Source organism: Methylotenera sp., assembly GCF_029946165.1.
GTDB lineage: Bacteria > Pseudomonadota > Gammaproteobacteria > Burkholderiales > Methylophilaceae > Methylotenera.
Genome location: NZ_JAQSDZ010000001.1, coordinates 288,356 through 346,026, shown reverse-complemented (window position 1 = coordinate 346,026; position 57,671 = coordinate 288,356). Strand labels below are relative to the sequence as shown.

Annotated in this window: 58 protein-coding genes and 1 other RNA gene (2 of these 59 running past the window's edge); 29 read left to right on the top strand and 30 right to left on the bottom strand. The window is 41.3% G+C overall.

What is annotated here, in order from left to right; translation table 11 throughout:
• The 7 genes from PSV17_RS01495 to PSV17_RS01465 all read left to right on the top strand — a co-directional run.
• On the top strand, window positions 1-135 hold the 3' end of the coding sequence (locus PSV17_RS01495) for a DUF6513 domain-containing protein (protein WP_300478876.1). 1,308 nt of this gene lie to the left of the window's left edge; 135 of the gene's 1,443 nt are visible here — the last part of the coding sequence; its start codon lies off the left edge, out of view; the stop codon is at window positions 133-135.
• 5 nt (window positions 136-140) lie between these two features.
• On the top strand, window positions 141-716 hold the full coding sequence (locus PSV17_RS01490) for a DUF447 domain-containing protein (protein ID WP_300478874.1): 576 nt from the start codon (window positions 141-143) through the stop codon (window positions 714-716).
• A complete protein-coding gene (locus PSV17_RS01485; protein WP_300478872.1) occupies window positions 713-1,468 on the top strand; it encodes a (5-formylfuran-3-yl)methyl phosphate synthase in 756 nt (251 codons plus the stop codon). Before PSV17_RS01490 ends, PSV17_RS01485 begins: the two co-directional genes overlap by 4 nt.
• A 151-nt stretch (window positions 1,469-1,619) precedes the next feature.
• On the top strand, window positions 1,620-2,711 hold the full coding sequence (locus PSV17_RS01480; protein ID WP_300478870.1) for an OmpA family protein: 1,092 nt from the start codon (window positions 1,620-1,622) through the stop codon (window positions 2,709-2,711).
• 130 nt (window positions 2,712-2,841) lie between these two features.
• Window positions 2,842-4,167: a TRZ/ATZ family hydrolase gene (locus tag PSV17_RS01475; RefSeq protein ID WP_300478868.1), complete on the top strand. Its 1,326-nt coding sequence runs from the start codon at window positions 2,842-2,844 to the stop codon at window positions 4,165-4,167.
• Window positions 4,168-4,207: 40 nt separating this feature from the next.
• Window positions 4,208-4,960, top strand: a complete 753-nt coding sequence (gene ubiG, locus PSV17_RS01470) for a bifunctional 2-polyprenyl-6-hydroxyphenol methylase/3-demethylubiquinol 3-O-methyltransferase UbiG (RefSeq protein ID WP_300478865.1) — start codon at window positions 4,208-4,210, stop codon at window positions 4,958-4,960.
• Window positions 4,957-5,619, top strand: coding sequence for an HAD-IA family hydrolase (locus PSV17_RS01465; protein ID WP_300478862.1), 663 nt, complete (start codon window positions 4,957-4,959; stop codon window positions 5,617-5,619). Before ubiG ends, PSV17_RS01465 begins: the two co-directional genes overlap by 4 nt.
• Before the next feature lie 21 nt (window positions 5,620-5,640).
• Here the strand turns inward: PSV17_RS01465 and recR are convergent, their stop codons facing one another.
• The 4 genes from recR to ffs form a co-directional block, all read right to left on the bottom strand.
• A complete protein-coding gene (gene recR / locus PSV17_RS01460) occupies window positions 5,641-6,240 on the bottom strand; it encodes a recombination mediator RecR (RefSeq protein ID WP_300478860.1) in 600 nt (199 codons plus the stop codon).
• A gap of 29 nt (window positions 6,241-6,269) precedes the next feature.
• The gene (locus PSV17_RS01455) at window positions 6,270-6,578 is read right to left on the bottom strand and encodes a YbaB/EbfC family nucleoid-associated protein (protein ID WP_300478858.1); all 309 of its coding nucleotides are present in this window, start codon (window positions 6,576-6,578) and stop codon (window positions 6,270-6,272) included.
• 54 nt (window positions 6,579-6,632) lie between these two features.
• A complete protein-coding gene (gene dnaX / locus PSV17_RS01450) occupies window positions 6,633-8,399 on the bottom strand; it encodes a DNA polymerase III subunit gamma/tau (RefSeq protein WP_300478856.1) in 1,767 nt (588 codons plus the stop codon).
• Window positions 8,400-8,491: 92 nt separating this feature from the next.
• Window positions 8,492-8,588: signal recognition particle sRNA small type (gene ffs / locus PSV17_RS01445), an RNA gene on the bottom strand.
• Between the two features lie 201 nt (window positions 8,589-8,789).
• Between ffs and PSV17_RS01440 the strand changes: the two genes are divergently transcribed.
• The 14 genes from PSV17_RS01440 to PSV17_RS01375 all read left to right on the top strand — a co-directional run bounded on the left by PSV17_RS01440 (window position 8,790) and on the right by PSV17_RS01375 (window position 28,810).
• Window positions 8,790-10,703, top strand: coding sequence for a GGDEF domain-containing protein (locus PSV17_RS01440; RefSeq protein WP_300478853.1), 1,914 nt, complete (start codon window positions 8,790-8,792; stop codon window positions 10,701-10,703).
• Between the two features lie 172 nt (window positions 10,704-10,875).
• Window positions 10,876-12,354: a sensor histidine kinase gene (locus PSV17_RS01435; RefSeq protein ID WP_300478850.1), complete on the top strand. Its 1,479-nt coding sequence runs from the start codon at window positions 10,876-10,878 to the stop codon at window positions 12,352-12,354.
• Window positions 12,355-12,811: 457 nt separating this feature from the next.
• Window positions 12,812-13,459: a response regulator transcription factor gene (locus PSV17_RS01430; protein ID WP_300478848.1), complete on the top strand. Its 648-nt coding sequence runs from the start codon at window positions 12,812-12,814 to the stop codon at window positions 13,457-13,459.
• A 275-nt stretch (window positions 13,460-13,734) separates the two neighbouring features.
• Complete coding sequence (locus PSV17_RS01425; RefSeq protein ID WP_300478846.1) at window positions 13,735-17,562, top strand: tetratricopeptide repeat protein; 3,828 nt, start codon at window positions 13,735-13,737, stop codon at window positions 17,560-17,562.
• A complete protein-coding gene (locus PSV17_RS01420; RefSeq protein WP_300478844.1) occupies window positions 17,562-17,687 on the top strand; it encodes an adenylyltransferase/cytidyltransferase family protein in 126 nt (41 codons plus the stop codon). The genes PSV17_RS01425 and PSV17_RS01420 overlap by 1 nt, the downstream gene beginning before the upstream one ends.
• Window positions 17,688-17,867: 180 nt before the next feature.
• Window positions 17,868-18,071 (top strand): hypothetical protein, encoded by a 204-nt coding sequence (locus tag PSV17_RS01415; protein WP_366910268.1) that lies wholly within the window; start codon window positions 17,868-17,870, stop codon window positions 18,069-18,071.
• A complete protein-coding gene (locus PSV17_RS01410) occupies window positions 18,011-18,397 on the top strand; it encodes a tetratricopeptide repeat protein (RefSeq protein ID WP_300478841.1) in 387 nt (128 codons plus the stop codon). Before PSV17_RS01415 ends, PSV17_RS01410 begins: the two co-directional genes overlap by 61 nt.
• 55 nt (window positions 18,398-18,452) lie before the next feature.
• On the top strand, window positions 18,453-20,132 hold the full coding sequence (locus PSV17_RS01405) for a class I SAM-dependent methyltransferase (RefSeq protein WP_300478838.1): 1,680 nt from the start codon (window positions 18,453-18,455) through the stop codon (window positions 20,130-20,132).
• A gap of 58 nt (window positions 20,133-20,190) precedes the next feature.
• On the top strand, window positions 20,191-21,198 hold the full coding sequence (locus PSV17_RS01400; RefSeq protein ID WP_300478836.1) for a hypothetical protein: 1,008 nt from the start codon (window positions 20,191-20,193) through the stop codon (window positions 21,196-21,198).
• Between the two features lie 142 nt (window positions 21,199-21,340).
• Window positions 21,341-21,799 carry a hypothetical protein gene (locus PSV17_RS01395; RefSeq protein ID WP_300478834.1) on the top strand — a complete coding sequence of 153 codons (459 nt, stop codon included), beginning with the start codon at window positions 21,341-21,343 and terminating at the stop codon, window positions 21,797-21,799.
• 212 nt (window positions 21,800-22,011) lie between these two features.
• Window positions 22,012-24,633: a PAS domain S-box protein gene (locus tag PSV17_RS01390; RefSeq protein ID WP_300478833.1), complete on the top strand. Its 2,622-nt coding sequence runs from the start codon at window positions 22,012-22,014 to the stop codon at window positions 24,631-24,633.
• A gap of 25 nt (window positions 24,634-24,658) precedes the next feature.
• Window positions 24,659-25,534 carry a response regulator gene (locus PSV17_RS01385; protein WP_366910265.1) on the top strand — a complete coding sequence of 292 codons (876 nt, stop codon included), beginning with the start codon at window positions 24,659-24,661 and terminating at the stop codon, window positions 25,532-25,534.
• Between the two features lie 2 nt (window positions 25,535-25,536).
• Window positions 25,537-26,304 (top strand): Crp/Fnr family transcriptional regulator, encoded by a 768-nt coding sequence (locus PSV17_RS01380; protein ID WP_300478830.1) that lies wholly within the window; start codon window positions 25,537-25,539, stop codon window positions 26,302-26,304.
• Between the two features lie 79 nt (window positions 26,305-26,383).
• Window positions 26,384-28,810, top strand: a complete 2,427-nt coding sequence (locus PSV17_RS01375; RefSeq protein WP_300478827.1) for a heavy metal translocating P-type ATPase — start codon at window positions 26,384-26,386, stop codon at window positions 28,808-28,810.
• A gap of 48 nt (window positions 28,811-28,858) precedes the next feature.
• Here PSV17_RS01375 and PSV17_RS01370 read toward each other — a convergent pair whose 3' ends face one another.
• From PSV17_RS01370 to PSV17_RS01305, 14 genes are all read right to left on the bottom strand, one after another.
• Window positions 28,859-30,220 carry a sorbosone dehydrogenase family protein gene (locus tag PSV17_RS01370; protein WP_300478824.1) on the bottom strand — a complete coding sequence of 454 codons (1,362 nt, stop codon included), beginning with the start codon at window positions 30,218-30,220 and terminating at the stop codon, window positions 28,859-28,861.
• Window positions 30,221-30,233: 13 nt separating this feature from the next.
• A complete protein-coding gene (locus PSV17_RS01365) occupies window positions 30,234-30,386 on the bottom strand; it encodes a DUF3309 family protein (RefSeq protein ID WP_366910267.1) in 153 nt (50 codons plus the stop codon).
• Window positions 30,387-30,440: 54 nt separating this feature from the next.
• Complete coding sequence (locus tag PSV17_RS01360) at window positions 30,441-30,710, bottom strand: hypothetical protein (RefSeq protein WP_300478820.1); 270 nt, start codon at window positions 30,708-30,710, stop codon at window positions 30,441-30,443.
• 297 nt (window positions 30,711-31,007) lie between these two features.
• Entirely contained in the window at window positions 31,008-31,595 is a 588-nt protein-coding gene (locus PSV17_RS01355) for a ferritin-like domain-containing protein (RefSeq protein ID WP_300478817.1), read from the bottom strand.
• Window positions 31,596-31,679: 84 nt separating this feature from the next.
• Window positions 31,680-32,135 (bottom strand): hypothetical protein, encoded by a 456-nt coding sequence (locus PSV17_RS01350; RefSeq protein ID WP_300478814.1) that lies wholly within the window; start codon window positions 32,133-32,135, stop codon window positions 31,680-31,682.
• 2 nt (window positions 32,136-32,137) lie between these two features.
• Window positions 32,138-32,386 (bottom strand): CsbD family protein, encoded by a 249-nt coding sequence (locus PSV17_RS01345; protein WP_300478812.1) that lies wholly within the window; start codon window positions 32,384-32,386, stop codon window positions 32,138-32,140.
• A gap of 186 nt (window positions 32,387-32,572) precedes the next feature.
• A complete protein-coding gene (locus tag PSV17_RS01340; protein WP_300478810.1) occupies window positions 32,573-32,851 on the bottom strand; it encodes a YqjK-like family protein in 279 nt (92 codons plus the stop codon).
• The gene (locus PSV17_RS01335; protein ID WP_300478809.1) at window positions 32,852-33,253 is read right to left on the bottom strand and encodes a phage holin family protein; all 402 of its coding nucleotides are present in this window, start codon (window positions 33,251-33,253) and stop codon (window positions 32,852-32,854) included.
• 9 nt (window positions 33,254-33,262) lie between these two features.
• A complete protein-coding gene (locus PSV17_RS01330) occupies window positions 33,263-33,577 on the bottom strand; it encodes a DUF883 family protein (protein WP_300478807.1) in 315 nt (104 codons plus the stop codon).
• Between the two features lie 85 nt (window positions 33,578-33,662).
• A complete protein-coding gene (locus tag PSV17_RS01325) occupies window positions 33,663-33,875 on the bottom strand; it encodes a hypothetical protein (RefSeq protein WP_300478805.1) in 213 nt (70 codons plus the stop codon).
• Between the two features lie 58 nt (window positions 33,876-33,933).
• Window positions 33,934-34,071 carry a lmo0937 family membrane protein gene (locus tag PSV17_RS01320; RefSeq protein ID WP_300478802.1) on the bottom strand — a complete coding sequence of 46 codons (138 nt, stop codon included), beginning with the start codon at window positions 34,069-34,071 and terminating at the stop codon, window positions 33,934-33,936.
• A gap of 42 nt (window positions 34,072-34,113) precedes the next feature.
• A complete protein-coding gene (locus PSV17_RS01315) occupies window positions 34,114-34,431 on the bottom strand; it encodes a BON domain-containing protein (protein WP_300478799.1) in 318 nt (105 codons plus the stop codon).
• Between the two features lie 219 nt (window positions 34,432-34,650).
• Window positions 34,651-35,106: a hypothetical protein gene (locus PSV17_RS01310; RefSeq protein ID WP_300478796.1), complete on the bottom strand. Its 456-nt coding sequence runs from the start codon at window positions 35,104-35,106 to the stop codon at window positions 34,651-34,653.
• A 155-nt stretch (window positions 35,107-35,261) separates the two neighbouring features.
• Window positions 35,262-36,230: a hypothetical protein gene (locus tag PSV17_RS01305; RefSeq protein WP_300478793.1), complete on the bottom strand. Its 969-nt coding sequence runs from the start codon at window positions 36,228-36,230 to the stop codon at window positions 35,262-35,264.
• Between the two features lie 222 nt (window positions 36,231-36,452).
• On the opposite strand from PSV17_RS01305, the gene cls reads away from it, so the two are divergent.
• The 5 genes from cls (at window position 36,453) to PSV17_RS01280 (ending at window position 42,762) form a co-directional block, all read left to right on the top strand.
• Window positions 36,453-37,847 (top strand): cardiolipin synthase, encoded by a 1,395-nt coding sequence (gene cls, locus PSV17_RS01300; protein ID WP_300478790.1) that lies wholly within the window; start codon window positions 36,453-36,455, stop codon window positions 37,845-37,847.
• Entirely contained in the window at window positions 37,848-38,774 is a 927-nt protein-coding gene (locus PSV17_RS01295) for a hypothetical protein (protein WP_300478788.1), read from the top strand.
• Between the two features lie 157 nt (window positions 38,775-38,931).
• Window positions 38,932-39,324, top strand: coding sequence for a peptide-methionine (R)-S-oxide reductase MsrB (gene msrB / locus PSV17_RS01290; protein ID WP_300478786.1), 393 nt, complete (start codon window positions 38,932-38,934; stop codon window positions 39,322-39,324).
• 160 nt (window positions 39,325-39,484) lie between these two features.
• A complete protein-coding gene (gene ovoA / locus PSV17_RS01285) occupies window positions 39,485-41,596 on the top strand; it encodes a 5-histidylcysteine sulfoxide synthase (RefSeq protein WP_300478784.1) in 2,112 nt (703 codons plus the stop codon).
• The gene (locus PSV17_RS01280; protein WP_300478782.1) at window positions 41,593-42,762 is read left to right on the top strand and encodes a pyridoxal phosphate-dependent aminotransferase; all 1,170 of its coding nucleotides are present in this window, start codon (window positions 41,593-41,595) and stop codon (window positions 42,760-42,762) included. Before ovoA ends, PSV17_RS01280 begins: the two co-directional genes overlap by 4 nt.
• Window positions 42,763-42,788: 26 nt before the next feature.
• Here PSV17_RS01280 and ccoG read toward each other — a convergent pair whose 3' ends face one another.
• From ccoG to flgB, 12 genes are all read right to left on the bottom strand, one after another.
• Window positions 42,789-44,237: a cytochrome c oxidase accessory protein CcoG gene (gene ccoG / locus PSV17_RS01275; protein WP_300478780.1), complete on the bottom strand. Its 1,449-nt coding sequence runs from the start codon at window positions 44,235-44,237 to the stop codon at window positions 42,789-42,791.
• 960 nt (window positions 44,238-45,197) lie between these two features.
• Window positions 45,198-46,112: a flagellar hook-associated protein FlgL gene (gene flgL, locus PSV17_RS01270; protein ID WP_300478778.1), complete on the bottom strand. Its 915-nt coding sequence runs from the start codon at window positions 46,110-46,112 to the stop codon at window positions 45,198-45,200.
• A gap of 19 nt (window positions 46,113-46,131) precedes the next feature.
• Entirely contained in the window at window positions 46,132-48,075 is a 1,944-nt protein-coding gene (gene flgK / locus PSV17_RS01265) for a flagellar hook-associated protein FlgK (protein WP_300478776.1), read from the bottom strand.
• 154 nt (window positions 48,076-48,229) lie between these two features.
• Complete coding sequence (flgJ, locus tag PSV17_RS01260) at window positions 48,230-49,198, bottom strand: flagellar assembly peptidoglycan hydrolase FlgJ (RefSeq protein ID WP_300478773.1); 969 nt, start codon at window positions 49,196-49,198, stop codon at window positions 48,230-48,232.
• Between the two features lie 24 nt (window positions 49,199-49,222).
• A complete protein-coding gene (locus tag PSV17_RS01255) occupies window positions 49,223-50,302 on the bottom strand; it encodes a flagellar basal body P-ring protein FlgI (protein WP_300479044.1) in 1,080 nt (359 codons plus the stop codon).
• A gap of 50 nt (window positions 50,303-50,352) precedes the next feature.
• Entirely contained in the window at window positions 50,353-50,991 is a 639-nt protein-coding gene (locus PSV17_RS01250; RefSeq protein WP_300478770.1) for a flagellar basal body L-ring protein FlgH, read from the bottom strand.
• Between the two features lie 94 nt (window positions 50,992-51,085).
• Entirely contained in the window at window positions 51,086-51,868 is a 783-nt protein-coding gene (gene flgG / locus PSV17_RS01245) for a flagellar basal-body rod protein FlgG (protein ID WP_300478767.1), read from the bottom strand.
• A 150-nt stretch (window positions 51,869-52,018) separates the two neighbouring features.
• On the bottom strand, window positions 52,019-52,759 hold the full coding sequence (locus PSV17_RS01240; RefSeq protein ID WP_300478764.1) for a flagellar basal body rod protein FlgF: 741 nt from the start codon (window positions 52,757-52,759) through the stop codon (window positions 52,019-52,021).
• Window positions 52,760-52,810: 51 nt separating this feature from the next.
• Window positions 52,811-54,088, bottom strand: a complete 1,278-nt coding sequence (flgE, locus tag PSV17_RS01235) for a flagellar hook protein FlgE (RefSeq protein ID WP_300478763.1) — start codon at window positions 54,086-54,088, stop codon at window positions 52,811-52,813.
• Between the two features lie 64 nt (window positions 54,089-54,152).
• Complete coding sequence (locus PSV17_RS01230) at window positions 54,153-54,827, bottom strand: flagellar hook assembly protein FlgD (protein WP_300478761.1); 675 nt, start codon at window positions 54,825-54,827, stop codon at window positions 54,153-54,155.
• A gap of 129 nt (window positions 54,828-54,956) precedes the next feature.
• Window positions 54,957-55,364, bottom strand: coding sequence for a flagellar basal body rod protein FlgC (gene flgC / locus PSV17_RS01225; RefSeq protein WP_300478760.1), 408 nt, complete (start codon window positions 55,362-55,364; stop codon window positions 54,957-54,959).
• A gap of 23 nt (window positions 55,365-55,387) precedes the next feature.
• A complete protein-coding gene (gene flgB, locus PSV17_RS01220) occupies window positions 55,388-55,810 on the bottom strand; it encodes a flagellar basal body rod protein FlgB (RefSeq protein WP_300478757.1) in 423 nt (140 codons plus the stop codon).
• Between the two features lie 255 nt (window positions 55,811-56,065).
• Here flgB and flgA point away from each other — a divergent pair, with 255 nt between their 5' ends.
• From flgA to PSV17_RS01205, 3 genes are all read left to right on the top strand, one after another.
• Complete coding sequence (gene flgA / locus PSV17_RS01215; RefSeq protein WP_300478754.1) at window positions 56,066-56,833, top strand: flagellar basal body P-ring formation chaperone FlgA; 768 nt, start codon at window positions 56,066-56,068, stop codon at window positions 56,831-56,833.
• Window positions 56,834-57,000: 167 nt separating this feature from the next.
• Window positions 57,001-57,321 (top strand): flagellar biosynthesis anti-sigma factor FlgM, encoded by a 321-nt coding sequence (gene flgM / locus PSV17_RS01210; protein WP_300478751.1) that lies wholly within the window; start codon window positions 57,001-57,003, stop codon window positions 57,319-57,321.
• Window positions 57,322-57,357: 36 nt separating this feature from the next.
• Window positions 57,358-57,671 carry the 5' portion of a flagellar protein FlgN gene (locus PSV17_RS01205; protein WP_300478748.1) on the top strand. The gene runs 160 nt beyond the window's last position, so 314 of the gene's 474 nt are visible here — the first part of the coding sequence; the start codon lies at window positions 57,358-57,360; its stop codon lies beyond the right edge, outside the window.

Below are 57,671 nucleotides of genomic sequence, written 5' to 3'. Positions count from 1 at the left end.
CAACTTAAGAAGCGCTATGTGCAGGATCAAGAGCTCGAATGGGGCGTGAATACCAAGCCACAAGAGCAAGCGAATAAAACTGCGCACCGCGAAGCTTCAATTAAAGAACGAAAAGAAGCTGGCAAGAAGGCTTAATCAAGATGATATTAGAAACTATTATTAGCACCATTAATAGCCAAGGTGATGCCCATGTCACGCCATTTGGCATACAAATGCAGGATGGCTTAGTGGTCATTTCACCTTATAAACCTTCTGCCACGCTAGAGAATATTCTCGCTACGGAACATGCGGTGATGAACTTAACCGACGATGTGCGTGTATTTGCAGGTGCATTAACTAGACGGCAAGCTTGGTCGCTGACACCAGCCGAGAAGATAATGGGTTACAGACTGACAGAGTCATTGGCACACAAAGAATTAAAGTTAATCAAAATTAATGAAGATGCGCTGCGCCCGCAACTTTTTTTAGAGGTGATACACGAAGTGCATCATCAGTCATTTATGGGTTTTAATCGAGCACAAGCGGCGGTGATTGAACTTGCTGTACTGGCAAGTCGCTTAAATATGTTAGCTAAAGATAAGGTGCTCTCTGAAATGCAATACTTGCAAATTGCAATAGATAAAACCGCAGGTGAGCGTGAGTTACAGGCTTGGACTTGGCTAACAGAAAAAATAGAAAATTTTTATGCACAACAAGCAGGTGAGAACTACGCATGAATGCCCCCATCAACACAATACTTAACGAAACTATCTCAGCTACGGTTAATCATGCGCAGTTAATAAAAACTCAGCTATTAATTAGCGTGACTACTACAGAAGAAGCGCAAATCGCCTTGGAAAATGGCGCCGATATTATTGACTTAAAAGAGCCAAGTTTGGGCGCTTTAGGCGCTTTACCTATAGCAACAATTCAAACGATTGTGACTTATGTAAAAAACACAAAAAATACAGACATTAAACTTACCAGCGCCACGATAGGTGATTTACCTATGGAGCCAGAGTTATTATTAGCCCATGTTGCTAAGTTAGCTGCAACTGGAGTGGATATCATTAAAATTGGATTTTTCGAAACTGATGACTACCAACCATGCCTAGAAAGGCTTAAATCATTAACGCAAGCTGGCGTAAGGCTCATGGCGGTTTTTTTTGCGGAAATCACTTATCCGCAAGGTCTGATTGCCGCCATTAAGCATGCAGGGTTTATGGGGATTATGTTAGATACTGCAAATAAAAATGGACTTACTTTGCTTGATTATTATTCATACAAGCAAAGAGTTGAGTTTGCCGAAGCTATACTTGGTCATGACCTGCAATTTGGACTGGCTGGCTCATTAAAGCTACAACATGTAACTTTAATAAAAGAATTAAATCCTACTTATATTGGTTTTAGAGGTGGGGTTTGTGATGACAATCAACGCAATCTGGCTCTCGATGCAGCTAGAATTAAAGCTGTTCGTCAAATGGTGTAGGTTTGTTGTAAAAATACAACTGAAACATTGCAATAACGTTGATTTATAAACATTTTTGGTTGCGCTAAATAAGAGTGGTGCGTAATATCGGACTTAATGAAATTTTAGATTTTGATAGACCCAGAAGTAATTAAATTAGGAGTAAAGACGAATGAAAAAAAATCTTATTAATCTAGCAGTTGCAGCATCACTTAGCATTGCAGCATTTGCTGTATCAGCTGAAGATATGTATCGCGGTGCTTGGTATCTTGTTCCTGGCGTAAGCTACATGAACACAGAGAATGATTTAGATGCTAACAATGGTGGTGGCGCTTTTATTAAATTAGGTAAAGAATTAAGCCCAAGTTGGGATATTCAAGGTGGACTAGGTTATAACCGTGCATCTGAAGATACTGGCATTGCTGGTGCAGGTGGTCGTTATAAACAAACTACTTTAGGCTTAGATGCTTTGTATATGTTTAGCCGTGAGAACTTCCGCCCATTCTTGTTAGCAGGTTTAGGCGCTGCGCGTAATAATGTGGATTACAACGGTATTCCTAGTCTTCAAGATAAAAGCAAAACTTCTTGGTTAGCTAACGTTGGTCTAGGTGCGCAATACCTATTCAATGATACATTCGGTTTGCAAGCGGATTTACGTCACCAATGGACTCGCTCTAATGCTAAAGCTCCAGGTACTACATTTGATGCAGATGGTTCAGTGGGCAATACATTATTCAATCTTGGTGGTATCTTACGTTTTGGTGCTCCAGCCCCTATGCCTGTCATTGCAGATGCAGAACCAGCACCAGTAGCCGCTATTGAGCCAGCTCCAGTTGAGCCAGTGCCGGCACCAGCTCCTGTAGCATGTAAACCAAACCTTGAAACTGTAACGGTAAGTGCTGAAAAATTATTTGGCTTTGATAAAGCTAAACTACAAGATGGCGCTAAACCAATTTTAGATGAAACCGTTGCTAAAATTAAAGCAAACCCAGAGTTAAGCGCAGTCATTGTGACTGGTCACACTGACCGCATTGGTTCTACAGCTTACAACCAAAAACTTTCAGAAAAACGTGCTGCAATTGTTAAAGAATACCTAGTTTCACAAGGTGTTGACGCAGCAATGATCACTTCTGTTGGTAAAGGTGAATCTGAACCAGTTGAGGCATGTAAAGGTGTAACAGGTAAGAAGTTAATCTCTTGCTTAGCTCCTAACCGTCGTGTAGTAATTACAGGCGAAGCTACAAAAGAAACAGGCTGTAACTAAGCTGCAATAGATAAGTCTTAATAGACTAATTAAATAACCCCGCAATTGCGGGGTTTTTTATTGGTCATTTTTAAAGTTAAGTGCAAAACTTAAGTTCTAAATTTATAACTTTAATCGTTATAATAAGCAGATGAAAAAACAAGTTGACTTAGTCATAGAGGCGCGTTGGTTATGTCCAATCATCCCGAAAAACACGCTTTTAGAATATCAATCCGTTGTCATTCAATCTGGAATGATTGTTGATATTTGTGCAATTTCTTCAGCCGCTGAGATTTATCAGGCAAATGAAGTTGTTGAGTTAACCGAGCATGTACTTATTCCAGGCTTAATTAATTTGCATACACATGCTGCAATGAGTTTGATGCGCGGTATGGCGGATGATTTGCCGCTGATGACTTGGCTGAATGAGCAGATTTGGCCTGCTGAACAAATTGTATTATCAGAAAAGTATGTGCAAGATGCTACATTATTAGCTTGTGCAGAAATGTTAAGTGGCGGCATTACTTGTTTTAATGATATGTATTTTTACCCGCGTGCAACCTCTGTTGCGGCGAGCCAAGCAGGTATTCGCGCAAATCTAGGCTTAGTAGTTTTAGAGTTCCCAACTGCCTATGCGACTGACGCTGCTGACTACTTACAAAAGGGCTTTGATGCACACGATAGTTGGCGCGGCAATCCATTGATTTCCACTTGCATCGCTCCACATGCGCCTTACACAGTCTCGAATCAAACTTTCGAAACTGTGCTGACATATGCCGAGCAACTAGGACTTGGTATACATACGCATCTACATGAAACGCGTGATGAAATTGCGCAATCTCAAATACAATTTGGTTTAAGGCCAATACAGCGATTGGCGCAATTAGGATTATTAGGCCCTAACTTTCTAGCGGCACATGGCGTGCATCTACTTGATAGTGAGATAGAGATGTTGGCTGAATTTGGATGTCATATCGCACATTGTCCTAGCTCTAATTTAAAGCTTGCAAGTGGCATTGCACCAATATCCAAGTTATTAGCTAAGGGTGTGAATGTTGGGTTAGGGACGGATGGCGCTGCCAGTAATAATCGATTAGATATATTTACTGAAATGCGTTTAAGTGCGCTGTTGGCAAAAGGGATAAGCGAAGATGCAACAGTTATTCCAGCACATCAGGCGCTAGAGATGGCAACGATTAACGCCGCTAAGGCGATGGGATTAGAAGATAAAATTGGTTCGATTGAAATAGGTAAGTTAGCAGATTTAACTGCGGTAAAATTGAGTGATCTCACTATAAATCCATGTTATGACCCCCTTTCACATTTGGTCTATACCTGCGGACGTGAGCATGTGAGCCACACTTGGGTTGCTGGTGAGTTGCGCTATAGCAATGGTCTTTATGCCAATATTGAACCATTAGAATTAAAAGAAATCATCCATACATGGCAGCCAAAACTCCAGCAGCATAAACATTAATGTATAGATATTGCCGAATAAAACAAAGGTCAGCACAAAGATGAATACAGAGTCGATTCCAGAAGTTAATGCTGAAGTTAATCCAGCACAATCAGTTAATGCCGATCATTTAGAGCTGCAAAAGTTTGGTGAACTCGCACATAAGTGGTGGGATAAAAACAGTGAGTTCAAGCCATTGCATGAGCTTAACCCATTGCGGCTTGCTTGGATTGATGAGTTGGCCAGCTTGAAAGGCAAAAGAGTGCTTGATGTAGGTTGCGGCGGTGGAATTTTATCTGAGTCTATGTATTTTAAAGGTGCCGAAGTTGTGGGTATAGATTTAGGCGAAAAGGCGCTCAGCGTTGCGAAATTGCATCAATTAGAGAGCGGTGCAAAAGTTGATTATCAATACATTGCCGTAGAGCAACTAGCAGCGCAAGCCCCTGCCAGTTTCGATGTGGTGACCTGCATGGAAATGCTTGAGCATGTGCCTGATCCAGCTTCAATCGTTGCGGCTTGTGCACGACTAGTAAAACCTGATGGCTCGGTGTTCTTTTCGACCATTAATCGTAATCCTAAAGCGTATTTATTTGCAGTGATTGGCGCAGAGTACTTGTTGAACTTGTTGCCTAAAGGTACACATGATTATGCTAAATTTATTAAGCCATCAGAATTGGCTAGTTGGATTAGGACGGCAGATTTGAATGTCACTGCCATGCGCGGCATGAGCTACAACCCAATCACTCAACATTACAGCTTAGGTGATGATGTTTCAGTTAATTACATGTTGCATACCATTAAATCAGCCGCATGAAGACCGTTCTATTCGACTTAGACGGTACCCTAGTGGATACCGCACACGACTTAGGTTTGGCTTTAAATATACAGTTGGCACGTTATGGCAAGCCTGCGCTTGCACATGATGTTATTTGGCCTATAGCATCGCATGGCTCACGTGGGTTATTGGCGCTAGGCTTTGGTATTACCCCTGCAGATGAAGATTTTGAAGTTAAAAAGATCGAGTATTTAGATTTGTACGAAACAGTCTTTACCAGTCAGCCGATATTGTTACCGGGTATCAATGAGTTACTTGATGAGCTAGACGCGCGCGCGGTTAAATGGGGCATCGTTACCAACAAACCGCGTCGCTTTTCCGTAGATTTAACTAAAGCCGTTGATATGGGCAGTAAAAGTTTGTACGAACGTTCTGCATGCTTGGTCTGCGGCGATGATGCTCCGCAGCCTAAACCAGCCCCCTATACTTTATTGATGGCTTGTGATGAAACTGCAACGCAGGCAAGTGATTGTATCTATGTAGGCGACGCCGAGCGAGATGTGCAAGCGGGTAGGGCGGCTGGTATGAAAACCGTGGTGGCTTTGTTCGGCTACATTGCGGAAACAGACAAGCCGCTTGAATGGAATGCCGATATAGTGATTAAAGCACCTAAGGATTTACTCAGTTATCTAGATTAAGTATTTTACAGTGGAGTTGCATTAAGCAACATTGCGCCGCTCCATCATGGCTTGTGCAAGCGTGCCGCTATCTACATATTCAATTTCACCGCCCATCGGCATACCACGAGCGATACGGCTGGTTTTGATGCCGCGAACTTTAAGCAACTCGCTAATATAATGCGCTGTTGCCTCGCCTTCAACGGTGTAATTAGTAGCAAGAATCACCTCGTTTATTAGACCATCCTGCGCACGCTTGATAAGTTTGTCTAAGTGAATTTCTTTTGGGCCTATGCCGTCAAGCGGCGATAATCGACCCATTAACACAAAGTACATACCATTATAAGCGTGGGTATTTTCCAACATTAATAAGTCTGTAGGCATTTCCACCACACACAGCAAATTTTTATCACGGCTATCAGCAGCGCAAAGCGGACATATAGGCTGTTCGCTAAAAGTGTTGCACAACTTGCAATGGTCAACGACCTCTAAGGCGGTTTCTAATGCTTCCGCTAGCGCGCCAGCGCCGTTTCTATCTCGTTGTAATAGATAATAGGCCATGCGCTGCGCAGACTTTGGCCCTACACCTGGTAAACAGCGCAAACTATCAATCAACTGTTCAAGTGCGGGTGGATTTTTCATTAACAGTGTGAGAAATAAAATCGGTAAAATTAGAACGGCAACTTCATGCCTGCAGGCATGTAGTTTGCCATACGTGCTGAAGAAGTTGCTTCTGCTTTAGCAGTTGCGTCTTTAAGTGCAATCACGAGTAAATCTTCTAAAGTTTCTTTGTCATCCATGATGCTATCATCCAAAGTCACGCGTTTTACTTCGTTTTTACAAGTCATAAGAACTTTAACTAAACCGTTGGCAGCAACACCTTCAACATCGATATTAGCTAACTCTTCTTGTGCCTTTTGCATATTTGCTTGCATTTGCTGGGCTTGCTTCATTAAATTGCCCATTCCACCCTTCATCATTTTGCTCTCCTTAAGTTATTACTTAGTTAATGTTATTAATAAAATTTTTATTTTTTAGACTGGTTTAATTGAGTTTTGGATAATCGTTGCGCCAAACTCGTTGATTAAAGCCTGCACAAACCCATCTTCTTCAATGGCGCTTTCAGCGCCAGCTTGCGCCACGGCTTTTTCATGCGCTACTTCTTTTGCTGGTGTGTTTACGCTACCTTCTACGCTAAATTCCAAGCGGATTTTTCTGCCGAAATGTTGCTGTAAAGCCGCGCTTAATTTGTCCTGATACATCGGGCTCAGTAAGCCCTTGTCTTTATCTTGCACAGCAAAGCGCATTGTGTTTTCGTCATAGCTTAGTAGCGCACTATTGAGCGCTAGGTTACGCGCTAGACCAAGCTTTAGTTGGTCTAGCAAACCACGCCAATTGCCATTGAATTGAATTGGATTTGCAGTTTCAAAACCCTGCTCAGTGGTATCTTCACTGCTTGATACTAAGGCTGGTTCTGCAACTTCTTGGATAGTTGGCGCAGTCACTTGCTGGCTATAACTTTTCTCGGAACTCGGAGAAGTTTGTTGTTCTGTTGCTTCTACAATTTGAGCTTGCACAATTGGCTGTGACGCCATTGCTGGTTTAGTTTCAATAACTGGCGTACTTATATTAGCTACATTAATATTAGCTACACTTGGGTTAGCTGTAATCGCGTTACTTGTCGAGTTTTTTGTTAGAGGTCTTTTTGCTTCACTTTCACTGGGTGTAAAAGCCAACATGCGCAACAAGCTCATGGTGAAGCCAGCAAATTCATCTGGCGCCAAGCTAATATCACGACGACCTAATAATGCTATTTGGTAATAAAGCTGCAGTGTTTCTGGAGAAATGCGTTGTGCCAAATCCAATAACTGATTTCGCTCAGGCAAGTCATCTGCAATGCTATCTGGCACGGTTTGCGCAACTGCGATTTGATGCAGTAATTGTGCTAAATCATTTAAAGCAACTTCAAACGATAGGCTACGTTCTTCCATAGACTTAGCCTGCGCAATAAGGCTGGCGCCATCTTTTGCTAATAGTGCATTAATCAGTTGGTACAAATAACTTTGGTCAATTGCGCCCAACATTGCGCGTACTTCAGATTCGTTCACGGTTTGACCGCCGTAAGCAATGGCTTGATCGGTCAGTGATAGTGCATCACGCATACTGCCTGCTGCAGCGCGGGCGATGAGATGCAGTGCAGTTGGTTCAAAAGGGATGTTTTCTTGCCCAAGAATATTTTGCAAATGTTCAATAATAGACGTGCCGGACATTTGGCGTAAATTGAATTGCAAACAGCGCGATAGCACTGTGACTGGCACTTTTTGTGGGTCAGTAGTCGCAAGGATGAATTTAACGTGCGCTGGTGGTTCTTCCAGCGTTTTTAGCATGGCATTAAACGCACTTTTAGACAGCATGTGTACTTCATCGATGATGTACACTTTAAATCGACCTGAAGTAGGCGCGTACTGAGCATTATCCAGCAGATCACGCATTGCATCGACTTGAGTATTGCTAGCCGCATCCACTTCAATCAGGTCTACAAAGCGACCTCTATCAATTTCTGTACATGCGTCACACACACCGCAAGGTTTAGCAGTAATGCCTTTTTCGCAATTGAGGGATTTAGCTAAAATACGCGCCACCGTTGTTTTGCCGACGCCGCGTGTGCCCGTAAATAAATAAGCGTGATGTAAACGATTTTGTTCAAGCGCGTTGGTCAGCGCACGCACTACGTGGTCTTGCCCTACTAAGGTTTCAAATGATTTCGGACGCCATTTACGGGCTAAGACTTGATAAGACATAGGCTCAACTTTAGCTGAAAATTTAGATTACGCAATGTAATTCACATGTAGCAACAATCAGGTTGGCCAAAAATCTAGGCTGCCCAAAATAAAGAGGCGAGCCCTTACCCCGGCACTTGCTTAATAGTTGTGGCTGCTTGCTTCCGCACCTGACCAGATTGGCTACTTCACAATGCGGGGAGGCCCGCCAAACGCAATTTTACAATACTTTGAGGCATAATCAGCAAAGCTTCAAAGAATATTTTTTAAAATAGACAGATAAAAGCATTCCTAAGTTGGCATTTGATTTTTTTACATAAGTTGGAAAATGCTAGCTATATCAATTTTAAATTGTAATAAATAAACTTTCATTAAATTTATTTAATATAGAAATTATCAATTAACCAAGCCATGGCTAACCCAAGTAAACCTAAACTAGCACCGCTAGATATAGCGCGTGAAACCTTTAAGCAAATGGCATTGCGCCGCGTTGTTCCTACACCAGATAATTACCTGCTTATATATAATGAAATAGCGGGCATTACTGCAAAAGAAACTGCTGAAGTAGCCATTAGAAAAGTACTTAAGCAATTGCCAAATGAAACCACAGAACAAAGTAAATGGATTAGTCGTTGGGATAAGCTATTAAAGCAGGAAAACTGGGCTGACTTACCAGCATTATTGAACGACAGCATGGATGCCAACGTGGCCTTATCCAAGCAATGGCCAGATGCTATTCGAGAACTTGTTCAACAATGGGATGCAAAGCAAGTTGGTTTAGATGTAGCTAGAAAAAAAGAAGCGTTAGAAAAACTGCTTATTAACTTTGGTAACGATCCACTTTTAGCACAAAAATTAAAGGCCCTGACCAAAAACTGGAAAGAGTATGGTATTGCAGACGCATCTAGTTCTAAAGCAATTGAAGTTTTGGCACCAACCGACCTTAAACCAGAAATTAAGCCGCTTAATTTGGAAGGTAACCTTTTAGGTAACTCAGATATTCAAACACCAGCTTTGGGAAATTCTGATTTAATCTCATCAAGTTTGGCATTGTCTGAAATCCTTCATCCTGGTTATGAGCCAGACCAGTTTCAAGAAACATTTCGAGCATTGCAAGATATGTTAAAGCAATCACTTAATCACGGTTTAATCCCGCGATTAGATGGATATCCAGACTTAAAAGAGGAGGCTGAGCAGATATTTTCTCTGTCTGAAAAGGCACGCAAACTAAAAGAGTGGCAAGCTATCGTTAAGCAATTTAGAGCACTATTGGTGAGAGTCGAGATAATTGGCGCAAATGAGGAGGGTATTAAGCAAGATTTATTGAGTTTACTTAAATTGCTAATTGATAATATTGGTGAGTTAGTTGCAGACGATCAATGGGTACGCGGACAGGTAACTACAGTACAAACCATCATATCGGGCCCCTTAGATAGAGCATTGATTGTCGATGCAGAGAAAAGTCTGAAAGAAGTCATTTTTAAGCAAGGCATGCTTAAACATAGTTTGGCTGATGCTAAAAATGCATTCAAAAGTATGATTGCTACGTTTGTTGACCGCCTTAGCCATATGACTAACTCGACCGATACTTACCAAAATAAAATAGGACAGTATGCTGATAAGTTGGAGGAAGCAGAGGATATTGCACAAATTAATATTTTGTTAGAAGGTTTAATGAAAGATACGCATACGATGCAAACCGATATTGTGCGATCTCGGGACTCAATGATGCAGCAGAGTGCAGATGTCGAGGTCGCGCAACAGAAAATACTACATTTACAGGCTGAGTTATCTGAATTAAGTGAAAAAGTATCAATAGATCAACTGACTGGCGTACTTAATAGACGCGGTCTAGATGAAGCTATGCTGCGAGAGATATCACGTGCACAACGTGGTGCTAACTCACTATGTGTGACATTGCTAGATATTGATAACTTTAAACATTTTAATGATAACTATGGTCACCACGTGGGTGATACTGCCTTGCAGCACTTAGCTAAAGTGATACGAGAAACTTTACGCCCCACCGATATTACTGCCAGATTTGGCGGGGAAGAGTTCGTCATATTGTTGCCAGACACTAGTATTGAAGAGGCTGTTGAGAGTATTTCACGACTACAGCGTGCTTTGACCAAACAATTCTTTTTAGGTAATAATGAACGATTGTTAATCACTTTTAGTGCGGGTATAGCTTTATTTAGGCAAGCGGAAGAGCAAGCCACCGTGTTGAATAGAGCTGACCAAGCGATGTATCTTGCTAAAAAATCTGGTAAAAATCGTGTTATGACTGAAATTGATTTAGAAAAATCTCGCAAAAACCAGTAGCTTCCTATTCGCGACTTTATTATAGGTTGCTGAATTTATCTTATTAAATTCAAGCATTAAAAGTATATTTGAGTTTAAATTAATAATTTAGCAATTGTAGTCAAATTTGAATTAGGATGAGTTTTAACTGATAATATTTAAATGTGTAAATACTTTATAAATGGTTTCTAATTTGTCTCAATTGCCAACCCCCTCTCTACTACCAGACACTTCTTTACTATTAGACGCCCTATTACTTGGCGTGACGGAGGAGGTATATGTGCTTAATGTATCTTCTATGCAGCTGGTTTATGTGAGTGATAGTGCACTTAAGAATACCGCTTTCGATATTGATAGTTTGAAAGAGCATGATTTAATTAGTTTATTTGGCGTGAGTGAAAGCACGCTAAAAAGTCATGCGCAAAGCCACCGACATCATTCCTATTTTGTTGAATTATTACAAGAGCACGTGTCTATGATTGGTAAACTTCAGCAGAACAAGTTGCGGCTTAAGGTTTTACAGTCAGCTCAACAAGACTTTATGTTAATCATTAAAAATGATGCTGCCGAAACTACAGCAGACCATGAAGATGGCGAAGCCAGCGATAAGAAAGAGCTATTTGAAAATGAAACACGCTCTCAAACGATGGTTGCTAATACTCCAGGTCTAGTTTTCCAATTTCAATTGGACAGTAATGGTCAAATGAAATTCATCCATCTTACCGACGGTTGCAAAGCTTTACTTGGGTTAAATGCAGAAGATCTAAAAGAAGATTCAAGCTTGTTATATTCCATGATGAATGCACGAGATCGGGGCATGTTGCGTAAACTTCTTGAACAATCAATGAACAATCTTAGTTTGATGAATTGGGAGGGAAAAGTTTGGATTGATGGTTGGCAAGATAATAAATGGCTTGATTTGCGAGCTGTGCCAAGGATGTTAAGTACTGGTGTGGTGCAATGGGAAGGCATTATGACCAATATCACGCAAAGCAAAAATGCTAAGCATGAGATTGAAAAGTCGAGGCGCGAACTTGTAGAGTTAACCGCCCATATGCAAAAAATTAAAGAACAAGAGCGAAGTGCAATCGCGCGGGAGATTCATGATGACCTCGGTGGCAATCTAACTGCCATTAAAATGGGGCTTTCTTCCATTATTAACAAACTGTCAAAAGGTCAGAATGTAACTATTGAGCAGGCGCAAGGTTTGGAATCTATACTCGATAGTACTTTTGATGCAGTTCATAGAATCTCTAGTGATTTAAGACCTAATGTCTTAGATTTGGGTATTGTTGCGGCTTTAGAGTGGCAAGCCAAAGAGTTTGAAAAGCAGCTAGGTTTAAGCTGTAAATTCACATGTAATCAGGCAGAAATTCCCGTGTCCACTGATCAAGGAATCACTCTGTTTAGAATTTTTCAGGAGTCATTGTCCAATATTGCGAAGCATGCTAAAGCTACCCATGTGGATGTGGATTTGAGCGCTTTTGCGCATGAAATTATTTTGATGATCACTGATAATGGCGTGGGAATTAAATCTAGTGACACCTTGAAATCCAATTCATTTGGTTTGCGAGGTATGCGTGAGCGGGTTGCTGCATTGCACGGTACATTTTCAGTGCAACAGTCTAATAAGCAGGGCACGGTAATAACTATTAATTTACCAACTGAGTAGTTAATAATCAATACTCATAATTCCTAAAAATTAGGTTTCAGCATATAAATTAAGTCTAACTTGCGTCACTTTTATATTGAATTCGTCACTTTTTCATATTTCGTTCAAATTACGACTAATTACCCTCCACCTATTTGAGCCCTAAAAAATTATAGTATTTTTTAGGTTGAATAGATGCAATAAAAAAAGCAGCGTAATTTTTAATAGTAGAAACTGTTGCAAGGCCATTGTGGCGCTTTGTATTGTGTCGTATAGTTGTGCAATTAGTATTCAAATAAGCATGAGTAATCTCGGTATACGTAGTCAATTACTCCATGTCAAACATTGAGTTTTAAATTCAAATGCCTCAAATCCTTGGCTGGCACACAGTTTGCTTGTAAATCCTTAGATTGACTACTTAAAGTTTGTTTTGAATATCAAGTTTGTCATTATCACTATTATTTGCTCGGATATCAGCATGACGAAAAGTAACAAAATTAAAGTAATTATTGCCGATGATCATGCCATTTTAAGAGCAGGTCTTAAGCAGATTTTGGCCGAAACAGATGATATTGTGGTAATTGCAGAAGCTGAGAATGCCGCTGAAGCTATCAAGCTAGGTTGTCTCCCTGGAGCAGATGTAATTTTGATGGATATTGCCATGCCCGATCGCAGTGGTATGGATGCATTGAAGTATATTAAACATGTCAATCATCAAATTGCGGTGTTGATGCTATCTATGTATAGAGAAGATCAATATGCTGTACGTGCCCTAAAATCAGGCGCTGCGGGATATGTATGTAAGCAAACGGCTTCGTCAGAACTGGTGAATGCTATTCGTGTGGTGGCTAAAGGCAAAAAATACATCTCATCAGAAGTCGCGGAGATTTTAGCCAACCAGGTCGGCATGGAAACTGAAAAAGCGCCACATGAAAGCCTTTCTGATCGTGAATTTCAAACCATGACATTGATAGCCTCGGGCTTTTCTGTGGGTGAAATTGCCGAGAAGCTCGCATTATCTGTAAAAACTATCAGTATGTACCGTACTCGTCTGCTTGAAAAATTGAATTTGCGCCACAATGCTGAATTAACCCATTACGCAATTAAAAATCATTTGGTCGATTAGTTTACTGAATCAGTTCGGCTGGTTAACTTAGCAAATCAAATCTGCATTAAAGAGCCTGTCAAAAACTTCCGCACAGCAGTATTTGGCTAAAGTTAATTTAGCTTACTTTTATCCCTCTATTTCACACATCTAGCACTCGCATTATTTTCGATAATGTCATCATTACGGCAAAAACGTTTTAAAACTTTAGTTTTAATCGTTTAGCTAATCAATACCGCAGTTAGTCAGTTTGTTAATGATTCTGTTAGATGATGCATGATGAAAAAGGGTGGGCGATGAGTGCCTCTAAGAGCAACAATAAGTCAGATCTGAATACTAAGAAAAATTCGGGAAAAACTTTTGCTGGCGTTAAAAGTACAGCTAAACCAACGCATTCAGAAATTAATGAATTGGTCGCAAAATTTAATCATGGGCATTTGGGAGAAAGTGAGAAACTTGCGCTTAAGCTCACGCAAAAATACCCAACTGATGGATTTGGTTGGAAGGTCTTAGGCGCTCTGTATCAAGATCAAAATTTACTTGAAAAAGCATCTGTGGCTTTAAAGAGCGCAGCCGCATACTCACCCAAAGACAGTGAAGCTCAATATAACTTGGGCAATTATTATTATGATCAGCAACTGCTTAGTGAAGCGGTGGATTGCTACAAAAAAGCCGTTGAACTCAATTCAAGCTTTGCGCAAGCTTATTACAATCTTGGTAGCGTTCTCAAAGAGTTGGGATTATTGGCAGAAGCGGAAGCGAGTTATCAACAGGCATTAAAAATAAATCCAAAACACACAGAAACGTATATTAGCTTAGCGCAGATGCTTTATGAGCAAGGGCGTTATGAAGAGGCCATTAAGCATTATCAGCAGGTGATAAGAGTTCAGGCAGACTTTGTTTCTGCGTATGTAAATATAGGAGCATGCTACAAGGCATTGGGTAATCTGCAAGATGCCATTGTTAGTTATCAAAAAGCCATTGAAATACAACCAGATCATGCCGATGCTTTAAACAACTTAGGCGTTGCGTTAAAAGAGCTTGGCAATATTATCAAAGCAGAAGAATGCTATCGAAAAGTAATCGCGATTAATCCAGAATATGTGCCAGCTTACAATAACCTTGGCATTTTGTTAAAGGACTCTGGGCGAAAAGTAGAAGCAGAATCTTATTATATGAAAGCGCTGGAAATAGACCCTTTGCGCGCTGTCACCTATAGTAATTTGGCTGTTTTACTCAGAGAGTTGGGTCGTTTTGTTGATGCTGAGGTATGTTGCCGAAATGCCTTGAAAATCACACCGAATTACGTCGATGCTTATAACAACTTGGGCTTGGCTTTAGATAGTCAAAGTAGATTTATAGAAGCAGTTGGAGCTTTCGAGCAATCTCTTGAATTAGATCCCAACAATATTTCTGCCCTGAGTAATTTCAGTGTCACGTTAAATACTATAGGCCAACTCACCAGAGCTGAGGCCTATTTAAAAAGAGCACTTGCACTTTCGCCACAGTTTATCAATGCACACATTAATTTATGCGTTAACTATTTAGCGCAGGGCCGCATTAAAGAGGCTGAAAAGGTCTGTGTTCAGGCTTTGAAAATTCAGCCCGATAATGTCGATGCACAGAGTAATTTGCTATTTTCAATGAATTACTCTGCAGATTATAGTGTGGAAGATTGTTTGGAAAAAGCTCGTCAATATGGCATTGGAATATCTGCAAAAGTAGAAGCGCCATTTACCTCCTGGTTGCATGAGCCAACTGCAGAAAAGCTACGCGTAGGGTTGGTTTCAGGTGATTTACGTCAACATGTGGTGGCTTACTTTTTAGAAAATTTCGTTAAACATGTCGATGTTTCTAGTATTGAGCTCATTGCTTATTCAACGAGTAATCAAGAAGATGAAGTGACCGCAAATCTTAAACCTTACTTTTCTGGATGGAAGTCACTGGTAGGCTTGAATGATAGTGAGGCGGCAGCACTTATTCATAATGATGGTTTGCATGTGTTGCTCGATTTATCAGGGCATAGTTCAGGTACGAGATTACCTATTTTCGCTTGGAAGGCAGCACCATTGCAAGTCAGCTGGCTTGGGTATTTTGCGACGACTGGTTTAACTGCGATGGATTATTTCATTGCAGATGAAGTTGGCGTTCCTGAGAGTAATCGCTCTCAATTTGTAGAAAAAATTAAATATTTACCAGACACTAGATTGTGTTTTACCGCGCCTGACACAGAGGTCTCGGTTTCAGCTTTGCCAGCACTTAATAATCAATTGATTACATTCGGTTGCTTCCAAAATATGGCGAAGGTGAGCGATGAAGTGCTGGATTTATGGGCAGAAGTTTTGATTGCGGTGCCAAATAGTCGGTTGCGTTGGCAATATAAATCTTTCAGTGATGCGGCAGTAGCCAAAGACCTAAAAAATCGATTAGAAAAACGCGGCATTGAAGCTAACAGAGTTAATTTGTTAGGAGCCGTAACGCGAGAGGCTTATTTAGCAGCACATCATGAAGTTGATGTGATACTTGACACGTTTCCATTCAATGGTGGCACAACGACATGTGAAGCCTTATGGATGGGCGTTCCGACGCTGACGCTTGCTGGTGACCGCCTAATTGCGCGTCAAGGCGCTAGCTTATTAACAGCGGCGGGTCTCTCAGATTGGGTTGCAGAAAGTCAGTCTGAATATATCAATAAGGCTAAAGCATTTTGTGGTGATTTAAGTCAACTTGCTAATTTAAGGTCAAGCTTAAGAGCGCAGGTGTTAGCTTCGCCATTATTTGACGCACAATGTTTTGCAAAGAACATGGAAAAAGCGCTATGGGAAATGTGGGCTGAGAGTCAGGGGTTGGAATGCAAGTTTGGTAAAAACCAGCTGGTAACAGACTCTGAGCATGACAAAAATCCTAAGCAGCCAATAAAGCTCGATGTTGAAGTTGTCAGCGCTACGCGCTATTCAGAAACGGATTTCTGGGCTAAATCAGCTTTAGGTCTATCTTTAAAACGGCATCTTAAACAAGATGCCAGATTAAGTGCGCATATTTCTTTTGAGAACACTCGTGGTTTATCCGAAGTATTTAATGACCGAATTGAGCAGCCAGACAAAGATGCAACGTTAATATTTATTCATGATGACGTTTGGATAGATGAGGCAAACTTCGCCGACTCAGTGCATAAAGGCTTAGAGAAGTTTGATGTGATTGGGATTGCAGGCAACAAACGTAAACTACCAAACCAACCCGCTTGGGCATTCGTAGACCTTAATTTCACTTGGGACGATAAAGCCAATTTAAGCGGTCAAGTTGCGCACAGTAAAAATGCATTCGGTACCGTGGAAGTTTTTGGCGAGGCTCCAGCCGCATGTGAGTTATTGGACGGCGTTTTTCTTGCGGCTAAAAAATCTAGTTTAATTGAAGCAAAAGTTAAATTTGATCATCAGTTTGATTTCCATTTTTATGATTTGGATTTTTGTCGTACAGCAAGGCAAGCAGGCTTAACGCTGGGCACATGGTTAATCAAACTTACCCATCAAAGCGCAGGAGCTTTTGGCACGCCACAATGGCGAGAAAAACATCAAAAATATATCAATAAATGGGAAGCACCTCAACTGGATACAGCAATGACAAACAATACGGTAGCAAATGATGTTGGTATTCAGGTTAATCAAGAGTTACAGCAGGTTATCAATGAAGTATTAGAGATGGCGGTAAAGCATCAAGACGCAGGTCAAATAGAACAGGCTGAAATGCTATATCTTGAAATTTTGGGTATTCAAGCTAATCACGCAGATGCAAACCATCATTTGGGTGTGATAGAGACGCATCTAAAAGGCGCTCAGGCTGCTTTGCCAAGGTTTGAAATTGCAGTGCAAGCTCAGCCAGACAATGAGCAATACTGGGTCAGTTATATCGATGCAATTATGCAGTCTAGTCCAATAGAAGCCGCTATTTCAGCTTTAGAGTTGGGGCAAAAATATGGCCTGAGAGCGGAAACAGCACAAATGTTGGCGGCAGATTATATGCAGACCTATGAGGACAATTTGCGTTTAAGCAAAGAAGCGCCTGCGACAGTGACCAAGAAAATACTTAACTTAAAAATTCAGCATGAATTAAAGGAAACCTCTTAATGACAACCGTTTACATTGGCATGACGGTTGATATTCTGCATCATGGACATATCAACATCATCGAGCAAGCCAGAAAATATGGCGATGTTACCGTTGGTTTGCTCTCGGATTCCAGAGTTAGCTAGTCTCAATAAACCTAAAAGAATCATGGTCGATATGTCGGCAACTTTGATTCGTTACGGCCATATTTGCTTGCTAAGAGCAGCCAAAAAACTTGGTACGGTCATCGTGGCATTAACAACAGACGATGAAATAGCACTAAAAAGGGTTATTCATCTGAGCTTAACTTTGAAGAAAGACGAGAGATACTTGAGGCTATTAAGTATGTAGATGAAGTTGTGCCTTGTAATTGGCTCATTGATGAGGCGTTTCTTGATCAACACAATATAGATTTATTAGTACATGGCATGACAATAGTAACCCAATTAGTCCAGAGCATTTGCTGGTATTGCCGCGTACCGAGGGCATTAGCAGTAGTGATTTGCGAAAACGTGTGGTGCGTGCTTTAGCTCAAATTGAGGCTTCAACAGTGGAAAATAATAATGACTTGGGCACAATGATGTTTAGTGAAGGTAACCTTGAAGATGCCGTTTTCTTACTGGAAAATGCTGTCAAACGTGCGCCAGATCCAGTAGTTCCATTGAGTAATTTGATTGAAACTTATTGCGCTGCAAATCAGCCAGATATGGCTTTGTTTAACTTAGCGCAATTAAGCCGCCATGTGCCGAAATCGCAAGACAAAATTGTTGCGATTAGAAGTTGCATGGAAGCTTTATTATCAGCAGAACAAGGTTCTGAGTACGAGCATGATGTGAGTCTCTCTATGAGCGCTTAACAACTTAACATTAATCAATAAACTACCAAAAAAATATAGTACACGGAGCAGCTTGATGAACGACTATCAGTACAACAGCACAGACAATTATTATCATCCTAAAAGTCAGGATGATTTTGGTTATAAAGATTCTGGTGATGCGCAAAATAAAATATATAACATTATTAAAAACTCTAAGGATAGAGGTGTTTTTTCTGCGGAGTTGATTAATCAAGCTGATGACTGGCCAACTTATTATCATTTAACACCGCTACGCGCGAATATCTTACGACCATTTGTTAAACAAATATCAACAGGGCGCACCTTAGAGCTTGGTGCTGGTTGTGGCGCTATTACACGTTTTATAGGTGAGTTAGGCGGTAAGGTCGTTGCGGTCGAAGGTAGTGCAGATCGTGCGCGTATCATCGGCAATCGTTGTGCGGAACTTAAAAACGTAACAGTCATTGCTGATCTGATTCAGAATTTTAAGCCAGATGAAAAGTTTGATGTAGTGACTTTAATTGGTGTGCTGGAATATTCACAGGTGTATATCAATGAGCCTGACCCAGTTCAGTACTTATTGAAATTGGCAAAATCCTTTTTAAAAGACGATGGCGTATTAATCATAGCGATTGAAAATCAGCTTGGTCTTAAATACTTTTGCGGTTCTCCTGAAGACCATCTTGGCCGTGTGATGTTTGGCGTGAATGACTCATATACTGACAAATCAGCGATTACATTTGGTCGTAAAGAGCTAACTCAACATATTCACCGTGCAGGATTTGAATCAGTTGATTTATATGTGCCGCTGCCAGACTATAAAACTCCAGTATCGATTATTTACCCAAAAGGTTTTGAAGACGCTAGTGTTGAAGCTGGTTGGGATGCATCCCCAATTTTATCTGGGGCGGTGATTCATGATCGTCAGCGTCCTCAACACCCCACTTTCTCATTAGAGTGTGCTTGGGGCGTCATTGGTAGAAATGGTTTAGCGCAGGATGTTGCTAACTCTTTCTTATTTGCGGTACGCAAAACTGCGGCAACAACCCAAGATAATATTTTGGCGGCGCATTACGGAGGTCAGCGACCAGCGAAATTTGCTAAAGAAACGCAATTTACGCTTAAAGATGGCAGTTTGATGACGCAAACCAGATACGTGAGTAATACTGGTAAATTAGCCTCAGCCAAATGGGATTTAGGCCCTTACAGAACGGGTAAATTATGGTTTGATGAACTGTTGTTACTAGTAAATAGACCAGGCTGGAGCTTTTCAGAGTTGAGTAAATGGACAGGCGTTTGGATTGACGCATTGCGCGCCTCGCCTTTACAGCCAACTAATGCGACTATTGCTGAATTGCAGCATTTTTCTCAGTTACTACCCCCTAATTACATTGATGCAACGCCAACCAATTTAGTGGTGAATAATAAAGGTCGAGGCGATTTCTTTGACTTAGAGTGGAATTTCTCAACGGCATTACCTGTTGAGTTTGTAGTATTTAGAGGTTTATTCTTAACCTTACACCGCATGACAAGCTGTGCAAGACCCGCTGGCGATGTGCCTGTAAAACTTTATGATTTAACCATGGCAATTATGGAAAAGCACGGCATGAATCTGAGTGCTGACGACTTAGATTTGTTCTTAGCTATTTTCAATGCATTCCAGAATCAAACCCAGGATTTACCATCGGATGTGATGAATGGTCTGACGGCCGAGCTTGATGTGGCGGTATTACCTATCAGACAGCTTTTCTCTTAATTAGCGATGATATTTGACTAATAGAATCGCCTCATAAAGTGCTGATGAGTCTAGTTAATTGAAAATTCTCATTATTCGTATGATGGGTTTTGGCGATGTTGCGTCCATACTGATTCCTGCAGTCGGCATGATTCATCAGCAACATACTGATGCTACAGTCGATGTGTTGACCTATGGAGCAGGTGTAGAGCTAATGTCTCTAGTCCCCACAGTAAATTCGGTACTTGCTGTAAACGCCGAGCAGTGGCCTGGGGATATTGATAAAGCGATTCCTAGCTTTATGGCTATTGCGCAAGTCGTTATATCGCAAAACTATGACCTGATTATTAATCTAGATACATGGTTTATGCCTTGCTTTCTCGCGCGGGTTTTAAAAGACTCTGGCGCTAATGTACAAGGTAATTTCATCGATTACTCCGTGGAGGCTTTGCTATATAAGATTGAGCGTAATACATTCACTCAGTCTTATTTTCAAACGCCAAATCTCTACCTTGCTAGCACTTATCCGAATATGGCGGATTGGAGCACGCCGTGGTGGAATCAATATTCAAACACCACGTATCCTGAATTTTATCTCCAGCATTGCTGCGGGTTTGAGCAAAAGGTTGATATTTCACTTTTTGTTGAACCTGATTTAGCCTTTAAGTCACAGGCGCAAACAAAACCTATTATTGCGCTTTCATTATCTGGCAGTAAGGCTAGTAAACAATATGCGCACGGTAAAGTTTTGCAATCATTGTTAGAGCAGGCAGGCTTCTTTGTTTGGAGTCAGTTTGATGGCAGCGTGCCTATGCAAACCACTTTAGCACGCTTGAAAGTAACTGATTTATTAATTACCGTTGCAACTTCAACACAATGGTTGGCAAAGTTAGTAGGATGCCCATCCTTGATGATACCTGGCGCGCTGCCCCCAAGTGTATTTGGTGCGCAATTGGTTATTGAAAAAGTGACGAGTTGCCAGTATTGTTACCAAAATCAATGTGTGGAAAATATTAACTTTGCCTGCATGGATATTCCTCCACAGAATATTCTTGAAAAAACACTGCAATTTTTTCGATTATCCTAGTTTAATCTAGCTGTTTGGTATCATATCTTTAATATTATCTAATGTTCGTTAACGCACAGAACTGTTGATTCCGCTTAGGTATATTTATCACACGATTTTTCGGTTTTGCGATGATTTTGTATTACTTTAGGAGCATAAAGTGATGAAAATACTTAAAAGTTTATTGACGGGTTTAATAGGCATGGCAGCAATATTTCTTATTGCAAATGCAGTATATGCTGATGAGACTAATCCAGACCAACCTACTTATTTTAATGGTGGTATAGGTCAAGAAGAAGCTGACGACATGCGCTTGCATGCTAGGGACTATAATTTACGTTTGTATTTTTCTGAAGGTAAAAAAGGACAATCGATCACTGATGTTGCAGTAACGATTACCGATAAAAAAGGCAACATCAAACTAGAAGTGGAAGATGCAGGACCAATGTTATTTGTGCAATTAACTAACGGTACATACAAAGTGGTGAGCCAACATAATGGTGTAATGAAAACTCAAACAGTTAAAATCGTTAATCGTAAAGGTGTTAATGTGTATCTTAATTGGAAGAATTCCATGGCTGATGAATCAGAAGAAATCTATGATGACGCTGTAAGCCAGTAATCATAGTTAAGTCTAGCTCATTAAGGTGGATTTAATAATTTAAATACATGCTGGTATAAATTAAAGGTGTATAACCTTATGTAGGATTTCAACACTCTTTCTTCTTAGTCATTTTTACTCACTCCATTAACAGTTAAATCTGTTCAGCTAAATTTTTTAAAACGAGAGTCGGTTATGCACAAAAGAGATTTTCCTCTGCGATTAGCCGTCCAATGCTAGTTACCAATATTTTATCCAAAATCAATCAGCCTCAATTTGTTTTTTTATTGGTTGTTATTTCGGTGGCTTTCGCTTACTTATTCTATCGTCAATCACAACAAAAACTCCGAAATCTAGTTCATTTAGAAACTCAGCATCTTTTAAAGATTCAAGAGCGTACTAATAATCAACTACGTCAATTGAATGCCACGTTACAAGATAGCGAGGAAAAGCTCACGGTTACTCTCAACTCGATTGGCGACGCCGTCATCACTACGGATGCTGATGCATGCGTCACTTTATTGAATCCGCTTGCCGAAAAGCTCACTGGTTGGACATTAGCAGAAGCGGCTGGGAGACCCATAGCCGACATTTTCCCCATCATTAATAAAGAAACGCGAGTGGCGGCGGTTATCCCAGTAATGGAAACTTTAGCTCACGGCACAGTGCAGGGTCTGGCTAACCACACTGTATTGATTGCGCGCAATGGAAGTGAGTGTGATATTGCAGATAGCTGCGCACCAATTCGAGACCGCGAAGGTCAAGTAGTTGGGACAGTGTTGGTATTCCGGAATGTGAGTGAGGAGTATGCTGTTCAGCAAGCCTTGCGTGACAATACCGCACTTATTCAAACCATTTTAAATACCGTTGCCGACGGCATTATTACGCTCCATGCCAGCAATGGCACCATTGAAACAGTTAACCCTAGAGCTCAAAAAATGTTTGGTTTTAGCGCGGTAGAGCTCGCAGGTTTGAATTTCAGTGTACTTATTCCCGAGCTTGATCAAGAGCAACGCAATAGCTCACTTAAACATTACAGCCCTAGTGATGAAGCACTCGCGGTGGGTTTAGGTCATGAAGTCATCGGTTGGCGCAAAGATAACAAGCCGTTTCCGTTGGAAATTGCCGTCAGTGAGATGTGGCTTGGTGGTGAGCGCTACTTTACTTGTATCTTGCGAGACATTAGCGCACGTAGGATAGCAGAGGAGGCTTTACTTAAGGCGGGCGCATTGCAAAGCGCCATTTTTAACAGTGAAAACTTCTCTAGCATTGCAACCGATGCCAAAGGTGTGATTCAGATTTTTAACGTAGGTGCGGAGCGCATGCTAGGTTATACCGCCGATGAAGTCATGAATAAAATTACGCCCGCCGAGATTTCGGATCCTGAAGAGGTGATTGCGCGTGCTAAAACATTAAGTATTGAGTTGGCAACTGCAATTACACCAGGGTTTGAGGCGCTAGTGTTTAAGGCTTCGCGTGGAATTGAGGATATTTACGAACTGACCTATATCCGTAAGGATGGCAGCCGCTTTCCAGCGGTGGTGTCGATTACCGCGTTGCGCGATGCGCAAAGTGCAATTATTGGTTATTTACTCATCGGCACGGATAATACGGCACGTAAACAGATTGAAGCCGAGAGAACAGCGCTAAATGAAGCGCTACAGCTTAAGAATGTTGAGCTTGAGCGCGCTACTTTTGTTGCAGAAAAAGCCAATTTAGCTAAGTCTGATTTTCTATCGAGCATGAGTCATGAGCTACGTACTCCACTAGGTGCCATACTTGGCTTTGCGCAGTTAATAGAATCTGGCACACCGGCACCGACCACTTCACAGAAAAAAAGTATAGACCAGATTCTGAAGGCAGGTTGGTATTTGCTGGAGTTAATTAACGAAATACTGGATCTAGCGTTAATTGAGTCTGGCAAGTTAGCATTGTCCTTAGAGCCAGTATTGCTGGCTAATGTTATGCACGAGTGCGAAGCCATGATAGAACCGCAGGCACAAAGTCGAGATATTAAAGTTATATTTACGCGCCGTGAGTTTCCCTATTGGGTGAAATGTGATCGTACACGGGTTAAGCAAATCGTAATTAATTTGCTTTCTAACGCCATTAAATACAATAAGATAAATGGCACTGTAACAGTAGAATGCAGCATAACGCCTAATGATACTGTGCGCATCAGCGTGCAAGATACTGGTGCAGGCCTGACGAGCGAAGAGCTTACACAGCTTTTCCAGCCATTTAATCGACTTGGTCAGAATGCTAAGGAAGAGGGTACGGGCATTGGTTTGGTGGTCTGCAAGCGCTTGATTGATTTAATGCAAGGTAAGATTGGTGTAGAAAGTGTTGTCGGTGAAGGTAGCACGTTTTGGATTGAGCTAGAACAAACCAGTCAATCAGAGCTAGATACTCAATATCAGCTGAAGCTGCCAACACAGCAACAGCCTCATCGCGATGGGCTCTTGTATAAGTTACTTTACGTAGAAGACAATCCAGCAAACCTCATGTTGGTTGAAGACATCATTGCACGGCGACCTGACATTCGTTTATTTAGCGCAAACAACGCCATTCATGGTATCAAGCTGGCTCGAGAGGAGTTGCCAGATGTCATTTTAATGGATATTAACTTGCCAGGCTTTAGCGGATTTGATGCTTTTGAGATGCTCTCGGATGATCCGCTTACCTCACATATTCCAGTGGTCGCACTTAGTGCTAATGCCATGCCGCGTGATATAGAAAAAGGTCTGGATGCCGGATTCTATCGCTACCTGACTAAGCCGATTAATGTGAAAGAGTTCATGGAAACAATGGATTTAGCACTGAAGTTTGCAAAAACAAAGCAAGCGCAGGTCTGAATAAAGAAGTCAAAAAGGAATAAGCATGATGATGATTGAACGAGAAATTCTTGACGCTAACATACTGATTGTAGATGATCAGGAAGCCAACATTAGCTTATTAGAGCAAGTACTCTCAGAAGCAGGCTACACCTCGGTAACCGCCACTACAAATCCTGAAAATGTATTTGAGATGCATCTGATGAATCGTTACGACCTGATTTTGCTTGATTTGCAAATGCCGGTTATGGATGGCTTCGAGGTGATGAACGCGCTTAAAGTCAATCAGGAGGATGCTTACCTGCCCGTGCTAGTGCTTACCGCGCAACCAAATCACAAACTACGCGCTTTGCAAGCTGGGGCAAAAGACTTTATTAGCAAACCCTTTGATTTAGTTGAAGTAAAAACGCGTATCCATAACATGCTGGAAGTACGTCTGCTTTATAAAAAACTTGAGAACTACAACAAGGTGCTTGAAAACACTGTATTGGAACGTACCGCTGAGCTACGTGAGAGCGAAGCGCGCTATCGAAGCCTGACTGAACTAGCCTCAGACTGGTATTGGGAGCAGGATGAAAATATGAACTTTACCAAGATTTATGGACCAGTTAGTGATATGCTCGGGGTCAAGATTGGCAATTCAATAGGGACTATCCATATTGAACAATCTAAAGATGATGAAACAAGCAACTCCCAATCAACCGGTTGGGATGAAGTTGAGCGTAAAAACTTACAATCAATAATCGCTGCTAGACAACCATTTTTAGATTTCATCTTTCACCGCAACGATACAGATGGCAGTCAAAAAAGATATCAAGTGAGTGGCGAACCTATGTTTGACGGACACTGCCGATTTGTTGGCTACCGTGGCATAGGAGTAGAACTATTAGGGGCAATTCATTTAAAAAATGAGGCTAACTAAACATGTCTACAGCTTATTATCAAAAGAAAAAAACTAATGAGTCACCGCTGTGCGATTCCAATACTAATCTAAATCATCTACTAGCGGCATTACCTCCAGCTGAACTCGAATTTTTAACACCACATTTAGAGCTCATCGCCATGCCGCTGGGTGAAATGATTTATGAACCCAGTGAACAGATGCAATATGCCTATTTCCCAACCACTTCGATTGTTTCTCTGCACTACGTCATGGAGTCTGGTTCATCGGCCGAATCTGCGGGTGTCAGTAATGAAGGCATGGTGGGTATTTCGCTCTTTATGGGTGGTGACACTACCTCAAGTTCAGCTGTGGTGCAGACAGCGGGTCAGGCTTACCGTCTAGAACGCCAAATCTTAAAGCGCGAGTTTGATCGAAGCGGCTTGTTGCAAAAGTTATTATTGCGTTACACCCAAGCATTAATGACACAGATGTCACAAACCGCCGCGTGTAATCGACACCATTCAGTTGAGCAACAGCTATGTCGCTGGCTTTTACTCACTTTAGACCGCATGCCGACTAGCGATTTAATTATTACTCAAGAATGGGTAGCTGGCATGCTAGGTGTTCGCCGGGAAGGCATCACCGAAGCGGCAGGCAACTTGCAAAGAGCGGGGATTATTAACTATCGTCGTGGGCATATTTCTGTTGTGGATAGAGTTGGGCTGGAAAAGCGGGTTTGCGAGTGTTACGCCGTTGTCAAAAAAGAAATGAATCGCTTATTGCCAGACAGTTATCGACAGCGAAGTTAGCTTAATAAATTCTATTTTTTTCATTGAATTTAAAATATAAAGCTAATATTTGAGCATCTGAAACTGAGGACAAAATGCCATGAGAAATTCAGAACCCAGTCATTTAAGTCAAGTGAATGAAGAACTCATAAAAACACCCGCTTGTTGTTCTTCGCATGCAAATAAAATCAACGCTATTAAAACCAATCAACCTTTGAAAGACCCTGTGTGTGGGATGACCGTTACTGAGGAATCTCCTCATGTAATCGAACATGAAGGTCACCCAGTTTATTTTTGTAGTGCTGGGTGTAAAACAAAGTTTTCCGCTGAACCTGCTAAATATGAGGGCAGTTCTCAAACGTCATCGGCAAAGATGGATGATGAAGTATCAGCAGAACATTTAATTGCATTCAATAGTACGCATGTGATTTATACCTGCCCAATGCATCCAGAAGTGCAGCAAAACCTTCCAGGTATTTGCCCTAAATGTGGCATGGCACTGGAGCCAGAAATGCCAACTATCGATGAGGGTGAGAGTCCTGAGTTAATAGATTTCAAAAGGCGATTTATCTGGACTTTACCGCTAACCCTCATTGTTACTATTCTTGCCATGGTGGGTCATCGTTTAAATTGGTTTGAAATGGCAACACAAAGTTGGATTGAAATGCTGCTCACATTGCCAATTGTTTTATGGGCTGGTTGGCCTTTCTTTGAGCGTGGTGTGCAATCGATTATTAACCGCAGCCCTAATATGTGGACGCTGATTGGACTAGGGACTGCAGCCGCCTTTATTTACAGTGTAGTAGCCACATTAGCTCCGCAAATTTTCCCAATATCATTTATGAGCATGGGGAGAGTGTCAGTGTATTTTGAAGCTGCTGCCGTTATTATTTCGCTCACCTTACTAGGTCAGGTTCTTGAGCTTAAAGCCCGATCGCAGACTTCGGCAGCGATTAAGTCTTTACTGGGGTTAGCGCCAAAAACGGCTAGAAGAATTAATGCCGATGGTAGTGAGGAAGATATAGCCCTTACCCATGTGCATGTTGGTGATACTTTACGTGTGCGCCCTGGTGAAAAGGTACCAGTGGATGGCGTTGTACTTGAAGGTGGCAGTGCAGTGGACGAATCCATGCTTACAGGTGAGCCATTGCCAGTGACTAAACGCATTGGCGATAAACTGATTGGCGCGACGATGAATACTACTGGTGCCATTGTCATGCGCACTGAAAAAGTGGGTTCACAGACAGTGCTTGCGAGTATTGTACAAATGGTGATTCAAGCACAGCGCTCCAGAGCGCCAATGCAACGTATGGCAGACCTAGTGGCTGGCTATTTTGTGATTGCCGTAGTGAGTGTTGCAATTCTAACTTTCTTTGGCTGGGGATTATTTGGGCCACAAATTAACAATGCATCAAGTTGGGTTTACGGGCTTATTAACGCCGTTGCGGTACTCATCATTGCCTGTCCTTGTGCTTTAGGTCTTGCTACGCCAATGTCTATTATGGTCGCCACTGGCAAAGCGGCGACGCAAGGAATTTTGTTTCGTGATGCCGCCGCTATTGAAAACTTTCGTAAGGTTGATACCTTAATTGTTGATAAAACAGGCACCTTGACCGAAGGCAAGCCGAGTATGAATAAAGTAATAGCCTGTAATGGGTATAGTGAAGACGAAGTGTTGCGTCTTGCCGCAAGCTTGGATCAAGGTAGTGAGCATCCGCTGGCTGACGCGATTGTACAGGCAGCGAAAGAACGTAAATTAGAACTCAGCAAGGTTGACAATTTTGAATCCATTACAGGTATTGGCGTTAGTGGAGTAGTTGATGGCAAACATTTAGCTTTAGGCAATAACGCACTCATGTCTCAATTAACAGTGGATGTTGAAACTTTAAAGACAGATGCAGAAACACTGCGAAGTGTGGGTACCAGCGTGATGTTATTGGCTGTTAATGGACAGGCGGCTGGTTTGCTCGCAGTGTCAGATCCTATTAAAGCAAATACCCAAGATGCGTTAAATACACTGAAATCGGCAGGGATTCGTGTGATTATGGCAACAGGCGATGGACTAACGACTGCGCGAGCAGTGGCGGCAACTTTAGGTATAGAGGAGGTTCATGGCGAAGTTAAACCTGCCGATAAACTAGCTTTAGTGAGTAAATTGCAAAGGGAAGGGCGCGTGGTAGCCATGGCAGGTGATGGTATTAATGATGCGCCAGCCTTAGCTAAAGCGGATATCGGTATTGCTATGGGGACTGGCACTGATGTAGCCATGAACAGCGCCCAAGTCACATTAGTAAAAGGTGATCTGCGAGGTATCGCTTTAGCAAGAGTAATCTCTGAACAGACGATTGCTAACATGAAACAAAATCTAGGTTTTGCTTTTATTTATAACTCGCTAGGTGTGCCATTAGCCGCAGGGGTGTTATACCCCTTCACTGGTTGGTTGCTTTCGCCCATGATTGCAGCGCTTGCCATGAGTTTAAGTTCAGTATCGGTGATTACTAATGCACTTCGACTAAGAAAATCTTAAATTATGAGAGTCTTAAGACTTGATTGAAACCAATCCACATACACTAATTTACCGTTTATCAATATTGGCGCTGACACGCCAGACGATATTGCCTACATCATCAGCCACGAGTAACGCGCCTTCTTTATCTAAAGCCACACCTACTGGTCGACCATAGGCCTTGCCTGATTCACTTAGAAACCCTGTTAATACGTTTAAAGGTAACCCTACAGGTTTTCCATCTTTAAAAGGGACAAAAATAACTTTGTAGCCACTGGCAGGTTTTCGATTCCAAGAACCATGCTGACCTATAAACATGCCATTCTTAAAACGTTCAGGCAAACTGCTGCCTCGTGAAGAGGTTAAGCCAAGCGAGGCTGTATGTGCACCTAATGCATAGTCTGGGACAATGGCTTTAGCAACCAAAGCGGGTTGCTGGGGCTTTACACGTTCGTCCACATGTTGCCCAAAGTAGCTATAGGGCCAGCCATAAAAGCCACCATCTTGTACAGAAGTTAAGTAATCAGGCACAAGATCATTACCGAGCTCATCGCGTTCGTTAACTACAGTCCAAAGTTTGTTGCTTTCAGGTTCCCAAGCCAACCCATTCGGGTTACGTAAACCTGAAGCGAATATACGAAGCTTACCAGTTTTAATTTCTACCTCCCAAATCGCGGCTCTGTCTTTTTCTGCTTCTAAGCCATTTTCTGCCACATTGCTATTTGAACCAATCGTCACGTATAACTTCGAACCATCTTTACTGGCGATGATGTTTTTAGTCCAATGGTGATTCAATAAGCCTGCCGGAAGGTCAATTAATTTAGTTGCAGGAGCGCTAATCTTTAATTCTCCCTTAGTATAAGGAAACATCAGAATAGCGTCTGAATTAGCAATATAGAGCTTATTTCCAATAAGTGACATGCCAAAGGGAGCATTCAAGTCTTCTAACAATACAGAGCGTACGTCTGCTTTGCCGTCGCCATTAGTGTCCCGCAAAATGCTAATCTGATTTGCGCTAGATACACCTGCACCAGCACGCTTCATCGCCATACCTTTGATTTTGGCTTTAATGCCTTTATTGTCCTCAGGTTTTGCTGGTGCATTGGTCTCAGCAACTAACACATCACCATTGGGCAATACATAAAGCCACCGTGGGTGATTTAAGTCACGCGCGAAAGGCCTTACAGTTAAATCGTTTGCTGGGGTAGGTGTAGTATCGGCAGGCCAACCAATCGCGGGGGCAATATTGACTGTAGGAATTAATGCTAGTTGTGGTGCTGGTAAGTCGGGATTTGCACCTATACCTATGGATGGCGGGCTTTGAGCTGTCGCTCTGCAAGCTGTTAGCGTTGTAAATAAAAAGCCAATCAGCAGTAGAGTTAACCACTGCTGACTTATTCTTGCCTTATTTTGATATTTTAAAACATACATTGAATCTATCCCGCTATATTTTACCTAACAAGAGTAACACAAGCAGAATCACCACGATTAAACCAATCCCGCCACTTGGGCCATAGCCCCAGCTTTTACTGTGAGACCAACTTGGAATGGCGCCTATGAGCATTAATACTAGAATAATCAATAATATGGTGCCTATTGACATAATGACCTCCTAAATAGCTAGCTGAATAAATTAGTCTAGCTGGTTAAATTAATTAGGTGCAGAAGGTTCTGTAGGAGCTTCTGGCGGAGTAATGATAACTGTAGTATCGCCAGTCTCACCAGGTTGACCTTGTACGCCTTCATTGCCTGGTACACCAGCATTGCCCATGTCACCTTTTTCACCTGTCTCACCGGCTGGACCAGCAGGGCCAGGCACTACAACAGTTTCTGGTGGAACATTTACTACCACTGGCGTTTTATCGCAGGCACTTAATAAAAGTGCGGCAACCAATGCAGTCATTAAAATTGAATTATTCATGATGTATCCCTTTGATTTTAGAATTATGGCTGCTCACTTATGAGCAACAATTTGGCTAAGCTTTTGACTCAGAATTTTCGTTACAAATTCAGGATAACTTGACTTGCTGATTAGTTCTGTACGGTGTCACACACAGCTCCTTAATTCTGAAAATCTGTCGCCATTCCAGTATTTCTAATACTTCAATAGATGGTAAGTGAAGTTTGAATACTGGAACTTAAAGTAAAAGAGGTTTAGCCCATTGAAAGCTAAACCTCTATGTCATTAATGCGGCCTCATAAAGAGGGCAATTAATTGCTAAATTGGATAGGTTTGATTCAAGTTGCCCAGTATAGAAGCAAGATCTTCAGCGTGTTCTTCTTCCACAGCTAAAATTTCTTTTAACAGCTTCTGTGTAGTTGAATCATTATCAGCCAAATAAGCAATCATTTCACGATAGCTTTCAATGGCAATACGCTCTGCGATTAAGTCTTCTTTAATCATTTCATTGAGCGTTTCCCCCGCTATATATTCGGCATGGCTTCGTTGACTTAAGCCATCGGGTGAAAAATCCGGTTCCCCGCCTAGCTCAGTTATACGCTTGGCTAATTGATCTGCATGCGCCATTTCTTCTTTAGCATGTTCTAGAAACTCAGCTTTGACAGACTCTGAATTAATACCTTTTGCCATAAAGTAGTGGCGTTTATAGCGTAATACACACACTAATTCTGTAGCAAGTGCCTCATTGAGTAGTTTAATCACAACTTCTCTATCCGCGGCGTAGCCTGCGGTAACAGCCCCTTCTTCAATGTCTTGGCGTGCGCGTGCGCGTAAAGTCTGAATATCGGATAGCATAGTTAAATCTGCTGCGCGATTTACAAAATTATTATCTAGTAATTGTGTCATTGTCTATTACTCTCTAACTTGTGTATGAAGTGCAACTTATATGTGAATTGCTTTTGTATTTGAGTTAAGGTTTTGACCATAACTCTAAATAAAACGTGTTTTTTTAAACGCTGGTGCAAGTTCATCCATCACCGGCATGGTATTGATTTGCTTTATTTTATTATTTTTCTTACTTTGTAAATCGGTTGAATTAGCACGAGAATCTGACTTAGCCTTAGCTTCGCCAACCATCTTAGCTGGAACATTATTTTCTCGTGTTATGGTTTGTAATGCGGTTGTCTTTGATGGTGCAGCATGTTCAAGCGTTTTTGCAGTAATAATGTATTTATTAACTGCAGTACTGATAAATGTATCGACGCTTGATTTAGCAGCTTTGAATTCACCTTCAATATCATTCTTTAGAATTTTAAATTCATTTTTAACCTTACTTTCTGCACTTGCAAAAGAGCTGAAAGCTAAGCCTAAAGCAATTGCTAAAGCGACCAAACATAAAATCAAATTCACTTTATGTTCAATTTCTTTAAAAGTAGGATTGTTCATGGCTAATGACCTTTAGGTTCTTGAGTAATGTCGTTAGCACGATACTCATTTTCTTTTTGCTGGTTTTGCCAGTCAGTTAATTCTTTTTCCACTTCATCCTGCGCTTTACCATAGACTTCTTGGATTTTGCCTGCAAGTTGTTCGCGTTTACCTGCGATCACATCAATTTGATCATCAGTCAATTTGCCCCATTGTTGTTTAACATTGCCTTTTAATTGTTTCCAATTACCTTCTATTTGATTCCAGTTCATTTTTATTCCTTTGATATAAAGTATGGATAGACCAATAACAATCATTAATGCTGAGTGGATAACCATAGATTTAATGTTTGTTACTTTAATGTTAGGTTACCGTGACTGATTCAATGGGTCTGTCTGTTACCACACACAAAAGTAGGTAGTAGATAATATTTTCATAAACCAAGTTAAAGTATTGGCCTATTTATTTATGATTCTTTTCGTTAACTGCCAAGTTAGCCAGCCGCGTTTAACCCATTTTGCAGCCTTACTTTTATTGGCAATAGTAAGTATGGTTGCACTACTAGCTAATAATATTGGGTGATGTTTTATATAGCGGGCTATATTCAAACCGTTATCAACCAGCGCTAATGGTTTGCGCAAAATTTCCGCCTGCTGTGATAGTTGCAGTCTTTGCAGAGCTGCTTCAGCAACTAAATGCTGACGTTTTTGTACTCTATTTTTAAAGGTATCATTCATTTAATGTTGATCAAAATGAGTTCTGTCTTTAATTAGCTCAATAAGGCTTGCCAAAAACATTTTTGGTGCTTTTTTTGCTTCCCGAATAATCGTTATGCAAGTGGCAATGGCTACAATAATAAAGAAGCCAGTTGCTGAAAAAAGAGCCAGCATTCGATGAGTATCCCAAAATGCGATGACTATTGTGATTGTGATAAGTACCGCAGCTATGAAAATACTAAACAGCGACACAAGTGCTAGTACTAGCATTCTTATCAACTGCTCTTTTGCCTCTTCTAAGTCAGTGGAAAGAAGCTCTAGACGGTTGTGAGCGATCGACACTAATGTAGAAGTCAGAGCTTTTATTGATTGAAATAAGCCCTGACTTCTTATAGTGCTATTTGTGGACGTTTTATTTTCCATGATTTGAAATTAGCGGCGGCTAATTAGCAAACCTATCACAACGCCTAAACTAGTCGCAAGACCAATTGAACGCCATGGATTTTCATGAACGTATTCATCGGTAGCTTGTGCTGCAGCTTTCGTATTAGCAACTAAGTCACTTTGAATTTCCATCATTCGTTGTTTAGCATTGCGAAGAGTTTCTTCGGCTTTAACGCGTAATTCAGCTAGCTTATCGTCACCAATGTTTGCGGTTGCTTTTAGTAAAGCTTCTGCATCAGCGACTACTGCTTTAAATTCGTTAACTAATTGATTTTGGTTATATTGATCAGTTACTGTTTCCATGTTTTTCTCCAATTAAGAAATTAATAAAACTATAAAAAATATCGACTACTTTTTCTTTTAAAACTATTTGATGAAATCTAAAGTATTACTTGCGTATTACAAGCAATACTAATCCTAGAGCTATTGCTGAAACGCCAGCCCAAAGAGGGACATTAACTCGCTCTGTGTCTTTTACTGAAAGTTCAATTGGCCCAATTTTAGTTTGATGGGTTTCTTTAGTGTAGCTAAATCCACCATACGCTAAGGCCAATCCACCAGCAATAATTAATACCACAGCCAACATTTTGATTGCATTCATTTTATTTTCTCCAAATGTAAGCTTGCTTGCTTGATTGTTTCGTATTACTTCTTTTTTACTATCGCTTTATGAAACGTAAAAGTATCATTACAATCGCAATGACCAAAAGAATGTGAATGAATCCGCCTAAGGTATAAGAAGATACTAGGCCAAGCAACCAAAGCACGATTAAGATAATTGCGATTGTTTCAATCATTTTTGATACTCCCTTTTAGAAGTGAGGATTAAATCAAATAAATTAATTTGTTTTTAGACGCATATCATTTTTAACTGAAGTGACACCTTTAACGCTACGTGCTACTTCTGCAGCTTTCTTGATATCGGCCTCTGAATTTACAAACCCACTTAACTGCACTACACCTTTGAAGGTTTCTACATTAATTTCTGAAGATTTAAGTGTTGGCTCATTTAATACAGCTGCTTTTACTTTGGTAGTAATGACACTGTCATCAATATATTCTCCTGTGCCTTCACGTGTTGAAGATGAAGCACAACCTATCATTGCGGTAAATAGAGCTGCCATCACGATAATTGATAAGTATTTAAATTGTTTCATTAGAATTCTCCTTGATAAAAATCTGTTATTTGAAATTATTACTGTTTAACAAAAAGCTTAATTAGCAATGTAGGATCATCATGCAATACATTTAACTGTGAATCTGTGCGCTAACGTACATATGCAGATTCTTTGGTTGAAGGGTGAAATATGCTGAGATAAAAAAATCTCCGCATGAGCGGAGATATGGGTTGAAGCTAAGAAAACTATGACAAATAACTAATGTTTATTGTTGCCATTTCCTTTGCCATGTTTTTCACCATGTTTGTCGTTACCGCGATTTTCATGGCGATCATCACCATGACCGCCTCGGCCGTTAGAGTGCTGCTCTTGGTAACGTGGCGCATATTCATTGCTATACCAATTATCCTGCACAAAATATACGCGCTCGCCACATGCATTATATTGACCACAATGTTTCCGCCAATTCTTGGCATGTCCAGGTGGAACACGCATGTAAATGGGTTCACGCTCAATATATACTCGTTCGACCATTCTGGGTTGACGGTATATTAATTGGGGTTGTGGAAATCCGCCAATATCTAGTCGGCCATAAAAACCTGGTTGACCAATGCTCACTGAAACGCCTACATCGGCAGCAAATACGGTTGGACTTATTAGTGAGGTACTTAGTGTGGCTACCACTACAGCGGCAGCAATGATTAAACGCTTCATTTAAAACTCCTAGTTTATAAAAATTAAAACTTTTTGTTAGGTTAGGTCTGTTAATAGGCTATCGGGCCTACTGTTAAGTTAATACGATTAATAAATCAGCTTAAGGTTATCAATCTTTGTGCATATTTCCTTTCTATATGACTCACTATATAACTCTAATGTACATCCCTAAATTGCCTATTAGGGTTAGGTTTATTATTCTGTTTATGATCATATGGAATAGTCTGATCTTGCTGTTCATGCTGTTCATGCCGTTCTTGCCTTTGGTTCTGTTCTCTATATTCAAAATCTCTTTGTTGAGAGTTTTTAGGGGCTGATCTCATAATGCTAGTCTCGCCGTTCTTGCGTGATTGCTGACCCCGATCTTCAAATCGATCTTGTTGTACTTGAGAAGGCATTCTCAGGTCTTCATCTCTCTGCTGATATTCATCTCTCTGTTTGTCGCCCTGTCTTTGTTGATGATATTTTTCTTCAAGACCACTCGGCTTAGGATCTTTTGAATATTGATTTGGTTGACGATGATTTTGTATAACGTCATTTTTTTTACGCATCAGTGGATCATTAGATTGAAACTCATAATTTTGCTGACGTAGCTCTCTTTGGTGTTCTATTTGTTTAGGATATCGCTCCCCTGAATAGTTTTGTTGGTAAATCGGCAATGGCGCAGGTGCTGGAACCCTGTGATGATCCCATTTATCCCAACCTTTTCTATGTTGACTCCAGTTATTACCCCAGTGAGCACCCCAACGCGGCGGAGCATCATATTGCCAGCCAATAAAGTAAGGTGGCGGCATACGGTAATAGCGCACAGGAACTCTAAGTATAAACAATGGCACTTCATCGGGATGTACTTGCCACCAAGGGCCGTCATACCACGAGCTTTCATACCAGTTATTCCCTTGATAAACCCAATACATCCCGTCATAAAAGAAGTAGTTGGATTGCATATATGGACTGTAATACACTGGATAACCTGGAATAATTTGAAACTCTGGGTAATCTCGTATGTTAAGACCTATAGAATTACTTGATATTCCGATACTTATGGTCGTTTGATGCGCGAATGAAACCGCTGAGCTTAAAAGTAATATACAAGCAAGAGAAAAATTGCGGATTCTGAGCATTTACATCTCCTAACTATTTTTATGAATGCACCAAATTACAAGTGGACACGATTGATTACATTGATATTAATTTATATTTGTAAAAAAACTGCGTTCGTTAACGAACATACTAGTAAGATTAAACGTATTAAAATCAAAAATAGCATACATAGCTAAACGCTTTTCTATAATTTTTATGTGTGGCGATGATTTTATACTTCACCCAAACCTTTAGGAATGTTGATGATACTAAAAAAAAATACGTTCTCAGGATTTAAAAATGTAAGCGTACTCTTAGGTTTATTTTTACTTGTCGGTTGTACATCGATACCTACAATGGTGCCAGACATGGCCATGCAACAGGCGCATCAAGTTAAATTAAACAGTATAAATGGCGAGTTGAGTGCAAAGCAAAGTCAAGCCATTCTCGCTAAACTGCAAAAAAACGGTGACGATACCAATATTTTTGATAAACACTTGGCGCTGGAATCACAAATCGTTGGTAGCCCGCTGATGGTGGGCAATAAAGTTGAGTTGTTAATTGATGGCCCAACTACTTATGCAGCGATGTTTGCCGCGATAGAAAGTGCTAAAGACCATATAAATTTGGAAACTTTCATTATTGAGAACGATGAAATTGGACAACATTTTGCAAGACTACTCATCGCTAAACAAGCAAGCGGTGTACAAGTAAACCTTATCTATGACAGTGTGGGATCAATCAGCACGCCAACTGCATTTTTTGATGAATTAAAAGCAAGTGGCATTAATGTGCTTGAATATAACCCAATCAATCCACTGGTATCGCGTAAAGGTTGGCAAGTGAACCAACGCGATCATCGCAAACTATTGATTGTTGATGGGAAGATTGCTTTTGTAGGGGGAATAAATATTAGTAGTGTTTATTCGAGTGGATCATTTGGAAAATCAAAACGCACAACGAAAGATCAGCCTTGGCGTGATACGCATTTGCGCATGGAAGGCCCTGTAGTTGGTGAGTTCCAAAAATTGTTTATGGCAACTTGGAGTGTTCAAAAAGGAGAAACTTTAGCGGCTAAAAATTACTTCCCTGACACTCCAATCAAAGGTAATGAAGTGGTTCGTGCCATTGGAAGTTCCCCGGACGAGCCTTATAGTCAGATTTACTCCACGCTAATTTCAGCGATTAATAGCGCAGAAACCCAAGTGTTTATTACTAATGCCTACTTTGTACCAGACCCTAAACTGCTTGCTGCTTTGAAAGAGGCAGTTCAACGTGGTGTGGATGTGCGCTTGTTATTACCTGGAAAAACCGATTCGATGTTAGTGCTTTACGCATCGCGCTCTTATTATGATGAGCTGCTTTCAGCCAATGTGAAAATTTATGAAAGGCAAGATGCATTATTACACGCCAAAACTGCAATGATTGATGGTGTTTGGTCGACCATAGGTTCGACAAATCTTGATTGGCGTAGCTTTATAAATAATCAAGAAATTAATGCCGTTATATTAGGGCAAAGTTTTGGAGCGCAAATGCAAACTTTATTTGAAAAAGACTTAGAGGCGTCTCAACTCATAACGCTTGAATCTTGGAGAAGCCGTTCACTCGCGGCACGCATTAAAGAGCGAGCAGCTCGATTATGGGCACGTTTTTTATAAATGAAACAATATATTCAACATCGTCAAGTCGGTGCATGGCACTTTTTTGCAATGCTCAGCATGCTTTCAGTATTCATGAGCGAAAAAGTTTTTGCTGCAGATAATTCTGTTGCGGTTAATGCTTCCGCAGTTGCATTAAAAAATAAATACACCGAATTAAGTAAACAGTTAGAAAACAATCAATTCAACCGTGCCCTTTATCTTCATTCAGAAGAGACTTCGCGCGATTTAAAGGGTGAAATTTATGCGGTAGTAGATTATCCATTTTCTACTTTCAATTCAGCGCTGAGTAATCCTGCCCATTGGTGCGATGCAATGATACTCAATCTCAATGTCAAATATTGCCATATGGCTAATAATCAAAATGGAAATATACTGACCTTGAATATAGGTAAAAAGCACTTTCAACCACTCGCAGACACCTATCGAATTGAATTTAAATATCCCGATATTATTAGCACCCCTAATTATTTTATGGCGGAATTCGATGCTAAAGAAGGGCCTTTAGGCACCTCTGATTATCGAATTTTAATTGAAGCGACACCGCTCAAAGATGGTCACACTTTCTTACATTTCACCTATGCTTATTCTTTTGGAGTGGCTGGTCGACTTGCCATGCAAACTTATCTTTCTACCATTGGCCGAGGTAAACTTGGATTTACCATTACAGGTAAGCAGGCTGGCGGGGAACCAAAGTATATTCAAGGGATTAGAGGTGTGGTAGAGCGCAATACCATGCGTTATTATCTTGCAGTTGATGCATATCTTGCTGGGTTAACTGCACCAGCTGATGATCGCTTAGATAAAAGCTTGCAGACTTGGTATAGAAACAGTGAGCAATATTCCAGCCAGTTACATGAAGTTGAGCTAGATGAATATCTTGATATGAAGCGTAAAGAATACCAGCGACAGCAGAAGCAACAATAGATTCAGCAGCAGTTCGATGCAATTAAACCTGAACTTATCCACGAAAATTTAATCTTTTAGTATTAGTGGCGGTAAGCCAATTACGCAACAGCCCAGCATACATGTAACATACGCATACTTTTATATTAACTTTTAACATAAATACTTAATTGATTACATGAAAAAAATTATCAAAACTGAATTGGAATGGCAAAATCAACTGACGCCACTTCAATATGAAGTAACTCGTCATGCAGCGACAGAGCGACCTTTTACTGGAAAATACGCAGATCATAACCAAGCTGGTATTTACACATGTGTATGTTGCAATACGCCACTTTTTGAATCAGATACCAAATTCGATGCAGGTTGTGGTTGGCCTAGTTATTTTAAGGCGCTTAACCCTGCAAATGTACGTGAGCTTAAAGACTCAACTCATGGCATGATCCGCACAGAAGTAATTTGCAATGTGTGCGATGCTCATCTTGGACATGTATTTAACGATGGCCCTCCACCGACAGGTTTGCGGTATTGCATTAATTCTGCATCACTGAGTTTTGAAGCTAAATAGGTCGTTTGTTAAAGGATTAGCTAGTCATTAGTTGGACTTTTGTCGTGTTGACCTAAGTTTATATATAAATAATGACTAATAAATCGGCTGTTCTCTTAGATGGCTGCATTGTCAGTTCAAAGTACGCTAAACTTCTCTTAACATCACTTTCATAATAAATATGACCCAACCTTTATTTTCAAGAACGCCTGTTTTAAACGGCAGCGATGCCGTGAGTACGCGCAAAGAATTTCTAGAGTATTTTCTGACCACGTTCAATCGCTATGAGCAGCTATTTGAAACTCTAGCCGATGAGAACTCCTACCAAATAAAGTCTATCGCGCTACGACATCCACTGATCTTTTATTTTGGGCATACCGCCACTTTTTACCTTAATAAATTGTTATTAGCTGGCTTGTTAACTGAACGCATAAATCCAAAACTCGAAGCGACGTTTGCGGTTGGTGTGGATGAAATGGGGTGGGATGATTTAAACGATGCAAATTACGATTGGCCCTCTTCGGCAGAGGTTAGGCACTATCGGCACCAAGTGCGTGATGCGGTGCAAAATCTCATTGAAACTGCGCCGCTCACTTTACCGATTGATTGGAATCATCCGTGGTGGGTCATTATCATGGGAATAGAGCATGAGCGTATTCATCTTGAAACGTCATCTGTATTAATTCGCCAACAAGCGCTTGAATTGGTGCAATCGCATGCGGCTTGGCAAGCGTGCACGCGCTCGGGCGATGCGCCACAAAACGATTTGGTTTCAATTCCTGCTGGTAAAGTTTTTCTAGATAAGAAAGACAATGCCGCAGAATATGGCTGGGACAATGAATATGGCTTGCATGAGGCAGATGTTGCAGAGTTTCAAGCAAGTCGTTATTTAGTAAGTAATGCTGAGTTTTTGGAGTTTGTCACGGCTGGTGGTTATGCGCAAGATAACCTTTGGGCTGAAGAAGGCTTAATGTGGAGAAAATTTACCTTAGCAACTCATCCCACCTTTTGGCTACGCAAAGATGAGTCTTGGTGGTTAAGACTGATGACCGAAGAAGTGCCGATGCCGTGGGATTGGCCTGCGGAGGTAAACTATCATGAAGCCAAAGCATTTTGTAATTGGAAAGCGCAGAAAACAGGCTTGAAGGTGAGACTACCTAGCGAAGATGAATGGTATCGATTGTATGACTTTGCAAAAGTTGCTAAGGTGAAAAACGGCGAAGTTACAGCGTCTAATATTCATTTAGATCATGCAGCGTCACCTTACCCTGTCACAGATTTTCGTCATGGAGAACTCTTTGATGTGACTGGCAATGTATGGCAATGGACTGAGACGCCAATCTATCCATTCAGCGGTTTTAAAGTACATCCTTTGTACGATGATTTCACCACACCAACCTTTGATGGCAGACACAATCTTCTTAAAGGTGGCTCATGGATTTCAGCTGGTAATGAGGCATTACACAGTGCTCGTTATGCGTTTCGACGCCACTTTTTTCAGCACGCTGGATTCCGCTATGTAGTGGCCGATGAGCTAGCAAGTGTGCCAGCTTCCCATTACGAAACTGATAAGCTGATTTCAGAGTATGCTGAGTTTCATTATGGCGATAGTTATTTTGGTGTGGCGAACTTTACCAAAAGCCTTGCTGAGATAGCCATTAGCGCAATGAAAGATAAACCTGCGCGTAAAGCCTTAGACTTGGGCTGCGCTTCTGGGCGCGCTACTTTTGAGCTAGCACGACATTTTGAATATGTCGCGGGTGTGGATTTTTCTGTGCGTCTGATTGAATCGGGCATTCAAATGGCTGAGAAAGGTGAGTTGCACTATACATTGGTCGATGAAGGTCAATTAGTAAGCTACAAGACACGCACGCTAGCAAGTTTAGGGCTAGAAAATTTGAAAGGCAAAGTAGAGTTCTCGCAAGGCGATGCTTGTAACCTTAAACCGTTATTAACCAGTTATGATTTGATATTAGCGGCTAACTTGATTGACCGCTTATACAGTCCTCAAAAATTCCTTTCTCATATCCATGAACGACTGAATATAGGCGGAATTTTGCTTATTGCTTCACCTTATACTTGGCTGGAAGAGCATACCAAGCGCGATGAATGGGTAGGCGGTTTTAAACGCAACGCTGAAAATTTCACTACGCTTGATGGTTTAAAAGAGCAGCTTAGTGGGCACTTCCGCTTAGTTGCCGCACCTGTGGATGTGCCTTTTGTGATTCGTGAAACTAAACGAAAATTCCAGCATTCCCTATCAGAAGTCACGCTTTGGGAGCGAATTTCTTGAGAGTTGATTTCGACAAAATCATAGCGCGAGATGGCACTGCATCGGTGAAGCAAGATGGTCGTGCTGGCTATTTTGGCACGTCAGATATATTGCCCTTATGGGTGGCTGATATGGACTTTGCCGCACCAGAGGCCGTCACCAAAGCGCTCACGCAGCGCGCTGAGCATCCAATTTACGGCTATACTTTTTACCCAGAAAGTATGTACGACGCGCTAATTAGTTGGCTTAAAAAGCGCCATGGATGGACAGTTGAACGCGATTGGATTGTCATTGCGCCAGGGGTTGTAACGTCATTATTTGCCAGTGTGATGGCGTTTGCAGAAAAAGGCGAGGGCGTTGTCATTCAGCCGCCCGTGTATGCGCCTTTCTTTTCAGCAATAACGACTAACCAACGTCGCTTGATTGAAAACCCATTGATATTAGTGGATGGGGTTTACCGAATAGACTATGAAAACTTAGAACGCTGCGCGGCAGATGGCGCGAAATTGCTATTATTTTGCTCACCCCATAACCCAGTTGGGCGAGTATGGAGTAAAACCGAGCTAGAACAGCTATTAGCCATTACGCGCCATTACGATATAACGATATTATCTGATGAGATTCATGCAGACTTAATTTATGCCGGTGAGCAGCATACCAGCTTGGAAACGTTGGCGAACAGTAGCGATAAAATCATTACCGCAGTTGCACCAAGCAAAACATTTAATATTCCAGGTCTTGGCTTATCCGCATTAATTGTGCCAAACTCTGCGCAAAGAGTTGCCTTAAAAAAGGTGTTTGATAGTCTACATTTAAGTAATAACAACCCATTTAGCATTGCCGCGTTTGAAGCCGCATATAGGGATGGAGAGGCATGGCTTGATGCACTGTTAATTTATCTGCGTGGTAATAGGGATTATGTAAGCGACTTTCTCAACAAGAATATTCCTGTGATAAGGTTAATTCAACCTCAAGGCACTTATTTAATTTGGTTAGATTGCCGCGACTTAAAAAAGACGGATTTACAACTAGAAGCATTTTTTGTAAAAGAAGCCAAAGTTGGGCTTAATCTTGGCAAGTCCTTTGGCAATGTCGGTAGTGGCTTTATGCGACTGAACATTGCATCACCACGCAGTGTGATTGCAGATGCCCTAAACCGCATTGCAACCACACTTAATTCACGCTAGAGGCTTTTCATTAACACCCTTGGCTACTAGCGCGGCATTATGAATGTAGATTTTTCTGAAATTTTCTCATCTCTCTCAATCGCTTGAATGTTAAACATGATTTTGTGAGAGCCGCTACTCACTGAGCCATCAGGTATTTGCAGGCTCATTGGCACCATGCGCTCGCTCGTTGGGTTCACCATAAATACATTATTTGAGGAGATTGATAATCCATCTAAACCCGTCACTGAAATACGGTAAGTCTGGGTTTCCTCCGTAGCATTCGTAATTTGTAAGCGATAGACGTTTTCAATAGCGCCATCCGAAGTGATGCGTGACATCACGCCGCGATCTCTGATCACATCAACCATAAATGAGTTGCGCATACTGAGTGACACTACAAAAGCAATGCAAATAAGTAGTAATAAGCCGCCATACATTAACACTCTGGGACGCAATATTGGATGAGAAACCTTCTGTGGAGCCTTCGATTCAAGTTCATTAGATAGTGTTTCCTCACTTGAACCGGCACTATTTAAGGTCGAAAATTTAATTAAATCACGCGGATAATCCATTTTATCCATCACGCTATTACACGCATCAATACACAAGCCGCAGCTAATACATTCATATTGCAAACCGTCGCGTATGTCGATCCCTACAGGACAAACCTGCACGCAGAAGCTACAATCAATGCAGTCACCTAAGCCTTTTTCTTTTGCATCTACGTTGCGTGAACGACCACTGCGCGGCTCGCCCCGTTTTTCATCGTAGGTAACGATTAGCGTATCTTTATCAAACATTACCCCTTGAAAGCGTGCATACGGACACATATGTAAACATACTTGTTCGCGCAAGAAACCTGCATTGCCATAGGTGGCAAATCCGTAAAAACTTATCCAAAAGGTTTCCCAAGGACCTAAACTGAAGCTCAATATGCCATCGAATAGATGTTGGATTGGTGTGAAATAGCCTAAAAAAGTAAAGCCTGTCCAAATAGAGAAGCTAATCCATATGAAATGCTTAATCCATTTTTTATAATGGGTTTTTACACTAATTTTTTTGCTATCTAATTTAATACGAGTGGCGCGATCACCCTCGATTTTGTATTCAATCCACAAAAATATCTTGGTGTAGACTGATTGCGGGCAAGAAAATCCACACCAAAGACGCCCAGCGACAGTTGTGAAAAGAAAGAGTGCTAAAGCTGAAATGATGAGGATGACGGCAAGGTAAATTAAATCTTGTGGATATAAGATTAAACCAAAAATATAGAATTTATGGGCATCAATATCTAATAATACTGCTTGTCTTTGCCCAAATTGAAGCCATGGTGTGCCATAGAAAATTATCTGGGTAATCCACACCATGATCCATCGCCAATTTGTAAAATAACCAGAAGTAGCTCTTGGGTAGATTTTATTTTGTGCAGCAAACATGGAAGTTTGAGCCACGATTGGGATTACTTTTTTTGGTAATTTCTGACTAGCAGTCATTTTCTAGCTCTCACAGGCAATAAATTATTTCGATTTGAGGTATTTAATGGTTAACTTATTAAAGGTAAAAATTTCCCGTAAGAAAACCAAATTTTTTATTTTGGACCAGTTTTATATTTAGCAAGTTTAGTGATAGCAAAGAATAAGGTTTTATGGAGAATTAAAACAGAAGCAGATAGCTAAATAAAAAGCATATCAGTTGAAGTCAACATACGAATTGAAAAGATATAAAAATATGCTGACGGGGAATTACTTCTCGTTGCTTTATGGTATTAAATCAGTGATTATTTTACCAAATTTCTACAAGGAAGACTCGATGTTTTTATCCCAAATATTCCATAATTTAACCTCATGTAATCTGTTAACGCTCGTTGCGCAGAAAATTTGGGTTCCAGGGCGATGCTAATGCCATTTTGAAAGTTCGTCGTTAGCCAACATGCTTTGGTTTTGTGGCGCACGTGTGTCCATTCTCATCGTATCAAGATCAATACCTTTTTTAAGACGGTCAGGCACTTCAACTGCTTTGACTCCAATTCTCTCGATAGATTTTAAAGCGCATTTAAAGTGGGCGATTCAATCAATATGCTATCACCAGGTCGCATCACAGCCATCAGGCAAAGGTTAAACGCTTCCAATGTTTCCATGCTCCGTTGATAATTTCAATCTCAACAGATGGTCGGTAGCTTTATAGTCGATAAGATTAGGCTGTCTAGTCGGAGTTATCTAAAGTCTAGTTTCAGATAACTGAGGGTTTTGCGGTTTCTAAGTTTCTACGGTTTCTACATATTCCTACGGTATTCCAAAGCCAAGCTCACTAAATCATGCAGTGCACAAACTTTGTTAATATGCGTAGAAGCTAGTTAAATAAGGGCTATTTAACTGAAAGAGTGCTGGTGTTGAATAATAAGGTTTTTATCCTTATAAGTAAGCTTCACAATTTAGCGATAAATTGTATTGTTCTTAGAGTAACTTAAATAGCGATAAACTGGTGAGTTGCACAAATGACTTTTGCGCAGCTTCCATAATGACTTGTTGTTTTGCGAGATCCGAAAGCGCGCTGGCGTAGTCAGTATCCATTATATCGGACAGCGATTTACTATATTGCAGTGCGCGGTCTGAGCCTGCTGTATCTAGGCTGTCAAGCTCATTGAGTTTTGCACCCACGTCAGCACGTACATTCAATACATTATCAACTGAGCCTTTTAAACTGCCAATCGCCGTTGATATTCCTGCGTTATATGCGGCCTGTGTGGTGGCGTTAGTAATTGGTGTGTTTAATAGAGTGACCAAGTTACTCAGTGTGGCGAATATGTCATTACCGTTACCTTGAAATATATTATTACCAGTTGCGTTGACGGCCATTTGGCGTTGTGAATCTACCTGCAATAATTGCTGGTTGCTATCGCCGGCATAAGTAGCACCAGTGGCGTTAGCAACAAAGGGTCTCGTGCTGGATTTAAAGCCAGCATAAAGGTAGTTTCCAGAGGCATCTTGTGTATTGGCAAGCCCAATCAGCGCATCTAGAGAGCCTTTTAATTCAGAGGCAATAAAACTTCTTTCTGTGTCAGATAGCGAAGCATTTCCTGCGCCAATTAAGGTGGATTGTGTCGATACAAGTAAATTGGTCACGCTAGTTAAGTTAGATTCTAGAGTGTTCAGTTTAAGTTGAGCGGTTTGACGGGTATCAGCGAATTTTGCATTAGCCGTTTTTGCCGATGAAATTTCTAATGCACGTGCCGCCGCAACAGGGTCATCTGAAGGTGACGAAATTCTGCGACCAGTGGAAATTTGTTCAGACAATTTAGCCTGTTCTAGCTGTAGATTGTTAATTCTGGAGATGCCAGATTGATAGATTGTGTTTGTGCTAATACGCATGATTTTTCCTTAACTTAATCTATCTACCTAATTGCAATAATGTATCAAATAGTTGAGAAGCGATTTGCATCATTTTGCCTGCAGCCTGATAGGCTTGTTGGTAGCGTAGCAGGTTGGTTGCTTCTTCATCTAAGTTGACGCCTGATTCTGACTGCATGGCGTTAGTGGCTTGTTCTAAAACTTGAGCTTCAGATGCAGAGTTGATTTTTAACTCACGTGTTTTATTGCCTACACCATTGACCATTTCAGCAAAAGCGGTTGAATAGCTGGTCGTACTATTATTCAATGTGCCTTGTGATTGCAGACCTGCAAGCAGCAAACCGTTACGGTTATCACTTGGTCCGCTTGATGATAATGTAAATTTATCTCCATCGCCTGGTGTGCCTGATATTGCAAAACTTAAACCACCAACAGAAATGGTTGCGCCACTTGTGTAAGTGATCGGCGACCCTGGTGGGAATACGGTAGGAACACCCGCTACAGTGACTGTCACAGGTTGTGTTGATGGTGAAAGCATCAATGTTCCAGGAACGCCAGTGGTGTAAGTCAGGCCAAGGTCACCAGTTAAGGTGCTACCTGGTGGAGGCACACTAATGCTTGCAGTGCCAGTATTAGTGGTGTTAGCAACTGCACTAAGTGTAGCGCTACCAATTGCCAATTTTTTGGCATCCGTAATGGCTAAACTAATGTTTGTTGCTGCATTTCTCGTTGGGCGTATGACAAAATCATCACCTTGAGTGAATGAGCCAGAAGCAAGGTTAAAGCTTACGCCATCTAGTGTTTGTGGCAGGCTGCTAAAACTTTGTACAGTGCTGTCACTAAGTCGGGTGATTTTGTATGGGTTAGCCGGGTCGGAATTAGGGTCGTATTGCAAACGGTAATCGCTGCTGGTCACAGCTCTTGCGTCAACAATCTGGCTAGTAACAACGGCATTAGTCACAAGGTTGTTATTAATGCTACTAGTTACTGAAGGTGTAGGAACATTAAATAAATTACCGCCAGCATTGCCGTTAAGGTCTATACCTTGATTATGTTGAGCATTAAATGTGTCAGCAAGAACGAGTGCAAGTTGTCCAACTTGATTTTGAATAGCATCTAGCGATTCTGATCTAAATTGAAGCAAGCCACCAATTGCACCTCCTGGTAAACTATTTCCACTTAGAACGGTAGATTTACCTGATGATTGATAGGCTATTTCTAGTCGAGATGGGTCAGTGGGTGAGCTTGCTGTCGTCAGCGACATGATGCTTTTACCAATGACTAAAGGTAAGCCATTACCCACATATATATTGTAACTACCTTGCCCCTGAGGAACTACCGTAGTTTTGATTTGTTTACTTAACTCCGTTACCAGTTGATCGCGTTGATCCATAAGATCGTTTGGCGGATTGCCATTGCTACTGATGGCAATTTCAATAGAATTGTTTAAAGATGCAATTTGCTTGGCGTAGGTATTGACTAGGCTAACACTAGATGTAAGTTCGGTGTTAACGTCATTACGCACTTCATTGAGACGGTTACTAGTGCTCTGTAAACGACTCACCAAAGATTGTGCATAAGACAGCATGGATTGTCTGCTAGGGATATCGCTTGGGTTAGCAGCTACGTTACTCACACTGCTAAAAAAATCAGAAATTGCTGGATTTAGGCCTGCGGAAGCATCAGACAACATATTATTAATGTAACCTAGTCGACTAGCGTAAATATCGCTACTAGCACTGGCCGCTTGGCTGCTTATTACTTGCCTAGCGAGGATTTCATTAAAAGCGCGCGTAACGCCCGCAATTTCAGTACCTTGACCAATGTAGCCGCTACCTGAGTATTGAGCTTGGGCGGCAGCTTGTACCACTACTTGTCTTGAGTAGCCAGGCGTAGAGGCATTGGCAATATTATGCCCCGTTGTGCTTAACCCAACTTGAGCAGCTGCAAGGGCGCTTTTTCCTATACTTAATATGTCAGCCATGATATTTACTCTTTAGAGAACCTGTGTACAACTATAATGACGGTTAGAATACATAAAACTTTAGACCATACATCTTAATTTAATTAATTCTGGTCTTCTTGCTTACCTTCGTTTATGTAATTAGTGCTGAGAAATACAATTTACACGGTAATTTTTAAGGGATCACTTTCTGTATGACGCTGGCAAGCTTGCTAGCGTAATTTGGATCAGTCGCGTAGCCTGCACTTTGCATGGCTTGCGCATAGCCATTTACGCTATCTAAGTTTGCCATCACTTTATTGTAGCGCGGATTATTGTTCATCATATTGGCAAAATCTTTGAATGAATCTGCGTAGCTGTCATAAGCCCGAAACTTTTCTATACGTTTTTGTTTTACGCCATGAATATATTCAGTCGTGGTAGCTTCTATTACTTTGCCATCCCAATTGCCAGTGGCTTTAATGCCGAATAAGTTATTACTTGGCGTACCATCTGCGCCTTTTAATTCACGTTTTCCCCAACCGCTTTCAAGTGCGGCTTGACCTAACATAAGATGCGCAGGCATACCAGAAGTGCGGCTGGCTTCCTCAGCATGTTTGCTCATACGATTTTTAAACTCAGTAGTACTGTCATTGGAGGATTTAGCATCAACTTTGTTATTTATTAACGAGGTTTCTGTAGGCGAGTTATTATTAATCAGTGCCTTAAAATCTTGTATATTATTAACAGACTTATTATTTGGCGTAAGAGGGTTACTGATAATTGCATTAACATTTGCATCAGAAGCATATGAGGGTGGTGTATCAGTGACAGCTTGCTCCATTGTATTGTTCACAGGGTTGCTGCCTTGGCTAAGTTGCCTAGCGAGAACATCAGCAAGCCCGAGCCCTTTTGAAGCTAAATTGCTGCTCAATTGCTGATCCAGCATCGAAGTGAAGGTACGGCTTTGTTCGTTATCAAAAGGGTTATCTTGCGGGGAAGCTGCACGCATGCTTTTCAACATCATATTCATGAAAATAGCTTCAAATTGCTTAGCAACGCCTTTAATGGCATCTGGTGAATTTTCTTTTGCAGCATTTTTTAAGCCATTTAAGCTATTGGCATCAAACGCTATTTTCCCAGATAAATCGGTGCTGTTAATCATAATGAACTCTCTATTGAAATCATGTTAAATGACTTCCAAATCCGCATGCAGTGAGCCAGAAGCTTTCATCGCTTGCAATATCGCAAGTAAGTCTTGGGGTGTGGCGCCAATCGCATTAAGGGCTTTTACTACATCAGATAAATTGGCACCGCTATTGAGTTTTAAAACCTTGCCTGGCTCTTTGTTAATTTCAATCCTGGAGCGTGCCGTCGATACGGTTTGTCCACTTGATAATGCGCCAGGTTGACTGATAACTGGGTCGGTGTTGATCACTACAGATAAATTACCGTGTGAAACTGCGCAGTTTTCCAAGGTGACAGCTTGATTCATTACAACAGAGCCAGTGCGTGCGTTCATAATAATTTTAGCGTTAGTAGGGGCGGGGACAACGTTAATTTTTTCTAGGTCTGCAAGAAAGCTCACACGGCTACTATTGGCCGGTGCTTGCACATGAATCACGCGACCATCTTGTGCTAAAGCGGAGTTGGCGCCAAAACGCTTATTAATTGCATCAACTACTAACGACGCGGTTGAAAAATCTGACTCTTTAAGTTCGAGATTGATATTGCCTGACTGATTAATGGTATTGGGAATCGAGCGTTCTACTGTGGCGCCATCAGATATTCTACCAACGCTAAGGTGGTTAATTTGCGTTTGGCTACCATTTGCGGCCGCACCAACGCCGCCTACCACTAAGTTACCTTGAGCCATGGCATAAATCTGTCCATCAGCGCCTTTAAGTGGCGTCATCAATAAAGTGCCACCGCGTAGGCTTTTTGCGCTACCCATAGATGAAACAGTGACGTCCAAAGTTTGACCTGGTTGAGCAAAGGCGGGCAAGCTACCTGTAATAATCACAGAGGCAACATTCTTCATTTGCACACTGGTGCCTGGAGGTAAATTCACGCCCATTTGTTGCATCATACTAATCATACTTTGCACGGTGTAGGGTGTTTGATCGCCTGTGCCATCTAAGCCTACGACAAGTCCGTAGCCGATTAATTGGTTGTTTCTTACGCCTTGAATGGTCGCTAAATCTTTTAATCTTTCACCATGTGCGAATTGCGTAAATACTAAGCCTATGGATAACAGCGAAAAGCACATGAAGCGCAGTATGTAAGCATTATTTGAGTTTCGATTGGTCATGATATTCACTAAAGGGCGGCCATACTTAGGAAAAAGCGTGCCACCATCGCAGCAATATTTGCGGCATCGACTTTAGTGTTAGTTCTATATTCAATACGGGCATCCGCTACTCTATTGGAGGGTACGAAATTGCCGACCGTGATGGTATCGGGGCTCACTACCCCAGAAAAGCGCACAAACTCGGTGCCTTTATCAAATGAAATTTGTTTTTCACCGCTTACCGATAAATTGCCATTGGGCAATACCTCAATGACTGTAACGGTAATTGAACCATTGAATACATTGCTAGCTTTAGAATCATCTTTTTCTTTGTAAGAGTTAGCGGATTTACCTGCAAAGCTTGCATTAGGTACGGCATGACCTAAAAAACTAGTAATCGCATTATCTGCCTTGCCGTCTTTACTGCCTGTGCTTTCAGAGTTTTTAATAGTGTTGGTATTTTCTACTATATTGATCGTCACAACATCTCCCACAAAACGTGGGCGACGGTCTTCGAATAAAGGACGATAAGCCGCTACATTAAAAATAGCGCCATTATTAGATTGAACCGGCGCTGCCGCAGTAGGTTTTGCGGTCAGTGGCTGTTTTACAACGGTTGTTGGAGTAAAAGCGCAAGCGTTAAATAGTAAGCATGATGCTAAAGCCATGCTTTTTAAGGCTGTATAGCACGCTTTATGATAATGAGTATTCAACATAGTTAACTCTTTTGCTTAATTTATATTCAATTAATTTTTATTGAATCTACATCTGCGTTAATTTTTGCAACATTTGATCAGATGTCGTAATGGCTTTACTGTTAATTTCATAAGCACGCTGGGTTTGAATCATATTGACTAATTCTTCCACCACATTCACGTTTGAAGTTTCAACGTAACCCTGCGTTAATAAACCTGCGCCATTGGTACCGGGGTTATTGACCGTAGGGTTTCCAGAGGCTGTTGTTTCTACATAAAGGTTTTCACCTTTGCCTTGTAAGCCCGCATTGTTAATAAACGTGGCCAGTTGTAAAGTGCCGACCTGTGTGGTGGCCGTTGAACCGGTCGTTGTCACTGAAACTATACCATCGCGACCGACACTAAAGCTTTCCGCATTGGCTGGAATGGTAATTGCTGGTTGAACAGGAAAACCGCTTGAGGTTACTAGTTGACCTTGGCTGTCAGTCTGGAAAGAACCATCACGAGTGTAAGCTGTTGTGCCATCTGGCATTAATACTTGAAAGAAACCCGCGCCTTGAATGGCGACGTCTTTATTGTTACTGGTTTGCTGAAGATTACCTTGGCTAAAAATGCGTTCTGTGGCTACAGGTCGTACCCCAGTACCAAGTTGTAAGCCAGAAGGTAACTGTGTCTGTTGCGAACTTTGTGCACCAGGCTGGCGAATATTTTGATAGAGCAAATCTTCAAATACTGCACGTGAGCGCTTAAAACCATTTGTGCTGACATTTGCCAAGTTATTGGCAATCACGTCCATTTGTGTTTGTTGGGCATCTAGTCCAGTTTTTGAAATCCAAAGTGAGCGTATCATTTCATTTCCTTTTAGCAAGACTCGCCAGCAAAGTTGGCTTAGTTGCGCTTATCAGTTTATTCTGGTCAAAATCAGCAGATATTTTTGAATGGTTACTTCATCGCTGATTGATTTATTCGAATGTTATGAGTCATATTAACCTATGCTTAATCAACCCAAACTTAGGAGTTGAGCGGCTTTATTGGCGTTATTCTCAGCACTTTGTATTAGCTTCATTTGAGTTTCAAATTGTCTGGCTAAACTAATCATCGATACCATCGCATCAATCACGTTAACGTTGCTACTTTCTAGCGCACCGCTAACAACATGTACGTTTGCATCAACTTCTGCTGGGTTGCCATTGCTCGTCACAAACAAACCATCCTCCCCGCGCACTAGGTCTGCTTCTGGTGGGTTAACCAACTTTAATCGCCCCAGTACATTAGATGCTCCTGGTAAAGAGCCATTTGCAACGGTTGATACTGTTCCGTCTTTGGCAATAGAAACCGCGACATCTGGCGGGATGCTGATAGGGCCACCATCGCCCAAAACAGTTAAGCCAGTGGCGGTTTGTAAAATGCCATTTTCGCTGACTTTGAGTGATCCATTACGCGTGTAGCCTTCAGAACCATCTGCACGCTGAATGGATAACCAACCTTTACCTTGTATCGCCACATCTAATTCGCGGCTAGTCGATTGAATGGCGCCTGAGTTAAAGTCTGCACCCACGGTAGAGTCCACTACAAATGCGCGTGTCGCTAAGCCTTGGCTGATCACAGGCACGGCCCTGAACGAATCGACTTGCGCCTTAAAGCCAGTTGATGTGACGTTAGCTAAGTTATGGGCAGTAGTCGCTTGTTGTTCAAGTATGTGTTTTGCGCCTGTCATTGCGGTGTAAATCATGCGATCCATAGCGGCTCTCCTAAATCTTTAAGTAGGCTTATTAGCTTTAACTATTATTTATTAACGTAAGTTAACTAAAGTTTGTAAAACCTGATCTTGCGTTTTAATGGTTTGGGCATTGGCTTGATAATAACGTTGTGCAGTAATCATATTCACAAGCTCGGCCGTCAGGTCTGTATTTGAATCTTCAACAGCCGATGATTGCAATACGCCTAGCGTCCCTGAACTTGGTACGCCAACTAGCGGAGCACCAGACGTTGAACTCTCACTCCATGCATTACCGCCAAGTGATTGCAGACCATTTGGGTTGGCGAAGCTTGCTAGTACGACTTGACCTAATGTTCTTGATTGACCGTTGCTGTAGCGCCCAACGATAGTGCCATCCGCGCCAGTATTAAATCCAGCTAAGCGCCCTGAAGTGTAGCCATCTTGCGATAGGCTGTTGATACTAAAGTTAGAGCCAAATTGAGTGCTGCCGGAATAGTCCATTTGGATGGATACTGCCGCCGCACCAGTCGGTACTGTTGGCACAGTCGCTGGAGGAATGGGTGGATTTAATGGCGCAAAAGTCACTGTGGTTGGGCTTGCTGGGACACTTGTAGGGTTCATCCCAGTTCCCGATGCAGGGAAAGTCATTGTTGCGGTAGGAGCGGGTAATACCGTGGTAGAAATGCCATCAGCAGTTGTGTAAACATTCCAAACATTAGGAAGAGCTGCATCTTTAACAAAATAGCTTTGTAAAGTATGTGAGTTGCCAAGACTATCAAATACTGTGACCGCGGTAGAATCGTTGTAAGTGGTCGGATCTGTTGGATCAAATGGTGTGACAGCTGGTGTAGCTTTGCGTGAATCCAAATTCACTAGACCAACTACACTCGTTGTGGATTTAGGTTGTAAATCTGAAGTGCTAATATTCAAGTCAACTGGTGCACCTTTTTGCAGAGTCCCAGTCGAATCGGCCGCATAGCCAGTTAAATGCTTATTTGCTGAATCAACAATAAAACCATCTTTATCCATCTTAAATTGACCATTACGTGAATAAGTCACAGCCCCGTTATTTGTCATACGAAAGAAGCCGCCACCATTAATCGCAATGTCCAGCGAGTTGTTTGTACTAGTGATGTTGCCTTGGGTAAATTGCTGTGCAACTGTTGATAAACTAGTACCAATACCAATTTGCGTTCCGCCGCCGCCAGTAAGTGAATTGGCAAATACATCTGCAAACTCAGCGCGTGATTGTTTAAAACCTACGGTATTCGCATTGGCTACGTTGTTGCCGATGACTTCTAATTGTTTTGAAGCTGCGTTAAGACCACTTAAACCTTGTTGGAAACTCATGGTGTTCTCCTGTTATAAATACTTAATAATTGGTTTTAATTGAATGTTTTAATAAGGCTGGCGGTTAAAAAATTTCTTTTACGTCAGAGGTGCTAACGCTGGTTAAATTACTTAAATTTAATTTCACTCCGCTGGTGTTATTTGAAACGCTCATCACTTCTGCGTAATTAAGGCCTTCAGCCACTACAGGCTGTCCTGCTATTGTTGCTGAGAGTTCAAATTTATAAACGCCAGTTGTTGCAACAGTGCCATCTTCAGCAAGTCCATCCCATTTCAATGGAAAGCTTCCAGCCTCTTGTGCACCAAGATTTAATGTTCGAATAGTTGACCCAGCAGAATCTTTAATAACCACGCTAAGTTTATCTGCACCAATAGGCAGGTCTACCCCGAAATAGCTACCAGTTCCTGTGGTAGGCAATGCCGTACCAGGCACTAAAACGCTGTGACCAATCATATTGGCCGCTTGATATGATTGACCAGATTGCATATTACTCATCAGGGATTCCACAGTATCATTTAGCTTGTTGATCCCCGTAACAGTGGAGAGCTGAGCCATTTGACTAGTTACTTGCGCGTTGTCCATTGGGTTTAAGGGATCCTGATTTTTCATTTGCGTAATTAATAACGTCATAAATCTATCTTGTGCGGCATCTACAGTACTTTTTGAACTTGTCTTACCATTCACGCTATCAAGTAAGGCTTGAGATGGGGTGTTTGATGTAGTTTGTACGGTGGTCATAGTATTTACCCTTATTTTAAAACTTCAATTTTTCAACTTAATTATTGATACGCTTTTTAGTGTAAAAAAGCTCATTGCTGTACTATTTAATTAGGACAACTTATTGTTGTGCTATTTAACTGGGACAACTTATTGTTGTCCTATGGTCAACGTTTTTAGTAACATGGTTTTAGCCGCATTCATAGTTTCGACGTTATTTTGATAAGCACGTGAAGCAGAAATCATATTCACCATTTCTTCTGTCACATTGACATTTGGCATGGTGACGTAACCTTTTTCATTCGCCAGTGGGTGTTTGGGGTCATAAACCACTTTAGCTGGTGAATTATCTTCAATTACCTTGAGCACCTTCACACCACTGGCGTCGGGTGAGCCCGTAGGCGTTGCACTAAATACCACTTGCTTGGATTTGTAGGGCGTTCCATTTGCGCTAGTGGCACTATCTGCATTGGCGAGATTACTGGCAACCGTGTTTAAGCGCTGTGCTTGCGCACTCATAGCAGAGCCGGAAATATTGAATACGTTAAATAGAGACATTTTTTATCCTATCCCAATGAAATTTAAGAGCTTTGAAGCGCTGTTAGCATATGTTTTAACTGCGCGTTAATGAGTGTTAAGCTTGCCTCATAGCGAATGCCATTGTCAGCAAATTGGTTGCGCTCTACATCCATGTCAACTGTATTACCATCTACGCTGCCTTGAATAATCGGACGGAATAAAGGCTCGCCTGGAGCAGCGCTAATATTACTGTTGCTCGTGCGAGAGCCATCTAAATGTAGAGGTGAAGTTTTTGTTGTTTGAAATGCATCTTTATTGATGCCAGCAACAGCGTTCTGCATGGCCGCTTTAAAATCAATGTCACGCGCTTTAAAGTTGGGGGTGTCAGCATTGGCAATATTTGCCGCAATCAGTTCTTGGCGCTGCCCACGTACTCTTAAAGCGTTTTGATGAAAACTTAAAGCTTCGTCTAATCTATTTAGCATGATGAAATTCCTTTTATAACGGCATAAACTTTCTTTAAAATTCTTTTAACAATCTTAAAGAAAAGTCATTAGCTGCCGATAACTTAGTTGCAAACTACTTTTTGCAAACAATTTTTAGTACGTACAAGTCTAGAATTAAAAGACTAAGTTTGATTGCTCAAGAAAAAGGGTAAAACTTGCCCTTTTCTTAATTTTGCTATGCGCTTAGCACCGTAGAATACATATTGAGTTTTACCATTGCTTATGGGATTTAATATGTTCAACCGCAATCAATTCAAAGTACTTATTAATTTACTTTCTAATGTAGCTGCCTTTAGTTTAATTTGTAGCTTAATGAGCCCTGCAATTAGTTTTGCTGAATCGGTAACGCCTGTTACCGCCACTGCAGCGCCCATGGGGAAACAGAATCTGGCGCAAATAAAAACAAAGATTACCGAATTTTTAGAAACACAGACGATTGGCTACCCTGGAAAAGTGAGTGTCCGTGCAGGTGCTATAGACCCTAACTTAAAGTTAGCGCAATGCCCCGATATGCAGGTTTTCATGCCAACAGGCAGTCGAGCATGGGGAAAAACCAGTGTGGGCGTGCGTTGCAACGCGCCAAATGTTTGGACAATCTATGTGCAGGCAAGCGTTAATGTATTAGCACAATATTTAGTTGCAGCATCACCATTAGCACAGGGTCAAACGGTAACCGATCAAGATATGATGTTTGAAAATGGTGATTTAACCCAATTGCCAGCAGGAGTTTTTACTGAGCAGTCGCAAGCCCTTGGTCGAACTGTGAATATCTCTATGACTGTGGGCACCGTGCTTAGACAAGAATTGCTAAGAGTTACCCCTGTTGTACAGCCAGGACAAACCGTGATGGTAACGTCTAAAGGCCAAGGTTTCAGTGTTTCCGCAGAGGGGCTTTCCATGGCAAAAGCTAACGAAGGGCAGGTGGTACAGGTCAAAGTTGCTAGTGGTCAAATAGTCACAGGAATTGCAAGGAATGGTGGTCAAGTAGAAGTGGGGTTTTGAAATAATGCTTAATGTTAACTTTGCGGTTTAAGTTGTTAAATATAAAGTATGAATAAAAAGCTTACAAAGTATTAAAGTTCGCTTAAACTATGCCGATATAAGCAATATGAATGCGTTAATACGTTTAAGTAACGCTAGGTAATTTAAGCGAAAAAAGGATTATAGCCATGAAAATTAATGAATCTATTAAGAACCCAGTTGGTCTAGGTGTTGATAAAACAGTAACAGCAAAACTGGGTTCAGCAAATAATAAAAATGCACAAGCTACACAAGTGGGCACTAAATCTGCCGAAAACGTTACCTTGTCGCCACTATCTGCGCAAATGAAGTCTCTTGAAGAAAAAGTCGCTGCAAGCAGTGTCTTTGATGCTGGAAAAGTAGATGCGATTAAATCAGCAATTGCTAACGGCCAATTCAAAGTAGATTCTGAAAAAGTCGCTGACGGGTTGATTAACTCTGTGAAGGATTTTTTATCAACACAGAAATAGCGGTAAAAACGATGTATCAAGTATAACGAGGATAAGATGAAACAGCCGACTTCTAACGTGATAATAACTTTCGAGCACGATGCGAAATTACTGAATAATCTGCTAGAAGTATTAACGCGTGAGCAATCAAGCTTGGTGGTGACCGATATAGATGGTATAGAAGCTGCCATGGAAGAAAAGTCTGTGTTGCTACAAAACATTAGTCTAGCTGCTAATGCTCGTTATGCTGCACTTGCTGCAGGTGGTTTTGAACCTAATGAAGCGGGCATGGATACTTGGATTAAAAGTCAAACCACGCCCTTATTAGATCAGTCATGGGAACGTTTCCAAAAATCAATCAGCCAAGCCAA

Bases quoted from the DNA above. Each gene is read 5' to 3' on its own strand.
- PSV17_RS01490 (WP_300478874.1), top strand. From the start codon at position 141: ATGATATTAGAAACTATTATTAGCACCATTAATAGCCAAGGTGATGCC.
- PSV17_RS01485 (WP_300478872.1), top strand. From the start codon at position 713: ATGAATGCCCCCATCAACACAATACTTAACGAAACTATCTCAGCTACG.
- PSV17_RS01480 (WP_300478870.1), top strand. From the start codon at position 1,620: ATGAAAAAAAATCTTATTAATCTAGCAGTTGCAGCATCACTTAGCATT.
- PSV17_RS01475 (WP_300478868.1), top strand. From the start codon at position 2,842: ATGAAAAAACAAGTTGACTTAGTCATAGAGGCGCGTTGGTTATGTCCA.
- ubiG (WP_300478865.1), top strand. From the start codon at position 4,208: ATGAATACAGAGTCGATTCCAGAAGTTAATGCTGAAGTTAATCCAGCA.
- PSV17_RS01465 (WP_300478862.1), top strand. From the start codon at position 4,957: ATGAAGACCGTTCTATTCGACTTAGACGGTACCCTAGTGGATACCGCA.
- recR (WP_300478860.1), bottom strand. From the start codon at position 6,240: ATGAAAAATCCACCCGCACTTGAACAGTTGATTGATAGTTTGCGCTGT.
- PSV17_RS01455 (WP_300478858.1), bottom strand. From the start codon at position 6,578: ATGATGAAGGGTGGAATGGGCAATTTAATGAAGCAAGCCCAGCAAATG.
- dnaX (WP_300478856.1), bottom strand. From the start codon at position 8,399: ATGTCTTATCAAGTCTTAGCCCGTAAATGGCGTCCGAAATCATTTGAA.
- PSV17_RS01440 (WP_300478853.1), top strand. From the start codon at position 8,790: ATGGCTAACCCAAGTAAACCTAAACTAGCACCGCTAGATATAGCGCGT.
- PSV17_RS01430 (WP_300478848.1), top strand. From the start codon at position 12,812: ATGACGAAAAGTAACAAAATTAAAGTAATTATTGCCGATGATCATGCC.
- PSV17_RS01425 (WP_300478846.1), top strand. From the start codon at position 13,735: ATGAGTGCCTCTAAGAGCAACAATAAGTCAGATCTGAATACTAAGAAA.
- PSV17_RS01420 (WP_300478844.1), top strand. From the start codon at position 17,562: ATGACAACCGTTTACATTGGCATGACGGTTGATATTCTGCATCATGGA.
- PSV17_RS01405 (WP_300478838.1), top strand. From the start codon at position 18,453: ATGAACGACTATCAGTACAACAGCACAGACAATTATTATCATCCTAAA.
- PSV17_RS01395 (WP_300478834.1), top strand. From the start codon at position 21,341: ATGAAAATACTTAAAAGTTTATTGACGGGTTTAATAGGCATGGCAGCA.
- PSV17_RS01390 (WP_300478833.1), top strand. From the start codon at position 22,012: ATGCTAGTTACCAATATTTTATCCAAAATCAATCAGCCTCAATTTGTT.
- PSV17_RS01385 (WP_366910265.1), top strand. From the start codon at position 24,659: ATGATGATGATTGAACGAGAAATTCTTGACGCTAACATACTGATTGTA.
- PSV17_RS01380 (WP_300478830.1), top strand. From the start codon at position 25,537: ATGTCTACAGCTTATTATCAAAAGAAAAAAACTAATGAGTCACCGCTG.
- PSV17_RS01375 (WP_300478827.1), top strand. From the start codon at position 26,384: ATGAGAAATTCAGAACCCAGTCATTTAAGTCAAGTGAATGAAGAACTC.
- PSV17_RS01370 (WP_300478824.1), bottom strand. From the start codon at position 30,220: ATGTATGTTTTAAAATATCAAAATAAGGCAAGAATAAGTCAGCAGTGG.
- PSV17_RS01360 (WP_300478820.1), bottom strand. From the start codon at position 30,710: ATGAATAATTCAATTTTAATGACTGCATTGGTTGCCGCACTTTTATTA.
- PSV17_RS01355 (WP_300478817.1), bottom strand. From the start codon at position 31,595: ATGACACAATTACTAGATAATAATTTTGTAAATCGCGCAGCAGATTTA.
- PSV17_RS01350 (WP_300478814.1), bottom strand. From the start codon at position 32,135: ATGAACAATCCTACTTTTAAAGAAATTGAACATAAAGTGAATTTGATT.
- PSV17_RS01345 (WP_300478812.1), bottom strand. From the start codon at position 32,386: ATGAACTGGAATCAAATAGAAGGTAATTGGAAACAATTAAAAGGCAAT.
- PSV17_RS01340 (WP_300478810.1), bottom strand. From the start codon at position 32,851: ATGAATGATACCTTTAAAAATAGAGTACAAAAACGTCAGCATTTAGTT.
- PSV17_RS01335 (WP_300478809.1), bottom strand. From the start codon at position 33,253: ATGGAAAATAAAACGTCCACAAATAGCACTATAAGAAGTCAGGGCTTA.
- PSV17_RS01330 (WP_300478807.1), bottom strand. From the start codon at position 33,577: ATGGAAACAGTAACTGATCAATATAACCAAAATCAATTAGTTAACGAA.
- PSV17_RS01325 (WP_300478805.1), bottom strand. From the start codon at position 33,875: ATGAATGCAATCAAAATGTTGGCTGTGGTATTAATTATTGCTGGTGGA.
- PSV17_RS01320 (WP_300478802.1), bottom strand. From the start codon at position 34,071: ATGATTGAAACAATCGCAATTATCTTAATCGTGCTTTGGTTGCTTGGC.
- PSV17_RS01315 (WP_300478799.1), bottom strand. From the start codon at position 34,431: ATGAAACAATTTAAATACTTATCAATTATCGTGATGGCAGCTCTATTT.
- PSV17_RS01310 (WP_300478796.1), bottom strand. From the start codon at position 35,106: ATGAAGCGTTTAATCATTGCTGCCGCTGTAGTGGTAGCCACACTAAGT.
- PSV17_RS01305 (WP_300478793.1), bottom strand. From the start codon at position 36,230: ATGCTCAGAATCCGCAATTTTTCTCTTGCTTGTATATTACTTTTAAGC.
- cls (WP_300478790.1), top strand. From the start codon at position 36,453: ATGATACTAAAAAAAAATACGTTCTCAGGATTTAAAAATGTAAGCGTA.
- PSV17_RS01295 (WP_300478788.1), top strand. From the start codon at position 37,848: ATGAAACAATATATTCAACATCGTCAAGTCGGTGCATGGCACTTTTTT.
- msrB (WP_300478786.1), top strand. From the start codon at position 38,932: ATGAAAAAAATTATCAAAACTGAATTGGAATGGCAAAATCAACTGACG.
- ovoA (WP_300478784.1), top strand. From the start codon at position 39,485: ATGACCCAACCTTTATTTTCAAGAACGCCTGTTTTAAACGGCAGCGAT.
- ccoG (WP_300478780.1), bottom strand. From the start codon at position 44,237: ATGACTGCTAGTCAGAAATTACCAAAAAAAGTAATCCCAATCGTGGCT.
- flgL (WP_300478778.1), bottom strand. From the start codon at position 46,112: ATGCGTATTAGCACAAACACAATCTATCAATCTGGCATCTCCAGAATT.
- flgK (WP_300478776.1), bottom strand. From the start codon at position 48,075: ATGGCTGACATATTAAGTATAGGAAAAAGCGCCCTTGCAGCTGCTCAA.
- flgJ (WP_300478773.1), bottom strand. From the start codon at position 49,198: ATGATTAACAGCACCGATTTATCTGGGAAAATAGCGTTTGATGCCAAT.
- PSV17_RS01255 (WP_300479044.1), bottom strand. From the start codon at position 50,302: ATGTGCTTTTCGCTGTTATCCATAGGCTTAGTATTTACGCAATTCGCA.
- PSV17_RS01250 (WP_300478770.1), bottom strand. From the start codon at position 50,991: ATGGCTTTAGCATCATGCTTACTATTTAACGCTTGCGCTTTTACTCCA.
- flgG (WP_300478767.1), bottom strand. From the start codon at position 51,868: ATGATACGCTCACTTTGGATTTCAAAAACTGGACTAGATGCCCAACAA.
- PSV17_RS01240 (WP_300478764.1), bottom strand. From the start codon at position 52,759: ATGGATCGCATGATTTACACCGCAATGACAGGCGCAAAACACATACTT.
- flgE (WP_300478763.1), bottom strand. From the start codon at position 54,088: ATGAGTTTCCAACAAGGTTTAAGTGGTCTTAACGCAGCTTCAAAACAA.
- PSV17_RS01230 (WP_300478761.1), bottom strand. From the start codon at position 54,827: ATGACCACCGTACAAACTACATCAAACACCCCATCTCAAGCCTTACTT.
- flgC (WP_300478760.1), bottom strand. From the start codon at position 55,364: ATGTCTCTATTTAACGTATTCAATATTTCCGGCTCTGCTATGAGTGCG.
- flgB (WP_300478757.1), bottom strand. From the start codon at position 55,810: ATGCTAAATAGATTAGACGAAGCTTTAAGTTTTCATCAAAACGCTTTA.
- flgA (WP_300478754.1), top strand. From the start codon at position 56,066: ATGTTCAACCGCAATCAATTCAAAGTACTTATTAATTTACTTTCTAAT.
- flgM (WP_300478751.1), top strand. From the start codon at position 57,001: ATGAAAATTAATGAATCTATTAAGAACCCAGTTGGTCTAGGTGTTGAT.